The sequence below is a fragment of the Salegentibacter sp. UBA1130 genome (genome assembly GCF_002311535.1).
Taxonomy (GTDB): Bacteria; Bacteroidota; Bacteroidia; order Flavobacteriales; family Flavobacteriaceae; genus Salegentibacter; species Salegentibacter agarivorans.
In genome coordinates this window covers 1-57,671 of the sequence record NZ_DCAP01000006.1, presented here as the reverse complement: position 1 = coordinate 57,671, position 57,671 = coordinate 1, and the positions used below count along the sequence as shown (strand labels likewise).

At 37.1% G+C, this 57,671-nt stretch carries 35 protein-coding genes (1 of these 35 running past the window's edge); 21 read left to right on the top strand and 14 right to left on the bottom strand.

The genetic code is table 11. The annotated features are described in order from the left end of the window. Positions 1-1,770, top strand: partial view of a carboxy terminal-processing peptidase gene (locus B4F31_RS01640; RefSeq protein ID WP_093303519.1) — the 3' portion only. 366 nt of this gene lie to the left of the window's left edge; only the last 1,770 of its 2,136 coding nucleotides appear in the window; its start codon lies off the left edge, out of view; the stop codon is at positions 1,768-1,770. A gap of 191 nt (positions 1,771-1,961) precedes the next feature. On the opposite strand, the gene rodA is transcribed toward B4F31_RS01640, so the two are convergent. From rodA to purH, 5 genes are all read right to left on the bottom strand, one after another. Next, positions 1,962-3,212 carry a rod shape-determining protein RodA gene (rodA, locus tag B4F31_RS01635; RefSeq protein ID WP_075325852.1) on the bottom strand — a complete coding sequence of 417 codons (1,251 nt, stop codon included), beginning with the start codon at positions 3,210-3,212 and terminating at the stop codon, positions 1,962-1,964. Further along, entirely contained in the window at positions 3,213-5,081 is a 1,869-nt protein-coding gene (gene mrdA, locus B4F31_RS01630; RefSeq protein ID WP_286760462.1) for a penicillin-binding protein 2, read from the bottom strand. Positions 5,082-5,573: 492 nt separating this feature from the next. Then, positions 5,574-6,398, bottom strand: a complete 825-nt coding sequence (gene mreC, locus B4F31_RS01620) for a rod shape-determining protein MreC (protein WP_075325855.1) — start codon at positions 6,396-6,398, stop codon at positions 5,574-5,576. A gap of 13 nt (positions 6,399-6,411) precedes the next feature. Next, complete coding sequence (locus B4F31_RS01615) at positions 6,412-7,440, bottom strand: rod shape-determining protein (protein ID WP_057482684.1); 1,029 nt, start codon at positions 7,438-7,440, stop codon at positions 6,412-6,414. Positions 7,441-7,478: 38 nt separating this feature from the next. Continuing rightward, entirely contained in the window at positions 7,479-9,011 is a 1,533-nt protein-coding gene (purH, locus tag B4F31_RS01610; RefSeq protein WP_075325856.1) for a bifunctional phosphoribosylaminoimidazolecarboxamide formyltransferase/IMP cyclohydrolase, read from the bottom strand. A 237-nt stretch (positions 9,012-9,248) separates the two neighbouring features. On the opposite strand from purH, the gene B4F31_RS01605 reads away from it, so the two are divergent. Together B4F31_RS01605 and B4F31_RS01600 are read left to right on the top strand one after the other, a co-directional pair. After that, entirely contained in the window at positions 9,249-10,502 is a 1,254-nt protein-coding gene (locus B4F31_RS01605; RefSeq protein ID WP_093303359.1) for an ABC transporter permease, read from the top strand. 10 nt (positions 10,503-10,512) lie between these two features. Then, positions 10,513-11,046, top strand: coding sequence for a hypothetical protein (locus B4F31_RS01600; protein ID WP_093303356.1), 534 nt, complete (start codon positions 10,513-10,515; stop codon positions 11,044-11,046). Between the two features lie 3 nt (positions 11,047-11,049). Here B4F31_RS01600 and B4F31_RS01595 read toward each other — a convergent pair whose 3' ends face one another. Continuing rightward, complete coding sequence (locus B4F31_RS01595; protein ID WP_075325859.1) at positions 11,050-11,508, bottom strand: GAF domain-containing protein; 459 nt, start codon at positions 11,506-11,508, stop codon at positions 11,050-11,052. 87 nt (positions 11,509-11,595) lie between these two features. On the opposite strand from B4F31_RS01595, the gene xrtF reads away from it, so the two are divergent. The 9 genes from xrtF (at position 11,596) to B4F31_RS01550 (ending at position 25,945) form a co-directional block, all read left to right on the top strand. Beyond that, positions 11,596-12,141 (top strand): exosortase family protein XrtF, encoded by a 546-nt coding sequence (xrtF, locus tag B4F31_RS01590; RefSeq protein ID WP_093303354.1) that lies wholly within the window; start codon positions 11,596-11,598, stop codon positions 12,139-12,141. Beyond that, on the top strand, positions 12,138-12,581 hold the full coding sequence (locus B4F31_RS01585; RefSeq protein ID WP_286760461.1) for an exosortase F system-associated membrane protein: 444 nt from the start codon (positions 12,138-12,140) through the stop codon (positions 12,579-12,581). The genes xrtF and B4F31_RS01585 overlap by 4 nt, the downstream gene beginning before the upstream one ends. Before the next feature lie 66 nt (positions 12,582-12,647). Next, the gene (locus B4F31_RS01580; RefSeq protein WP_075325862.1) at positions 12,648-13,040 is read left to right on the top strand and encodes an HYC_CC_PP family protein; all 393 of its coding nucleotides are present in this window, start codon (positions 12,648-12,650) and stop codon (positions 13,038-13,040) included. A 194-nt stretch (positions 13,041-13,234) separates the two neighbouring features. Next, the gene (locus B4F31_RS01575) at positions 13,235-17,083 is read left to right on the top strand and encodes an efflux RND transporter permease subunit (protein ID WP_286760460.1); all 3,849 of its coding nucleotides are present in this window, start codon (positions 13,235-13,237) and stop codon (positions 17,081-17,083) included. A 28-nt stretch (positions 17,084-17,111) separates the two neighbouring features. Next, entirely contained in the window at positions 17,112-18,380 is a 1,269-nt protein-coding gene (locus B4F31_RS01570) for a TolC family protein (RefSeq protein WP_286760459.1), read from the top strand. Continuing rightward, positions 18,367-20,088: an efflux RND transporter periplasmic adaptor subunit gene (locus B4F31_RS01565; protein ID WP_286760458.1), complete on the top strand. Its 1,722-nt coding sequence runs from the start codon at positions 18,367-18,369 to the stop codon at positions 20,086-20,088. Before B4F31_RS01570 ends, B4F31_RS01565 begins: the two co-directional genes overlap by 14 nt. Before the next feature lie 122 nt (positions 20,089-20,210). Then, positions 20,211-20,780: a DUF3347 domain-containing protein gene (locus tag B4F31_RS01560; protein ID WP_075325865.1), complete on the top strand. Its 570-nt coding sequence runs from the start codon at positions 20,211-20,213 to the stop codon at positions 20,778-20,780. A gap of 136 nt (positions 20,781-20,916) precedes the next feature. Further along, positions 20,917-23,064, top strand: coding sequence for a thioredoxin domain-containing protein (locus tag B4F31_RS01555; protein ID WP_286760457.1), 2,148 nt, complete (start codon positions 20,917-20,919; stop codon positions 23,062-23,064). A 355-nt stretch (positions 23,065-23,419) separates the two neighbouring features. Next, the gene (locus tag B4F31_RS01550) at positions 23,420-25,945 is read left to right on the top strand and encodes a glycoside hydrolase family 9 protein (protein ID WP_286760456.1); all 2,526 of its coding nucleotides are present in this window, start codon (positions 23,420-23,422) and stop codon (positions 25,943-25,945) included. A 563-nt stretch (positions 25,946-26,508) separates the two neighbouring features. On the opposite strand, the gene B4F31_RS01545 is transcribed toward B4F31_RS01550, so the two are convergent. The 4 genes from B4F31_RS01545 to B4F31_RS01530 form a co-directional block, all read right to left on the bottom strand. Further along, entirely contained in the window at positions 26,509-27,975 is a 1,467-nt protein-coding gene (locus B4F31_RS01545) for a RagB/SusD family nutrient uptake outer membrane protein (protein WP_286760455.1), read from the bottom strand. A 12-nt stretch (positions 27,976-27,987) separates the two neighbouring features. After that, positions 27,988-31,008, bottom strand: a complete 3,021-nt coding sequence (locus B4F31_RS01540; RefSeq protein WP_286760454.1) for a SusC/RagA family TonB-linked outer membrane protein — start codon at positions 31,006-31,008, stop codon at positions 27,988-27,990. 157 nt (positions 31,009-31,165) lie between these two features. Then, entirely contained in the window at positions 31,166-34,501 is a 3,336-nt protein-coding gene (locus B4F31_RS01535) for an FG-GAP-like repeat-containing protein (protein WP_286760453.1), read from the bottom strand. Positions 34,502-34,572: 71 nt separating this feature from the next. Continuing rightward, positions 34,573-36,042, bottom strand: coding sequence for a vanadium-dependent haloperoxidase (locus B4F31_RS01530; RefSeq protein ID WP_075327909.1), 1,470 nt, complete (start codon positions 36,040-36,042; stop codon positions 34,573-34,575). Between the two features lie 419 nt (positions 36,043-36,461). Between B4F31_RS01530 and B4F31_RS01525 the strand changes: the two genes are divergently transcribed. From B4F31_RS01525 to B4F31_RS01510, 4 genes are all read left to right on the top strand, one after another. Then, positions 36,462-37,025: a helix-turn-helix transcriptional regulator gene (locus B4F31_RS01525; RefSeq protein WP_075325868.1), complete on the top strand. Its 564-nt coding sequence runs from the start codon at positions 36,462-36,464 to the stop codon at positions 37,023-37,025. A 158-nt stretch (positions 37,026-37,183) separates the two neighbouring features. Beyond that, positions 37,184-37,504, top strand: coding sequence for a four-helix bundle copper-binding protein (locus B4F31_RS01520; protein ID WP_075325869.1), 321 nt, complete (start codon positions 37,184-37,186; stop codon positions 37,502-37,504). 169 nt (positions 37,505-37,673) lie between these two features. Further along, positions 37,674-40,376: a heavy metal translocating P-type ATPase gene (locus B4F31_RS01515; protein ID WP_286760452.1), complete on the top strand. Its 2,703-nt coding sequence runs from the start codon at positions 37,674-37,676 to the stop codon at positions 40,374-40,376. Between the two features lie 26 nt (positions 40,377-40,402). Next, positions 40,403-41,623 carry a permease gene (locus tag B4F31_RS01510; RefSeq protein ID WP_286760451.1) on the top strand — a complete coding sequence of 407 codons (1,221 nt, stop codon included), beginning with the start codon at positions 40,403-40,405 and terminating at the stop codon, positions 41,621-41,623. Positions 41,624-41,907: 284 nt separating this feature from the next. Here B4F31_RS01510 and B4F31_RS01505 read toward each other — a convergent pair whose 3' ends face one another. Beyond that, positions 41,908-44,397, bottom strand: a complete 2,490-nt coding sequence (locus B4F31_RS01505; RefSeq protein ID WP_286760450.1) for a zinc-dependent metalloprotease — start codon at positions 44,395-44,397, stop codon at positions 41,908-41,910. A gap of 186 nt (positions 44,398-44,583) precedes the next feature. Beyond that, positions 44,584-46,275, bottom strand: a complete 1,692-nt coding sequence (gene lysS, locus B4F31_RS01500) for a lysine--tRNA ligase (RefSeq protein WP_075325873.1) — start codon at positions 46,273-46,275, stop codon at positions 44,584-44,586. A gap of 192 nt (positions 46,276-46,467) precedes the next feature. Between lysS and B4F31_RS01495 the strand changes: the two genes are divergently transcribed. Then, positions 46,468-46,632, top strand: a complete 165-nt coding sequence (locus B4F31_RS01495; RefSeq protein ID WP_075327910.1) for a YqaE/Pmp3 family membrane protein — start codon at positions 46,468-46,470, stop codon at positions 46,630-46,632. Continuing rightward, entirely contained in the window at positions 46,629-47,327 is a 699-nt protein-coding gene (lipB, locus tag B4F31_RS01490; protein WP_075325874.1) for a lipoyl(octanoyl) transferase LipB, read from the top strand. Before B4F31_RS01495 ends, lipB begins: the two co-directional genes overlap by 4 nt. Here the strand turns inward: lipB and B4F31_RS01485 are convergent. Both B4F31_RS01485 and B4F31_RS01480 read right to left on the bottom strand, forming a co-directional pair. Continuing rightward, the gene (locus tag B4F31_RS01485) at positions 47,324-49,777 is read right to left on the bottom strand and encodes a hypothetical protein (RefSeq protein WP_286760449.1); all 2,454 of its coding nucleotides are present in this window, start codon (positions 49,775-49,777) and stop codon (positions 47,324-47,326) included. The two genes, lipB and B4F31_RS01485, sit on opposite strands and share 4 nt — an antisense overlap. A 30-nt stretch (positions 49,778-49,807) precedes the next feature. After that, the gene (locus B4F31_RS01480) at positions 49,808-50,404 is read right to left on the bottom strand and encodes a ribonuclease HII (RefSeq protein ID WP_075325876.1); all 597 of its coding nucleotides are present in this window, start codon (positions 50,402-50,404) and stop codon (positions 49,808-49,810) included. A gap of 343 nt (positions 50,405-50,747) precedes the next feature. On the opposite strand from B4F31_RS01480, the gene B4F31_RS01475 reads away from it, so the two are divergent. The 3 genes from B4F31_RS01475 to B4F31_RS01465 all read left to right on the top strand — a co-directional run bounded on the left by B4F31_RS01475 (position 50,748) and on the right by B4F31_RS01465 (position 57,484). Further along, a complete protein-coding gene (locus tag B4F31_RS01475; RefSeq protein WP_156858133.1) occupies positions 50,748-53,960 on the top strand; it encodes a SusC/RagA family TonB-linked outer membrane protein in 3,213 nt (1,070 codons plus the stop codon). Between the two features lie 14 nt (positions 53,961-53,974). Further along, a complete protein-coding gene (locus B4F31_RS01470; RefSeq protein WP_232228899.1) occupies positions 53,975-55,474 on the top strand; it encodes a RagB/SusD family nutrient uptake outer membrane protein in 1,500 nt (499 codons plus the stop codon). A gap of 108 nt (positions 55,475-55,582) precedes the next feature. Further along, positions 55,583-57,484, top strand: a complete 1,902-nt coding sequence (locus tag B4F31_RS01465) for a putative porin (RefSeq protein ID WP_286760448.1) — start codon at positions 55,583-55,585, stop codon at positions 57,482-57,484. The last annotated feature ends 187 nt before the right edge of the window (positions 57,485-57,671 follow it).

The following is a 57,671-nucleotide window of genomic DNA, read 5'->3' as shown; positions in this document are numbered from 1 at the left end:
GAAATCCTTGAAAAACCTTTCGATTTTTCTGAAGCTGAAGATATAAATACAGACTTTTCTGAAGCTGAGTATGTATCTTCAAAAAAAGAACTAAAGGAGCGTTGGAGAAAACAACTTAAATTTTCTACTCTTATCACTTATCACGATAAAGTTGAGGAAGAGGAAATGAAAAAAGAAGAAGACTCTGAATATGAAATGAAATCTAAAGAAGAACTTGAAAAAGAAGCCAGGGAGGTGACTTTAAGTTCTTTAGACGAATATTACGATTTCACAGATGATTTGGAGCGTAAAGATTACTTTTCAGTTTATTTAAATGCTATTGTAGAATCTTTTGATCCTCATACACTATATTTCGCACCACAGGATAAGGACAGGTTTGATATTGCAATGTCTGGAAAACTGGAAGGAATTGGCGCCCGTCTTCAAAAGAAAAGCGACAATATTACCGTAACCGAAGTTATATCTGGTGGTCCTGCCTGGAGAAGTGAAGAACTTTCTGAAGGAGATGAGATATTAAAAGTACAGCAGGAAGATGAAGAAGACCCTGTGAGTATTGTAGGAATGCGCCTGGAAGATGCGGTGGATCTGATTAAAGGCCCAAAAGATTCTAAAGTTACCCTAACAGTTCGTAAAAAGTTAATGGGTAATATTGAAGAAATCACTTTAACGCGTGACATTGTTGAAATTGAAGAAACCTATGCTAAAACTGCTATGGTTGAGCAGGAAGGGAAGAATTTTGGGATAATAAATTTGCCGAAATTCTACTTTAATATGGAAGATTATGAAGAGCGAAATGCTGCTTCAGATATCAAAAAGGATATCATTCGTTTAAAAGAAAAAAATATGGACGGCCTTGTGCTGGACCTTAGAAATAACGGTGGAGGCTCTTTAAAAACAGTAGTAGATATTGCCGGACTTTTTATTGAAGAAGGGCCAATTGTTCAGGTTAAATCTAACGGACAGAGAAAAGATGTACTTTCAGATGAAGATCCGTCTGTACTGTGGGATGGTCCTTTAGTTATTCTTGTAAACGAACTTTCAGCTTCGGCTTCAGAAATTCTGGCGGCTGCAATGCAAGACTATAAGCGTGCAATTATTATAGGAAGTAAACAAACCTATGGTAAGGGAACCGTACAAAATGTGATAGATCTTAACCGTTGGTTAAGAAGTAATGAATTTGGAGATGTTGGTGCACTTAAACTTACTACTCAAAAGTTTTATAGAGTTAATGGTGGTTCTACCCAGTTAGAAGGGGTGAAAAGTGATGTGGTGGTGCCAGATCGTTATAGTTTTGTAGATATTGGCGAGAAAGACCAGGATAATCCATTACCGTGGGATAAAATAGATCCTGCTAAATATGAAGTTTGGGATGGTTATGTAGATTTTGAAAAAACTATTGCAAACAGTAAAGACCGAATGAACGCTAATGAGCAGTTAAAGCGTATTGAACAACATGCTAAATGGATTAAAGACCAAAGTGAAAATAGTGCACATTCCCTTAATTTTGAAGAATACGCGGCAACCGCTGAAAGAAATCAGGAAATGGCAAAAAGCTTTGATTCTATAAATGATTATAAAACCAATCTGACATTTACTTCTTTACCCTATGAAGAAAAGATGTTTGAAAACGATACTATTCTAAAAGAAAAGAGAGATCGTTGGCATAAGAATTTAAGTAGGGATGTTTACGTTGAAGAAGCAATTCACGTACTATCTGATATGCGAAAAAATAATATTAGAGAAGATAAATTAGCGAAAGTAAGAGACTAGTTTTCTTCTAAAAAGGTAAAAGCGCTTCAGCAATGAGGCGCTTTTTTTATGTGATAATTAATTAACTGAAGAAATCTGAGTAAGCTTTATTACCAAAAAGTTTAAATTTGCTGTATGCTGAAAAGAAAATATATTTATCCGCTAATCATTCTGGCAGTTGCCGCTGCTTTATTGTTAGCAGAGCGATGTAATTAGAAAGACATCCTGTCTGAATCCAGTTTGACAAAAATAAATAGGAGAATTGTAAATGCCCAAAGTCCTGAACCTCCATAACTTAAAAATGGTAAGGGAATTCCAACTGTAGGAAAAATGCCTATAACCATGCCAATATTTACAAGGAAGTGCATAAAGATTATTCCTATTACCCCATAACCGTAAACCCGGTTAAAAGTTGAACGCTGCCGCTCTGCCATATAAAGTAGACGCAACATAAGCAGTATAAACAGGGCAAGAATAAACGTGCTTCCTAAAAAGCCCCATTCTTCACCTACCGTGCTAAAAATATAATCGGTATGTTGTTCAGGCACAAAATGACCTTTGGTTTGAGTTCCTTCTGTCCAGCCTTTTCCGAATAATCCGCCGCTGCCTATTGCAATTTCACTTTGGTTAGTATTATAACCAATACCACGAGAATCTACTTCTTTGCCTAATACAATATTAAATCTATCCCGGTGATGCTGTTTAAAAACATTCTCAAATACATAATTTACTGAAAGCGAAAATCCAACTGCAACCGCTGCAAAAAATAAATATTTTAAAATGTTAGGTCTTCTTTTTCGGTTTTTAAGATAAACCAGTATTGCAATTAGTAATATTCCGCCAATTACCCACAAGGGGCCGAATGCCAGTGTGGCTACAAAAAGAATAGCAGCGAAAAACCCGAGTAACAAATAAGCAAAATGCAGTCCCTCCCTGTACAGTGCAAATGCAAATGAAAAATAGACCATTGCACTACCTGCATCGGGCTGTAAGAGCACTAAGATCATTGGCAGGGCAATAATTAAAAATACTCGTAATTGATGCTTAAAATCTTTAATATTTGTTTGTATACCACTTAGATATTTTGCTACGGCCAAAGCGGTGGCTGCTTTTGCAAATTCTGCAGGTTGAATACTAACTGAGCCAATTTGGTACCATGCAGTCTGCCCGGCAATGGTGCTTCCAAAAACAAATAATCCTGCTAAGCTTAAAAGGCTTGTGGCATAAATTACACTAGAAAACCGCTGGTAAAATTTTGCTTCAATTGAAAGGATTAGAATAATAAGGAAGATGCTTAATGCTATAAACAGGGCCTGCCTGCTATAAGGAGCGTCCATATTAAAAAAATCAATAGGGCTGCCGGAGCCCAGAGACGCCGAGTAAATATTGGCCCATCCAAAGCCTACTAATAAAAGGTAAATTAATATAGTAATCCAATCAAATCCTGCTACGCTTTTACTCATTTACCTATTTATTATAAAAGGTTCTCCACTTAATGGTTTTGCGTACTCTTCTTCAAGACTGTGGCTTAAAATCCAGTCTTCCATATCTGTTCTGGTAATTTCTTTTTTAATATATTTTTCAACCATTAAGCTAGCAATTCTTCCGGCATAACGGCTTCCCCAATATCCGTTTTCCACAAATACTGCAATAGCTATCTTTGGATTGTCTACCGGTGCAAAAGCTACAAAAATAGAGTGGTCTGTAAGTTGGGTGCGTTTCCCATCAATTTTTGTAAAGTTTTCTGCGGTACCTGTTTTACCAGCGATTTCAATTCCGGGGATTTGCAGACTTCTAGCAGTACCATTTTTGTAAACCTGGTGCATACCTTCAACTACAGGGTCGAAATGTTTGGAGTCTACCGTTGTGATGTTTTTTACTGTAAATTTCTCTTCTTTTATAGGATCACCTTCTACAGCTTTTAAAATATGGGGAGTGTAGTACCATCCACGGTTTGCAATAGTAGCCGTCATATTTGCGAGTTGAATGGGCGTCATTAAAACTTCTCCCTGGCCAATGGCATTAGATATTGTTGCCGTAGAATACCATTTGTATGTTGGGTAATTATAAATTCGGTTATAATAATCGGCATCAGGAATTTTACCCGGTCTCCCTGTACTAAGATCATTTCCCATAAACTGACCAAGGCCAAAACTTTTTAAATGTGCATTCCAGGTATCAATCCCTTCTTGTGGGGTGGGAAATTTTTCTATTGTTTTTCTATAAACCTGTGCGAAATAAGAATTACAGGAGTTTGCGATACCCGGCACTAGATCCAGGGGGCTGGGATGAGCATGGCAACCCAAAGGACGCCTGGCTCCGTAATTATAACCGTTGTTGCATGAAAACATGTCTTCGGTATCTATTACCCCTTCCTGCAGCCCAATTAAACCGGTTAAAGCTTTAAAAGGAGATCCGGGAGGGTATTCTGCCAAAAGTCCGCGATCATAAAGTGGTTGTGCAATAGAATCATAATATAGCCTGGTGTAATTTGGAGATCTTTTTCGGCCAACTAATAAAGCAGGGTCGTAATTAGGCGCAGTTACCAGGGAAAGAATTTCGCCACTTGCCGGCTCTATAGCTACAATTCCACCTCGTTTGTTTTCCATTAGTTTTTCGCCATACGCCTGTAATTCGGCATCTAAAGTGATATGTATATCTTTTCCTTTAGTGGGAAGCGTATCGTAAATACCGTCTTTATAAGGGCCAATGTCCCTGTTAAACCTATCTTTTTGAATGTATTTTACACCCTTTTCCCCACGCAGTAATTCTTCGTAAACTTTTTCTACGCCGCTTCTTCCAATAAGGTCACCAGAAATATAATACGGATCTTCATTAACTTTTTTCTGATTCACCTGCGCGATATAGCCTAAAACATTGGCACTATGATCTACCTGGTAATCTCTTAACGAACGTTTTTGAATATAAAAACCTTCATATTTTCGCATTTTTTCCTGTAAATAAGCGTATTCCGATTTTGTTAATTGCGGAATAATTACTGACGGAAGAATAGGAGAGTAGATTTTGGCCTTATCTAAACGGCGCCCTAATTCCTTTGGATCTATACTTAGAATTTCGCAGAATTCAGTAGTATCAAAAGGTTTAAGATTGCGTGGAATGGCCATCACATCGTAAGATGGTTGGTTAGAAACCATCAACTTCCCATTTCGGTCTGAAATATAACCTCGCTGCGGATAATCGTACACCACTTCAATAGCATTATCCTGAGATCTTACCGCAAAAGAATCGTCCATTATTTGCAAATAGAACAACCGGGCAAGAAAAATAATGCCGGTGGTAAGAATAATAATGTAAAGAAGTAATTTTCTCATCTATATTTTTTACTGAAAACAATAAGGCTTAGCATAATAGTAATAACACTGAAGATCCCTGAAAATAACGTTTTTTTGAGGACTATTATTATATGACTAAAGCTGAACATTTCCAAGAAAAACAAGATAAAATGATGAATTATAATACTGATAAAAATATAGCTTAATCTGGCTCCAAAAGGTGTTGTGGAAAGCCTTAAATTTTGATGATCATAGCTTATTCCAAAAGAAAATCGAAGCAAATTTGGCCTAATAAAAGCAATAACCACACAAGCTGCCGCATGAACGCCGCCGCTGTCTTCAAAAAGATCTATACTAAAGCCTAATAAAAAAGACAGTATTAAAAATAAACTCTGATTTGCATTAAATGGATAAAGTAAAATAAATAATACATAAAGGTAAGGATTTATATAGCCCAGGAAATTAATATTGTTAAGTATTAGTACCTGTATAAATACTAATCCTACAAACCTGATTATATTTTTTAAAATACTATTGTTCATCTTCCTTCTCTAATTCCAGTATTTCTTCCCGGTCCAGGTTTTCAATTACATATACATAACCAATGTTGGTCATATCATTAAAAAGCCTAACATTAATATTGTAATAACTCTGGCTTTGGTCCAGTTTAAAATTTTCTACACTACCAATAGGAATCCCTTCAGGAAAAATTAAAGATTTTCCCCCAGTGACTATGGTATCTCCTTCTTTTACGGGTGCCTGTCGTGGCACATCTACCAGCTGAACGATATTAGGATTTTTACCATCCCAGATTAAACTCCCAAAATGATTGGTTTTATTTAACTGTGCGTTAATTTGAGAATCTGAATTTAATATGGAAATTACTCGCGAGAATCTGCTGTTCACACGGTCTACAATTCCAATTACTCCCTTACTTGTTATAACCCCGAACTCAGATTTTATACCGGCTTCTTTTCCCTGGTTTAAGGTTAGAAAATTGTTGGGTTTGGCATAGTTGTTATTAATAACCCTCGCGGTTCTAAAATAGTACGTGCCATCAAAACTGGTGGTATCGGTATAATTTTCTACCGAAATGGTATCGTTTAAATTGGTCAATACGTTACGCAGCTGCTTATTTTCTTCCATTAAGCGCTCGTTGTACTCGTCTAAATGCATGTACTTGTCAAAATCGTTGGCCCAGGAATAGATGCCGCCGGTAAGTACGTTTGCCGAGCTTATAAAACTACTTTTATGAAAAGAATGGGTTTGAATGGTAAAGAATACAGCTAATGCAAGCAGAAACAGGAATAGGATATTATTCTTATTCCGAATAAGAAAATTAAAAATTTGCTGCATAAAACTACTTCTCCTACTTTATCAAAATTCCCTTATAACGATTAAGGGTCTTTAAGCATATTCCGGTTCCTCTTACTACGGCTCTTAATGGATCTTCGGCGATATAAACCGGAAGATCGGTTTTTTGAGATAGCCTTTTATCCAATCCTCTAAGCATAGATCCACCACCGGCAAGATAAATACCGGTATTGTAAATATCGGCTGCAAGCTCTGGAGGGGTTTGAGATAAGGTTTCCATTACCGCGTCTTCAATCCTTAAAATAGACTTATCTAAGGCTTTGGCAATTTCACGATAAGAAATGTTTACCTGCTTGGGTTTTCCTGTTAAAAGGTCACGTCCCTGCACGCTCATTTCTTCTGGCGGAACTTCTAAATCTTCAGTCGCTGCACCAATCTGTATTTTTATTTTTTCAGCAGTACGCTCTCCAACATATAAGTTGTGCTGCGTACGCATATAATAAACAATATCATTAGTAAATACATCACCGGCAATTTTAACCGATTTATCACAAACAATTCCACCAAGGGCAATTACCGCGATTTCAGTAGTACCACCACCTATATCTACGATCATATTTCCTTTAGGCTGCATAATATCTACGCCAATACCAATGGCAGCAGCCATAGGCTCGTGAATAAGGTAAACCTCTTTCCCATTCACACGCTCTGCACTTTCTTTTACCGCACGCATTTCAACTTCTGTAATTCCAGATGGAATACAAATCACCATTCTAAGGGCCGGTGTGAACATTTTCTTTTTAAGCGCCGGAATTTCTTTAATGAACATAGTGAGCATTTTCTCACTGGCATCAAAATCTGCAATTACCCCATCTTTTAATGGGCGAATGGTTTTTATGTTTTCATGGGTTTTTCCCTGCATCATTGCAGCTTCTTTCCCTACTGCGGTTATTTTTCCCGTAGTACGGTCTCGTGCAACAATAGAGGGGCTGTCTACCACCACTTTATCATTATGAATAATAAGGGTGTTGGCAGTTCCTAAATCTATCGCTATTTCTTCAATGAGAAAGTCAAAAAATCCCATGCTTTGTTTGGTATTGAGGTTTGGTAAATGTAATAAAATTAATGTTTAAAATGGCGTGTTCCCGTCATCACCATAGCTATATTATTTTCGTTGCAATAATCTATACTTAACTGATCTTTTATAGATCCCCCGGGCTGGATTACTGCTGAAATTCCTGCGTTACCTGCAATCTCTACACAATCTGGAAACGGGAAAAACGCGTCGCTAGCCATAACCGCTCCCTTTAAATCGAATTTAAAAGATCTCGCTTTCTCTATGCTGTGTGTTAAAGCATCCACACGAGAAGTTTGCCCGGTGCCGCTGGCGCATAATTGTTTGTTTTTTGCTAAAACGATGGTATTCGATTTTGTATGCTTGCAAATTTTTGAAGCAAACAACAAGTCAGATAACTCGGCATCTGTTGGTTTATTGTTTGTAGCCTCTTTTAAATCTTCAAGCGCATCAGTTTTGTTGTCTTTATCCTGTACCAAAACACCGTTCAAACAAGTTCTAACCTGTTTCTGCGGAAGTTCAGTTTCTTTCTGAGTCAATAAAATCCTGTTCTTTTTTCCTTTCAGAATTTCTTCGGCCTCCTTAGAGAAAGAAGGGGCGATAACCACTTCACAGAATAATTTATGAATTTCTTCAGCTGTAGTTTTATCAATTTCAACATTGCTAATTAAAACTCCTCCAAAAGCAGAAACAGGATCACCCGCCAACGCATCTACATAAGCCTGGTGAACCGTGTCGCGTTGAGCTAGACCACAAGCATTATTGTGCTTTAAAATCGCAAAAGTTGGTGCTTCGCCTTTAAATTCGTTGATGAGGTTTACCGCAGCATCAACATCTAATAAGTTGTTGTAAGAGAGTTCTTTTCCGTGCAGTTTTTCAAACATCGCATCAAAATCTCCGTAAAAAGTTCCCTGCTGATGTGGGTTTTCACCATAGCGTAATTCTTTTCCGGTTTGGATACTTGTTTTATAAGCTTTTACTTCGCCTTCAGCATTAAAATAGTTGAAGATTGCCGTATCATAGTGTGAGGAAATATTAAAAGCTTTTCCGGCAAAAAGTTTACGATCTGCAAGGCTGGTATCTCCATTTTTTTCGTCCAGTAAATTTTCAAAATCCTTATAATCTTCTACCGAAGAAACACAAAGCACATCTTTAAAGTTCTTTGCAGCGGCGCGAATAAGCGAAATGCCGCCAATATCTATTTTTTCAATAATATCCTGTTCTGAAGCTCCCGAAGCAACGGTTTTTTCAAATGGATAAAGGTCTACAATCACAATGTCTATCTGCGGAATTTCGTATTCTGCAAGTTCTTTTACGTCACCTTCATTATCCTGCCTGTTCAAAATTCCTCCAAAAACTTTTGGGTGGAGCGTTTTTACCCTTCCGCCTAAAATTGAAGGATAAGAAGTTACATCTTCTACAGGTACAACTTCAATTCCAAGATCTTTTATAAATTTTTCGGTGCCACCAGTAGAGTAAATGGTGATTCCCAGGTTGTTAAGTTTTTTTACAATAGGTTCCAGGCCTTCTTTGCTGAATACAGATATTAAAGCAGATTTTGCTTTTTTTAAGTCGCTCATTGTGTTGTGTTTGTTAAAGTGGCAAAAGTAAGTATTTAACCCAAAAACATAAAAGGCATTTACTTTATTTATCCAGAAATTTTGTAACGAAATTTAAACCCGGGCGTCATACCACTAAGCACATAAAAATCCGGGCTTTATTTACTCGATATCCTGGTATTTATATGTGCCCGGCTGGCAGAATGTTTTAATTTACAATTTAATGCTCCGTGGTTCTGTCCCCGAGCTTTATTTATTATGCTGATATATCTACGCGTACTTAGGGAAAGTTTTAATTTTGCGATAAACGCGCTAAAAAATAATAAGCTAAGAACATTTCTTTCTTTGCTGGGGGTTACTATTGGAATTTTTTCCATTATAGGCGTTCTTGCTGCAGTAGATTCTTTAGAACGTGAAATTAAAGGAAGTTTAAGCGCTTTAGATAACAGCACCATTGTGGTAATGCGTTTTTCTTTTGGCCCCACCGATGTGCCGCAATGGAAACGCCAGCAGTTTCCAGATGTTTCTTACGATGAATATCAATACCTGAAACGAAATCTTCCCAATACCGAATCTATAAGTTTTACAATTGGCGTTCCCGATGAATCTATAAAATATCAGGATGTTACCAGTACCGGTGTTGGAGTTGGCGCTATTACCCACGAATATTACGATATTGAAGCCCTGGAACTGGAAGAAGGTAGGTTTTTTAACGAATCTGAGTCAGTAAGTGGTTCTCCGGTAATTGTGTTAGGGCACGAAATAGCAAATAATCTTTTTGGTGGACTTAATCCTCTTGGTAAGGAAGTGCGTTTATATGGCAGAAAGCTTACCGTTATTGGTGTGCTTAAAAAGCAAGGAGCTAGCTTATTTGGTGGCTCCAGGGATGGCCAGGTGTTCGTTCCTGCAAATATTGTGAGAAGAGTTTATGGAGATAATAATAAGGGTGTTTTCCCGCAATTAATTTTAAAGCCAGAAGATGATGTTGATAATGCCGAATATATGGCAGTCTTAGAACAACAGCTTAGAAATTACCGCGGAATAAAACCTGGCGATATCAATAACTTTTTTATAAATCAACTTCAGGGTTTTGCCGATTTAATAGATAATATTACCGGTCAGCTGAATTTTATAGGATTAATAATTAGCGGATTTTCATTACTCGTGGGCGGTTTTGGAATAGCCAATATTATGTTTGTAAGCGTAAAAGAGCGAACCAATTTAATTGGAATTCAGAAATCTTTGGGAGCCAAAAATAAATTTATTCTCTTTCAATTTTTATTTGAAGCGGTAATCCTGGCTGTTATTGGCGGTCTGGTAGGATTGGGATTGGTTTGGTTGGTTTCTATCGCGGCTTCGCAATTTACCGGCGACTTTGAGTTTGTGCTTTCTTCCTGGAATATGTTTGTTGGCTTTGCAGTCTCAGCAGTAATCGGGTTAATTTCGGGAATAATTCCGGCAATTTCGGCTTCAAAATTAGATCCGGTAGAAGCTATTAGAACAGGAATGTAAAATTCAAGAAATGAAATTAAAATTTAAAGTATTCTATGTTTTAATCTGTCTTTTTACCGCATCAGTTGCCGTTGCCCAAGACGGTTTGATTCTTACTGCTGAAGAAAATAAGGAATGGATAGAAAGTCTTAAAGCTGAAGAAAAACTCAAACAACAATTAAATTCCTTGCAAAAGCGAATAATGGCAGATACAGCCGTAAACTCATCCTCGCATTTTATATGCTTCACAGGCCTTTCTTCCGAAAGGCGAAAAGAAATAGAAGCTAAAACAAAAGCTGAAAAACCAGGTAAAGACTTACATTCTCGTCACCGGCCTATATATCAATTCGTCAATAACGAAGAAGTAATTTATCTTAGCTCCATAAAAGGAAAAACAGCAGAAAATCTGCAAGAATTTCTTACAACCAAAAAGGTTTCTGCTTTGGAAATATATTATGATCAGCCCGAGAACGTTCTATATGGCGTGCGCGGTGAAAGTGGGGCGATTTTAATTAAAATAAAAGAGCAAAAAACTTTTGATTGTTTACAACAATTACTGCTTTAAGTTTTAACTTAAAACTTCAGCCACTTTCTCATTAACCCATTCCAAAAATTCTTCATCTTCCTTAGAAAATGGATCTGGAGTGTGAGAATCTATATCAATCTGGCCAATGTTCTCGCCGTTTAAGAAAAGCGGGACAACAATTTCAGCTTTCACGTTAATGCTACAGGCTATATAATTAGTTTGTGCTTTTACATCTGGCACTACAAAGTTTTCATTAGAAACCGCTACCTGCCCGCAAATCCCTTTTCCAAAAGGAATAATAGTATGGTCTGTAGGTTCGCCTGCGAAAGAACGCAATTTCAATTCGTCTTTATCGCCATTTTTAAAATAAAAACCTACCCAATCATAATATGGGATATTTTCTTTTAAAACCTCACAAACCTGCGATAATCGGTGGTCTACCGATAGATTATCGTTTTCAAGAATAGTTTTAATTTCTGGTTTTAATTTCTGAAATGGCATAGTTGATATTTTGGTGCAAAAGTATTCAAAAATTATAGCAAGCACAGGCTCTTATTTATATAAATTTGTTAAAAACACTCTCTAAAATTGATCAGGTTATTTATTAAATATAAATCGGTTCTTCGTTTCATTTTTATGTTTTTGGGAAGTTACCTGGTGCTCACCCTTATTTATAATCTTTATTTAGAATTCTTTAGGTCGCCTATTTATTTTCCAGATTACATTACTCATCTTGTGGCAAAACAAAGTGAAATCTTAATTAGTAGTTTTGGTTATAACGCGCAAATTTTACCGCACCAGTCAGAACTTTCAATGAAGCTTATTGTTAATGAGGTCTATTTGGCCAGAATCGTGGAAGGCTGCAATGCAGTTAGTATCATTATTTTATTTATCGCTTTTGTACTTTCCTTTTTTGGCCGATTGAAACTCACACTACTTTATCTTTTAGCGGGTAGTGTAATAATTTATGCAATGAATATTATTAGAATTGGTATTCTCGCTGTGGGAATTTACGAGTATCCGCAACATACCGAATTTCTACACAGCATTATATTCCCATTAATTATCTACGGCACCGTATTTTTACTGTGGGTTATCTGGGTGCGTATTTATAGCCAAAAACAGAAATTATGAAACAATTTTTAAGGCTATCAGGCATTGGGGTTTTAGTTATTTTGCTGATTTTGGTGAGGTTTTTTGAGCATCAGTTATTTTACGATCCGCTAATAGATTTTTACCGTTATGGCGGTTATTTAGCAATGGAAGTACCCGAAATTAATTTCCCTAAATTATTGCTTAACCTTAGTTTACGCTACTGGCTAAATACTGCTATTTCCCTGGTAATCCTTTTTGTTAGTTTTCGCGATAAAAATATTGTGAAATTTGCCGCCTTGCTTTTTATCTTACTTTTTGGAATTGGTCTGGCAACATTCAGTGTACTTTATTTTAATTTGAATTTAGAAAATGTAATGGGTTTATTTTATGTACGCCGATTTTTAATTCACCCAGTATTTATCCTTATTTTATTGCCTGCTTTTTATTATTACAGATTAAAAAAACGGGAAAACCTATAATATTGAAAGTTATTCCCAAAAATCTGGAAAGACTTTATTTCAAAATTTTACCTATTTTTGTAGCTGATGAAAAAAGCTTTTCAACATAGCATTTCTATAGCAATGGCATTTTTAGTGCTGTTTTCAACCTTTTCTTTTACGGTTGATAAACATTTCTGCGGAAGCTTTTTAGTAGATAAAGCAATTTTTTCTGAAGCCAAAACCTGCGGGATGGAAATGGAAACTTCAACTGAAGATTCCTGCTGTACCAATGAAAAAGTTGCGGTAGAAGGCCAGGACGAGTTAAAACACCAGTTTGATTCGCTAGATCTAAATCAACAGCTTTTCCTCACAGGCTTTGCTTATTCCTACATTTTTATTTTTGAAGATTTTTCAAAAGAAAATATTCCTTTTAAAGATTATTCTCCACCACTTCTGGTCAAAGACATACATCTCGAAGACCAGGTTTTCCTTATTTGATATACATTTTTGTAAATGTCATCCTGTTTCAAAATGATAAAATCGTCATTGCGAAGCACGACGCGATCTGTTAATATCAGCAGATTACTTCTCCCGATAAACATCGGTATCATAATGACGTTTACAGTTTCATTTTGAGCTATTTCTCATTTGTTTATAGCGCTTAGTTGTTTTATTAATGTATATCAACATTCATGTTTAATAAGATTATAAAATATTTTCTTTATAACCGACTGGTTTCTGTCCTGCTGTTAGTATTTCTAATCGGCTGGGGATTGGTAACTGCGCCTTTTAATTGGGACACCGGGTTCTTGCCAAGTGATCCAGTTCCTGTAGATGCCATTCCAGATATTGGAGAAAATCAGCAAATTGTTTTTACCGATTGGCCCGGGCGTTCTCCCCAGGATATAGAAGATCAAATTACTTATCCGCTTACCAGTTCACTTTTGGGAATTCCGGGAGTGAAATCTATTCGTAGTTCTTCCATGTTTGGTTTTTCCAGTATTTATATCATTTTTGAAGAAGATGTAGAGTTTTACTGGTCAAGAAGCCGGGTGTTAGAAAAGTTGAATTCTCTTCCTGCAGGTTTATTACCCGATGATGTTCAACCAACATTGGGTCCTGATGCTACAGGTTTAGGCCAGGTTTTTTGGTACACTTTAGAAGGTCGGGATAAAGACGGAAATGTAACCGGTGGCTGGGACCTTCACGAATTGCGTAAAGTTCAGGATTATTATGTGAAACTTGGACTAAGCGGCGCAAAAGGAGTTTCAGAAGTAGCTTCTATTGGTGGTTTTGTACAGGAATATCAAATTGATGTAAACCCCGATGCGCTTAAAGCCTACGGTATTGGCATCAACCAGGTAATGATGGCGGTAAAGAATTCTAACCGCGATGCCGGGGCGAAAACTTTAGAGGTAAACAAGGTGGAATACCTGGTTCGTGGTCTCGGTTATATTGAATCTATTGAAGATATTGAAAATACCGTGGTTGCCGAAAATGATAACACCCCGGTACTTATTAAAGACCTTGGCCGGGTAAGTTTGGGCCCTGCCGAACGCCGCGGAGTTTTAGATAAGGGAGGAGCTGAAGTTGTTGGCGGTGTGGTTGTAGCGCGCTATGGCTCAAATCCGCTGGCGGTAATTCAAAACACGAAAGATAAAATCCAGGAAATATCTACCGGATTACCATCTAAAACGCTTTCTGATGGTACCGAAAGTCAGTTAACTATCGTCCCTTTTTACGATAGAACACAACTTATTAATGAAACTATAAACACCCTGGAGCGAGCACTTTCCCACGAGGTACTAATTAGCATTATCGTAATTATTGTACTCGTTTTAAACCTACGGGCTTCCATTTTAATTTCCAGTTTATTGCCGGTTGCGGTGCTTATGACTTTTATCGCGATGCGCTATTTAGGGGTAGATGCCAATGTGGTAGCCCTTTCCGGGATTGCCATAGCCATTGGAGTGATGGTAGATGTTGGGATTGTTTTTGTTGAAAATACCATTCGCTGGCTGGAAATGCCCGAAAATAAAGATCTCCGCGGAAATAAACTCGCCGGAGTAATCTACAAAGCTACCGCTGAAGTAGCTCCAGCGGTAACAACAGCACTGGCCACCACAATCGTGAGTTTTATCCCGGTGTTCTTTATGGAAAATGCTGAAGGAAAATTATTCCGTCCCCTGGCTTTTACCAAAACCTTTGCCTTGGTTGCGGCTTTCCTTATCGGGGTTTTTGTGTTGCCAATGCTTTCGTATTTCTTTTTCAACATTAAAATCAATAAAAAGAAGACCCAGCAAATTTGGAATATCGTTTTAATCGTTTCAGGAATCGCTCTGGCTATTATTTTTAGTTTCTGGTTGCCTTTAGCTCTAACGTTAATTGGAATCGTAAAAATTCTTGAAGAAAGGAATCCACAGTTTTTTGGAAAATATACAAATTTGGTTATTCCCGGTTTAATCCTGGCGGTTACCGTATTCTTTCTGGCTGAAGAGTGGATGCCGCTTGGCTTTCAGAAATCGGCTTTTGCCAATTATATCTTTGTAATTCTTTTACTAAGTATCACCTTGGTGGTATTAATGATGGTGGTGAAGTTTTACGAACCGATCTTAAACTGGTGTTTAACCAATAAAGGGAAGTTTTTAACGCTCCCTATTATTACCATCTTTTTTGGGACGATGATCTGGTTTGGTTTTCCAAAATTATTTGGATTTGTAGCAGGCGGATTTGATAAAGTAGGTTGGAATGTGAGAACAACCCAGGTTTGGAGTGGAATGGCTCACACTTTCCCCGGGGTGGGCAAGGAATTTATGCCATCGTTAAGTGAAGGCAGCTTTTTACTGATGCCAACTACCATGCCGCACGCCGGGATGGAAGAAACCACCAAAACCTTGAAACAGTTGGATATGGCGGTAACCAGTATTCCTGAAGTTGAGGTTGCGGTTGGTAAATTAGGTCGGGCAGAAACCGCTCTGGATCCCGCGCCAATTTCTATGTTTGAAAATATCATTAATTATAAACCGGAATATATTCATGCTGAAGACGGCTCGATGCAGCGTTTTAAAGTTGATGATGAAAACCGTTTTATTCTCAAATCAGGGGACACTTTAACTAATGCTGAAGCTATCCAGCGAGATGTAATCGCTTCAAATTTAATTGAAGATGAAGATGGAAGGTTCTACCGAAACTGGCGTGAACATATTAATAGTCCCGACGACATTTGGAATGAAATTACAAAACGCACCAAACTTCCCGGGGTTACTTCGGCGCCAAAATTACAACCCATAGAAACCCGTCTGGTAATGTTGCAAACCGGGATGCGGGCACCGATGGGAATTAAAGTTTATGGACCAGATTTGAGGACTATTCAAGATTTTGGAATGGAACTGGAGGAATTGCTAAAGGAAGTACCTTCAGTAAAATCTGAAGCTGTTTTTGCCGATCGTGTAGTTGGAAAACCTTATCTGGAAATAGATATAGATCGAAATGCGATTGCCCGTTACGGACTTAGTATTGAAGACGTTCAGCAAACCATTGAAACTGCGATTGGGGGGATGGAAATCACTTCTACGGTAGAAGGCAGGGAACGCTTTCCGGTTAGGGTGCGATATCCCCGCGAATTAAGGAATGATCCTGAAAGTATTAAAAACATTCTGATACCGACTTCGGATGGGGCTCAAATCCCGTTAGGAGAGCTTGCTGAACTTAAGTATGAGCGCGGGCCGCAAATGATAAAAAGTGAAGAAACTTTTTTAACCGGCTATGTCCTTTTTGATAAACGCGACGGTTTTGCCGAAGTAAACGTGGTGAATGATGCCCAGCAGCATATTCAGGATAAAATTGATGCTGGCGAACTGCAAGTGCCGCAAGGGATTAGTTATAAATTCTCCGGAAATTATGAAAACCAGGTACGGGCTGTAAAACGTTTGGCAATCTTAATTCCTATTTGTTTGCTTATCATTTTCCTGTTGCTCTATTTTCAGTTTAAAAGCATTATTGCTTCAACAATCCATTTTTCAGGAGTATTTGTGGCCTTTGCCGGCGGCTTTATTATGATCTGGCTTTACGGGCAGGGCTGGTTTATGGACTTTGATATGTTCGGCACCAATATGCGTAGCCTTTTTCAAATGCAGGAGGTCAATTTAAGCGTAGCAGTATGGGTTGGATTCATCGCTTTGTTTGGTATTGCAACCGATGATGGCGTATTGATGGGAACTTATATTCACCAGGTTTTTGAAAGAAAAAATCCAAAAACAGTTTCAGAAGTTCGGGAAGCGGTGATGGAAGCCGGTTTAAAACGGGTACGCCCTGCAATGATGACCACGGCAGTAACAATCATTGCGCTTTTCCCGGTACTCACTTCAACCGGGAAAGGATCTGATATTATGGTTCCAATGGCCATTCCAATTGTAGGTGGGATGTTGATCCAGATTATGACAATTTTCGTAGTGCCGGTTTTACAGGCCATATGGCGGGAGAATGCTTCTTCCAATTCCACAGAAGAAAATGGAGAACAACCAGCAACAATTCAGTCATAGAATTTCTGAAAGAAATAAGAATTAGATAATGAAAATAGACACAAAAAAAATTTTTATAAGCTTGCTTCTTATCTCTCTTTGGGGAGGAGTGGGAATTGCGCAGGAGTTGGAAGATTATCTCAAAATCGCAGCAGAAAATAATCCTAAGCTACAATCTGCTTATACGCAATTTGAAGCTGCATTGCAGCAATCGCCGCAAGTTTCTTCTTTACCAGATCCCACGCTAACGGTTAGCGCATTTGGCAGAATGGTTGAAACACGTTTGGGCGCCCAGGAAGCCCGGTTTAGCCTTATGCAGATGTTTCCCTGGTTTGGAACTTTAAAAACAAAAAAAGAAGCAGCAGATTTCCTGGCAGAAGCAAGATTTCAGGAGTATTTGGCAATGCGAGCCGACTTATTTTTCGAAATAAAAAAAGCATATGCCCAACTTTTTGCTATTGAGAAAACTATTGCTCTAAAGGAGGAAAACCTGGACATTCTGGATTCCTATCGTGAGCTTTCCCTTAGTAAGTTTAGAAGCGGAAGTTCAAAAATGGTAAATGTGGTTCGGGTAGATATTAAACGGGACGAAGCCTTAACAGAAATTGAGCTTGAAAAAGAACAACTGGAAAGTTTAAAAAAGCAGTTTAATCTTTTACTGAATAGAGATAGGCAAGCTGATGTTGCAATTCAGGATACCCTGATTTTTAATCCTGAAATACAGAACGAAATAATTAATCCTGAAGAAGCTTTTAAAATGCATCCAGAACTTGCCAAATTCGATAGGGAGCGGGAGGCATATGAAAGTCGTGCAGAAACAGCGCAAAAATCGGGCTTACCTAATTTCGGGATTGGCGTGGATTATTCGATTATTTCAAAACGAAGAGATGCAAATCCGCCAATGAACGGGCAGGACGCAATAATGCCTATGTTTTCGGTGAGTTTACCAATTTTTAGAAAAAAATATAAAGCCGCAGAAAAAGAAGCCGAACTAATGCAGGAGGCTGCCATTCAAAATAAAGAAGCGAGAGAGAACCAGTTACTAAGTGAATTTGAGCAAACGGTCTACGATTTAAATAAAGCCGATAAATTACTAAAGCTTTATGAACGGCAAATTGAAAGTTCTAACCAGGCAAATAGGCTTTTGGTTTCGGCTTTTAGTAATAACGATGGCGATTTTGAGGAAGTGCTTCAAATGAATCAGGATATTTTAATGCTGAAAACTCAGCAAATAGAAGCCTTGAAAACCGGATTTACGGCTCAGGCAAAAATGGATTATTTATCAGCTAAAACTGAAAATTACGATGAAAAGAATTAATAATATATGGAAAGCTGCGGGGATTCTTATCCTTGGACTTTTACTCGGATACCTGCTTTTTGGTGGAGGGAATGATGCTGAACAAGTTGAAGAGCACGATCACTCTGAAAGGAGCGAAGATCAAACCTGGACCTGTTCTATGCACCCTTCGATAAGGCAAAACGAACCGGGAGATTGCCCAATTTGTGGAATGGATCTAATTCCGGTTTCAGAAGATGAAAACGAACTGGATTCAGACATGTTTGTGATGAGTGAAAATGCACTGAAACTTGCAAATGTTGAAACCATGCTGGTTGGAGCAGGTGAAACTTCAAAAGAAATTAGACTTAATGGAAAAGTTGAGGTAGACGAGCGTAACACTTACACGCAATCTACCCATATTCCTGGGAGAATTGAGCAATTGCAAGTGAATTTTACGGGTGAAAAAGTGAATCGTGGACAGGTTCTGGCCAGCGTTTATTCGCCAGATTTAGTAACTGCCCAGGAAGAATTATTACAGGCAGCCGAGATAAAGGAAAGTCAGCCAGAACTTTTTGAAGCCGCAAAACAAAAGCTTAGAAACTGGAAAATTAGTGAGGCGCAAATTAATAAAATGTTGAGTAGAGGTGAGGCTATGGAGAGGTTTTCAATTATTGCCGATGTTGGTGGCGTAGTGACCGAACTTATGGCTGAACAGGGTGATTACCTGGAGCGGGGAATGCCTATTTATAAAATTGCTAATCTTGATAAACTTTGGGTGCTTTTTGATGTTTACGAGAGCAATATGTCCTGGATTAAAGAAGGCAGCACCATAAAATATACTATACAATCAATTCCCGGGGAAACCTTTGAGGGTGAGGTAAAGTTTGTAGATCCGTTGCTAAATAATAATACCCGGGTGGCTACTGCCCGGGTAGAAATTAATAATGAGAATAGACGAATTAAACCAGGAATGTTTGCAACAGGAATTATAGAAAATAACCTTAGTGCCGAAAACGAAGAAATTGTAATTCCAAAATCTGCAGTTTTGTGGACGGGGAAACGTTCTGTGGTATATGTGAAGGAAAATGTAGAAAATGGCACCGGATTTAAACATCGGGAAGTGGTTTTAGGTTCTTCTTTAGGGGATTCTTATGTTGTGGAAAAAGGTTTAAATGAAGGCGAGGAAATTGTGGTAAATGGTACTTTTACCGTAGATGCGGCAGTGCAATTAGCCGGAAAATCCAGTATGATGAATCCGCAGGAAAATGGTACAGGCCATATTGAAGAGATAGAATTATCTGCAGCCGGGAAAAACGAAATTCAGGAGGTATTTAATTCTTATTTGGCATTAAAAAATGCCCTGGTAGAAGATGATTTTGAAGCTGCAAAAAAACACTTGAAGACAGTAGAAAGTAAAATTGAGGCTGTGGATGTTTCGGCTATTCCGACTTCAGCGGCAGGTGCTGTTGAAAATTATAAAACCCAGCTTCAGGCTAAACTATCTATCATGAAAGCTTCTGAAGATATTTCAGCATTAAGAACCGGTTTTATTGATTTTTCCGCAGAAATGATCAGGATGGCAAAAAGTTTAAAACCATTTAATGAGCAGATTTACATACAGCATTGTCCTATGGCGAATAACGATGAAGGCGCCGATTGGTTAAGCCTTTCAGAAGAAATAAGGAATCCATATTACGGTAGTGCTATGCTGAATTGTGGGGAAGTAACGGGTGTTATTGAGCAATAAGAAAAGAGTAAGTGAAAAGAATTAAGGAGGAATCGAAAAATAAATTTATATAAGTTTGCTGAATCAAAAGCCTTAAAGTGGTTAAACAAGAATAAATACAAATTAAATTAAAAACAGAAACTATGAAAAAAAATCTAAGAAACTTAATGATGCTTAGCCTGGTAGCAGGAGCCATATCACTAACCTCCTGCCGCGATGCCGAAGAAAAGAAGAATGAAGCGGCAGAGCCTATGCAAAATGAAATGCACCAGGGTGACGAGCAGGCCAGCATGGACACTTATGAAGGAGAAGCCTTAAATGCTGAATTTAAGAATGAAAATACTGCCGAAATCTATAATTTATATGTAGAAATTAAGGATGCTTTTGTAAATACAGATGCTGAAACTGCCAGTGATAAAGCTGCAAAACTTGCTGAAAAAGCTGGTGAAAACCAAGAAATAGCTTCTGCGGCAACGCAAATAGCTGAAAGTGAGGATGTAAATAGACAACGGGAAGATTTTTCTAAACTTACTGCAGCTATGGAGCCTGTGTTGCAGGATGCTTTAGAATCGGGTGAGATTTATAAGCAATACTGTCCCATGGCTTTTGAAGGAAAAGGTGATTATTGGTATTCTAATTCAAAAGATATTTTTAATCCTTATTATGGCGATAAGATGCTGAAATGCGGTAGGGTAGAAGCTACTCTAAATTAAGATATACTAAATAACAAATAGAGCCTGCCTACTAAGCGTTGGTGGGCTTTTTTATACGTAGTTTTTCGAAAAATTGAAGGTTTTATTTGAAAAGTTCGATTAGGAAGTTATCTTACAAAGATTTAATAATAAGAACATGAAATTGTCTTCCCTTGCCAGTATATTACTGGCTATTTTTCTTTCCATATCTTGTGTAGATGAAGCTAAAAATAATTCCTCGAGTGAAAATCAATTAGATAAAGAGCCTGAAGAGCACGAGTTTACCAATATGCTTGTGAATGAGAGCAGTCCGTATTTATTACAGCACGCCCATAATCCTGTTAACTGGCATCCCTGGAGCGAGGAAACTATAAATAAAGCTAAGAAAGAAAATAAATTACTGGTAATTAGCATTGGTTATGCTGCCTGCCATTGGTGCCACGTAATGGAAGAGGAAAGTTTTGAAGACCCCGAGGTGGCCGAACTTATGAACGAGAATTTTATTTCGGTAAAAGTAGACAGGGAAGAGCGGCCAGATGTAGACAATTTATATATGAATGCTGCACAGCTCATGACGGGTAGCGGAGGTTGGCCGTTAAATGTTTTAGCACTGCCAGATGGGAAGCCATTTTATGCCGGTACATATTATCCTAAGGAAGACTGGTTAAAAATTCTTAAGCATTTTGTAAAACTCAATAAAGAAGATCCTGAAGCTATACTTGAACAAGCCGAGAAAATAACCGATGGTATTCAATCTTTAGAGCAAATGCCAATTGTTGATAAGGAGAAAGCTTTTTCTTTAGATGAACTTGAAACGGTGTACACTCAATTAAAATCTAAAATAGATTTTGAAAAAGGGGGGAAAGTAGAAACTCAAAAGTTTCCGGTGCCGGTTTTATGGAAATTTCTTCTTCACTATAATTATTTAACCGACGACCCCAGTGCTTTGGAGGCCGTAGATGTTACGCTTGAAAATATGGCTTTTGGAGGTATTTACGATCAGCTTGGTGGTGGTTTTGCCAGGTATTCTACAGATGAAGATTGGTTTGCACCTCACTTTGAAAAAATGCTTTACGATAATGCCCAACTTATTGGGCTTTATTCCCAGGCCTGGCAAAAAACCAGGAATCCGCTGTATAAAGATGTAGTTTACGAAAGTCTTGAATTTGTTGAACGCGAACTTACCGCTAAAAATGGGGCGTTCTATTCCTCCCTAGATGCCGATACCGATGGGGAAGAAGGGAAATTTTACGTTTGGACCGCCGATGAAATTGATGAACATTTAGGTGGAGATTCTTCCATTTTTAAAGCCTATTACAATGTAGAAGAAAACGGTAATTGGGAAGATGAAAAAAATATCTTACACAGGGAAAAATCTGATAAAGCTTTTGCTGAAGAAAAGTCGCTTTCTGTTAAAGAATTAAAAGAAATACTTTCTGAAGGGAAACAAAAATTGTTGAATGAAAGGCAAAAGAGAACCTTACCTGCTCTTGATGATAAAGTACTTACTTCCTGGAATGCATTAATGATAAAGGCTTACCTGAATGCCTATAAGACTTTTGATGAAAAACGATTTTTAGAGGCCGCACTAAAAAATGCCCGTTTCCTTAATGAAAATGTTATTGCTGAAAATGGTGCTTTAACCAGAAATTATAAAGACGGAAAAACCAGCATTCCTGGCTTTTTAGATGATTATGCCTTTGTAATTTCTGCATTTATCGATCTTTACCAGGCTACATTTGATGAAAAATGGTTGTTTAAAGCGCAAGATCTTGCAAATTATACGAAAGAACATTTCTTCGATTCTACTTCCGGGATGTTCTTCTACACCCATGATGATCATTCTGGTCTAATTTCACGGCAAAAGGAAATTCTGGATAATGTTATTCCTTCTTCTAATTCAGAAATGGCGAAAAACCTCTTAATCCTGGGGCATTATTTTTACGATAGCGAAAAGAAAGCTCTGGCAGAACAAATGTTATTAAACGTACAAAAGGATTTAAAGGAATATCCAGATTTCTATGCAAATTGGGCTATAGTTGAAGCACTCCTGGTAAAACCTCCATTTGAGGTAGCCATAGTAGGAAAAGAGCACCACAGGGTGAAAAAAGAAATCAATCATAATTATCTCCCGAATGTCCTGTTAATGGGCGGGGAAAAAGAAGGAAATTTAGAGTTATTGAAAGGTAAATTTATTGAAGGGCAAACCACCATTTATGTATGTAAAGATCACGTATGCAAGTTTCCTGTAACCACAGCCAGAGAAGCTTTGGAGCAAATCAATGAATCTGGAGGTTTTTGGTAAGATTAGCACCACCTGAATTTTTGTTTAATTGTATTTTTGCAATCGAATTCCCTGCGGAAACGATTTTTCAGCATACATCGTCTTTTTTAACTTATTTCTTCATCTAAAACCCCAAAATATTTAGATTCAGTTTTAGGATTTCTTGCTTTGCTGAATAGAAAGGTATATTTTTAAGAAATAATACTGCTTTTCAGTATTCTATATTATAAAAAACAGGAAATTTCCCCTTAAAATGCTTTTCCGGGGATTTTTTTAACTGCATTACGCAACCGATTGATTTAAGTGGTATAAGCAGTTTATAGAGGTTCCCTTTTAAAATAATAACCTATTAAAGCTTTTAAAATCAATAAGAATTATGAAAAATATTACACAAAAACTTTCTTTAAAAAATACTTATCTCTTTCAAAAGTACGGGGTAAAGTCCGTTTGTCTTGGCCTTTTTTTAATGATGGGTAGTGTCTTTGCCCAAACTTCGCCGTTAACGCTTAATGAAGAAGAGTATTTTGAAAAAACCGGAGTAAACATTTTGGCATTTAGTAATTGGTATGATGGGTTATTTAGTGATTCAAAAATAAGTGGAATAGAAGTAATTCATCATGGAGTGAGAACAGTCACTAATGGTGATGTGAGGTTAAACGCCACCCCAGAACAATGGGATGCGATTCCCACCTTTGTTAGAAGAGAAGTGGACAGGGAAAATAATCGTATTGATACATATGAAAAATATCCCGATTACGATTTTGAATATATGATACGGGCAGAACGAGATGAAGATGAAGTGATTTTAAGTGTACACTTAGATGAGCCAATTCCCGAAGAATTAAAGGGAAAGGCCGGGTTTAATCTGGAATTTATACCCTCGGCCTATGCTGAGAAAACTTATTATATGGACGGTGAAGGAGGTAATTTCCCCCTATACCCGCACAGTAGCATGGATAAAGATACTTCAGGATATACGGCACCGAAACCTTTTGCTGAAGGAAAGACCCTGGTAGTTGCGCCCGGAGATCCTAAACGAAAAATTACAATTATTTCAGATGAAGCAAAATTAATGTTGCACGATGGGAGAGATAAAGCCCAGAATGGTTGGTTTGTAGTTAGAAGTTTACTTCCTGAAAATAAAACCGGTAAGGTTCTACAATGGCGTTTAAATGTAAATTCTACCCCAGGCTGGTCGCGTAAGCCGGTTATTGGTCATTCACAGGTTGGCTATCACCCTAATCAGGAAAAAGTTGCGGTTATTGAGTTAGATAAAAATGATTCTCCTGCTTCCCGGGCCACGCTTTATAAGTTAAATGAAATGGGAGAAAAGGTGGAAAAACATACAGCTGCCTTATCTAATTGGGGGCAATATACCAGGTATAAGTATTTATATTTCGATTTTTCTGAAGTAAAAGAAGAAGGCTTATATGTTATCTCTTATAAAGACGAAACTACGGCACCTTTTAAAATTAATGAAGATGTGTATGAAAAAGCCTGGCACCCCACGAATGATGTTTTTTTCCCGGTGCAGATGGATCATATGTTGGTAAACGAAGCTTATAGGGTTTGGCATGGCGCTTCCCACCTGGATGATGCACTGCAGGCACCTGTTAATCATGAGCATTTTGATCTTTATGCCCAGGGTCCCACAACAGATACCGAATATGAACCGGGCGAACACATACCGGGACTTAATATTGGTGGTTGGTATGATGCCGGAGATTATGATATTAGAACTCAAACCCAATATTATGTAGTTTCTCATCTTGCTCATGCATACGAAGATTTTAATTTACAACGAGACCAGACCCTTGTAGATTACGATGCTAAATATGTAGATTTACATAACCCAGATGGAAAACCAGATATTCTTCAGCAAATAGAACACGGTACCCTGGGGTTAATTGCCCAGCACCGAACTTTGGGAAGGGCGATTCCTGGGATTATCGTGCCCGATATTTCTCAGTATACCCATTTAGGAGATGGTCTAACTATGACAGATAACCTGATTTATGATAAAGAAATGGATCCTCTGGAAACTGATGGATACAAAAGTGGAAAATTTGATGACAGATGGGCCTTTACAAGTAAAAGCACACCTTTAAATTATGGTTCTATTGCTGCATTAGCGGCTGCCAGTCGTGTTCTTAAAGGATATAATGATGAATTAGCTGAAGAGTGTATAAACACCGCTATAAATGTATGGAAAGAAGAACACTCAAAAGAGCCAGATCTTTTTCATCACGGAAATACTACCGGAGGCACTTTAGAAGATGAAGAATTAAAAGCCGCCGTAGAATTATTACTTTCTACAAAAGATGAAATGTACGCCACTCGCATAAAGGAGATGTGGCCTACTATAGATAAAAACTTTAACCTTCATGCAGGTCGGGTTATGAAGATCTTAACCTATATGGATGAAGATTTTAAGCAGAAGTTAAAAAATAGGGTAAAAGACTATAAGAATGAAATTGCTGAGCATAGGAAAGAAAATCCGTATGGTGTTCCTATTGGTAGAAGGGGTTGGGCTGGCAATAGTCAAATTGTATCCTATGCAATTAATAATTACCATTTACATAAGGCGTTTCCCGATCTTATTGATAAGGAAGAGGTTTTTAAAGGTCTTAATTATCTTTACGGAACGCATCCTGATTCTGATATATCCTTTGTTTCTGGAGTGGGGACAAAATCTAAGAAAGTAGCTTATGGAATGAACCGTGCAGATTTTTCATTTATCGCCGGTGGGGTAGTACCAGGAGTTTTAATCTTAAAACCAGATTTTCCTGAAAATAAGGAAGATTGGCCGTTTTTATGGGGAGAAAATGAGTACGTGGTGAATGTTGGTGCATCCTATATTTATCTCGTGAATGCCGTTCGTGATCTACTCAATAACCAATAGTGAAATGCTACTCCTCGGGTTTATCTTCTCATATAATTTAAGTTGAGATCTTTCCCAAAGCTGATGATTTTTCTGAGAACCAAAAAATAATAGTTTATACGTTAATAAATAGTTTTAGATAAAACCATTACTGAAATAAAATAATCTGGTCTTATGGCCAGATTATTTTATAAGCTCAAATAAGTATTTCCAATGGAAGTGTTTACTATTACATTTTCTTTCTGTAAATGCTCCTGCAATTCCCTGTTTAATAATTTAGGCTAAGGAAAATAGGTTAATTTGATGTGTGGATTAATCTATTAACTGCTTATAATTAGTCTATTTATAACGATGGAGATTCCTTTCCTTATTACCGAAAAACTAGACCTGATAATTCTTTCTCAACTAATTAATTTACTTGATAATTGAGATTTCAATGTTGCATTCTTGTTGAGGGAATTAAATTAATGAGGCTCATCAGGATACGCAGAGTTAGTTTACTTTTTTATTTTCTGAAGAAATTTCACATAAAAAAGCCCTTTCATTTATTTGAAAGGGCTTTAAGTTTAAAGGTTGAATACTTATTAGTATCCTGGATTCTGATCTTCCTGACTTATACCCTCATTTGCTGATATTTCATCATTAGGAATAGGCCAGATTTCGTGTTTTCCTGCCTGGAAACCAAATTCAGAAAGATAATCGGCAGCAAGTCCCCATCTTACAAGATCTGGGAAACGTACTTGTTCGCCGGCTAATTCTACCATTCTTTCGTGTACTATGGCATCAAAAACTTCATCTTGAGAAAGACCGTCAGAAAGAGGGGCTAATTCTGCTCTCTCTCTTACTTCGTTAATGTAATCTATAGCATCAGCCTGGTTGCCTAAAGCATTTTCAGCTTCGGCCATCATTAAAAGAACATCAGCATATCGAATAACTTTCATGTTTATTCCTGAAGCCTGATCTTCATTAACATCTTTGTAGTAATTCTGGTACTTTCTCCAGGCTGCATCTCTTTCCAGAGGTAATTCTTCAATTAAACCACCAGCAAAAGTATCACCGTTGAAATAGAAAGATTCATCAAGTCTAATATCACCTTCTTCGTATTCAGCTATAAGAGCGGGATTAGGATATACGTTAAACCAGTCGTTAAAGCCATACTCCTGGCCACGGAAGGTTACTTCATTAGCATCTTCACCGGCTGCATTAGAGTTCCATACGGCAGAGTTCCCCATATCATCATCATACTGAATTTCGAAAATTGATTCAGGACCAAATTCTTCTTCTTCTCTAAAGTTTGCAAAATAATCGTCTTCTAAAGAATATTGCCCGTAAATATTTTCGAAAGCAGCTAACGCCTCATCGTATTCTTCAAGATAAAGGTGTGTTTTTCCTAAAAGGGCAAAAGCAGCACCTTGAGTAGCTCTACCATTTTCAGTACGTCCTTTATCCCATAAAGACTGGCTGGCATCATTTAAGTCTGCTATTATCTGGTCGTAAACCTGATCTGCAGGGGTACGTGGAAAACCAGAACCATCTTCAGGCACGGTTGTAATTAAAGGAACATCGCCAAAACGGGTTACCAATAAGAAATAGTAAAAAGCTCTCATATACTTCGCTTCACCAATAAATCTTGCTTTTTTCTCATCACTCAATAATGAAGATGGAATTTCATTAATTTTATCGGCATTATCAATTACAAAATTTGCTTTGTTTATTCCTCTAAAACAGGCATCCCAGTACCACGCGATTGGTGGGTGGCTGGCATCAAAAGACCATTCCTGGTAAACTCTTTTATCTGCTTCTAATTGCGGATTCCCAAGGGCTTCACGAGACATAATGTCCATTGCAAAGAACAAAGTTCTGGTGTATAATCCAATAGTTTGCGTATTGGCATATACAGCATTCACTGCCGATTGCACCTGGGCTTCTGTCCTAAAATAGGTTTCAGGAGAAAGACCACTAGGGTTTGTTAGTTCAAAATCTTCTTCCTCACATCCGTTAACTACGAACAATGTGGCAAAGACCATTAATATTATTCTTATTTTTTTCATAATTGTATTTTTTTAAAATCCTAATTGTAGACCAAATGTTAATGAAGTAGGCTGAGGATATAAACCTCTATCAATACCTATAGCTCCCGTACCCTGTTGCAATACGTTGTCAACACCAATTTCAGGATCAAGTCCGGAATAATCGGTTAGGGTAATCAGGTTTTGTCCACTTATGTATATTCTTAAATTGGCAAGAGATTCACCAAATATATCTTCATCAAAAGTATATCCAATATTTAAATTCTTAAGCCTGGTATAAGATCCATCTTCTATAAAACGATCCGAAGCATTAAGGTTTTGTGGAGCTCCTAAAGCACGTGGTATCGTATTTGAAGTTCCTTCTCCTGTCCATCTATTTAAAACAGCTACACCGCTATTAAATAGTCTTGGCATTCCTTCAAGGTCATATAAGTTAGTATTATAAATTTCGTGACCATACGCACCCTGAATAAACATTGAAACATCAAAGTTCTTATACTGGGCACTTAAATTAAGTCCCATTGTAAGTGTTGGATATGGATTTCCTATTACAGTTTTATCTGCAGCAGTAATATCCCCGTCTCCGTTAAGATCTAAAAAGCGAATATCTCCAGGTTGCACAGCTGTTTGATCTGGATTTGCAGTGAATACCTCATCTACTTCTGCCTGATTTTGGTAGATACCATCGGTTTTTAAGCCATAGAAATGGAATAATGGTTCTCCCGGAGCAATTCTTGTAAGATATTCATTCTCAAAAAATCCTCCCTGAACCTGATCCAGGCTACCTATAGAAAGAACTTCGTTTTTACTGGTTCCCAGGTTTAAATTGGCAGACCAGGTAAATTCACCTTCGTAATCGTTATATCCAAGATCAGCTTCAAAACCTGTTGTTTTTACGGACCCAACGTTAGAAGCTATAGTTGGTACATTGTAACCTAAACTAAGCGGAAGTGGTAATTCGTAAAGAAGATCATCACTTTGGTTACTATAATATTCCATGGATAGAGTTAAGGCATTATTAAACATACCCAAATCTAAACCAATGTTCTTCATAGTAACTTCCTCCCATTTAAGGTTTTGATTGGGAAGTCCTTCAGCAGTAGTACCCTGTACAGCTGCACCTCCAATTGGGTAAATAAAGCTTGTAACAAGTGTAGAAGCATAACGATAGTTACCAATCTGGTCGTTACCGGTTGTACCCCAACTACCTCTAATTTTGAAGTTATTAAAGTCTGTATCTTGCATAAAGCTTTCTTTAGCTACGTTCCAACCTGCAGAAACAGACCAGAAAGTACCCCAACGGTTATTTGCTCCAAAACGGCTGGAAGCATCTTGACGATAAGATCCAGACAAAAGATATTTTTGATCAAAATTATAATTTAATCGTCCTAAATAACCAACTCTTCTATATTCTGAAGAAGCTGAAGACAGGCCTGCTTGATTAAGAGATAGTTCTTCTACATCATCTGTAATTGGATTCTGGCTACTTGCATTCAGGCTTTCACTATCAATAGTTTGATCTTCTGCTAAAACTAAAACTTCGAAGTTGTGAAAATCTGCTACCTCAAATTTATAGTTTAAGCTATTGGTAAGTGTAAGCGATTGATTGGTACCACTGTTTTTTGTGATTTGAGCAAAACCAAATTGATGGGTTCCACCATTACTATCATCGTTATAAGAAGGAATAAAATTATTGTTATTATACTTATAATAATCTATACCTGCCTGGCTCTTAAAAGTAAGGCCATCAATTATTTCGTATTCAGCAAAAAGGCTACCTAAAATAGTAAGTCCTTTATTCTCGGCGCTTCCTAAGGTTTGAACTCTAACCGGGTTGGCCGCATCCTGGCCATCTAGTGCAGAGTTTGGTCCCTGGAAACCACCTCTATTGTCTGGGTTATAAACGCTTAAATATGGCGCTGATTTTATTGCGTGTTCTATTATTGATCTACCTCCGTCTTCTCTTTCAGGATTCTGTAAAGTGAAAGCTACGTTTAATGTTTGACCAAAACTAAGTTTACCAAAATTAAAGTTACTATTAGATCTAAAGTTAAAACGTTCAAATTCTGTTTCTATAACCGCACCTTCCTGGTTTAGGTATCCTCCAGAAAACCTGTAATTACTGTTTTCATTACCACCTGAAAGTCCAAGGTTGATACTTTTCATCACCCCGGTTCTAAAAATTTCATCCTGCCAGTCTGTATTATTGTCAATAAAGTCTGCATACTCAGGATTGGTAAGGCGCTCTGGATCAGTATCTGTTACTTCTCTTGCGTATTGTATGTATTGCTCTCTATTTAATAAATCGTAACGATTACTATTAAATTGAACTCCCGTATAAGTATCAAGACTTAGTTGAGCTTTTTGTGAGGCCGTTCCAGATTTGGTAGTAACAAGTACAACTCCGTTTGCACCTCTAGAACCGTAAACAGCAGTAGTAGATGCATCTTTAAGAACCTGTATGTTCTCAATATCGTTAGGGTTTAAACTACCCAAACCACCGGCAATGACACCGTCTATAACATATAATGGGTCGTTATTGTTAGGTGAGGCCAAACCTCTAATTCTAACAGCAGGTGAGTTACCGGGAGAACCTGAGTTAATTACTGTAACACCAGAAGCTCTACCTTGTAAGGCCTGCTCTGCGGTAGATACCGGAAGACTATTAATCTCTTCTGTATCAATAGATGAAATAGCCCCTGTAACTTCTGCTCTACTTTGAGTACCATATCCTACCACAATAACATCGTCCAGGGATTCTGACCCGGCGATTAAGTTTACATCGATAACGCTTTGATCGTTAACGGCAATTTCCTGGGTTTGATAACTTATATAGCTGAAAACGAGAACTGCGCCTTCGCTTACCTCTATACTATAATTTCCATCAAAGTCTGTAGTTGTACCGTTGGAGGTTCCTCGCTCTATGACGTTCACTCCTGGTATAGGACCGGATTCGTCACTTACTGTTCCCGTAACGGTTTGCTGGGCTGTAATAAAGCCAAAACAAAAGAATGTTACAATGAAAAGCCCCCTTTTCAAGTAATTGTTTTTCATAATTATTTGTTAGTTAGTTTATTAATTCGGTTTAAATGTAATAAAAAATAATTTTACGCAATCGGTTTTCTAAAAAAAATCTCTAATTTTCGTAATTTTTTTTCATTATATCATTGATTATGTAATAATTATAAGTGTTATTATCACATCATTAACGTTATTGGTCTTTCATCTCAATATATTGAATAGGACTGTTGTTTTTTACTGCAATAATAACTTCCTGGTTTTCAACCTCAATGGTGGCCATATCTTTCACATCTCCTGGTACGAAGAAACCACTTTTAGAAGGTACAATTGGGTTAAAATTACCGGTTCCATCTCCTTTAAGGAGCATTCCATACCCGGCATCGTTTCTTGTGGTTTCTACTTCAGACCAGAAAAGGTTCCCGGCAATTAAAGCGTCAAGATGGCCGTCCTTATCATAATCTTTTACAAGAATTTGATTAATTGAAGATATTTGGGCCACGTTTGGTAGTTTGTGAATTTTAAATTTCCCTTCAGCATTTTCTAAATAGATGCTGGAAAAAGATTTTACCTGGTAATGGAGAGAATTCTCCAGTTCTTTTTCCGAATAAACGTCCTCCAGGGTAGCTGTTGAAAAAGATTCGTAATCTGGAAACTTCTCCTTTATACCGGGAATTTGTTGGGAGGAGCATTCTCTTCCTCTCAATGGAAACTTTTCTCCTTTGTTATAATAGCTTAAAACAATATCACTGTTATTATTTCCATCAAAATCTTTAAAATAGATGTCAAAGGTTTCGTCTTCGCTGGCTGTATATTTATAATTTTCACCTAGATTTCCTACTATAAAATCCTGGTCCCCGTCATTATCAAAATCACCTTTTTTAATACTCCACCACCAGCCGGCAGTATCATCGGTAATTCCCATATCTTCAGAAACATCCGTAAATGCTGTTTTATTATTCCTGAAAATTTTTATTGGCATCCATTCACCTACTATAATAATATCCTGCCAGCCGTCATTATCAAAATCAACAATTTCTGCACTGGTTGCCATCCCTAAAGATTGAAGAAATGGAGCAACCGATTGAGTTACATCTTTAAACGATACTTTTCCATTTTTGCTGTTATTTTTTAAAATATAACTGTTAGCGGGTTTTGGATAATTACCGGGAACTAATCTTCCCAAAACCAATAATTCTTCCTTTCCATCTTTATCAAAATCGGCTTTGTATACTTTAGAACCACTGTCGTGCATTTTTGGGAGAGCATTTAAGTCTCTTGTAAAATTCCCTTTTCCATCATTGATATATAACCTGTCCTGAAGCATTTCAGAATCTGGATCAAACTCATTGCCTCCACTAACTACATAGATATCGTTATGGCCATTTCCGTTAGCATCAAAAATTAACGCGTCAAGGTCTTCGTAAGCTTTATCTTTTCCAAAAGCAGCACTGGTTTGCTTTTTAAAGCCGTTCTCAGTCCAAAAATATAATCCTGCTTCATAAGTGGCTGCACCTCCTACAATAAAATCTTCTTTACCATCGCCGTTTAAATCTCCAACCGCGATACTGGGACCAAAGGTAGAGGTGCGGTGGGGAAGAAGTACTTCGTCTTTAAAATCGTCGTACTCATTTTCAATATGCTTATGATTAGGAAATGAAGTTGAATCTGTTATTGTTGAAAATAAGGTTTCAGGCTTTAGTTCATTAGAAGTTTCTATTGCTGAAGCATCTTCGTAATTAAAACTTAGAAACTGATTTGCTTCTACATCCTCCCTTATTTCAACTTTCCCATCTGGCCATTCAATTCTAATTTCGTCAATAAGATCTGCCTGCGCAAGTCCAAAATGAAGTTGAGGCGCCACAGAAGACTGAAAGCCACGGGACAAAGTTAATTCCTGCATCTGTTCAGTATCGTTTGCGGTAACATACGCCCTGCTGCCTATACCGAATTTATTTTTCTCGGGTCCTTGCAGTTTAATTTGCACATAATTATTTTTTGTGGAACTCTGGTTTTCAAAAACCGAAGCTGTGTCGTCTATATTGTTGGTGATAATTTCCAAATCACCATCATTGTCAAGATCTACATAAACTACTCCGTTAGAAAATCCTTCATATACAATTCCCCATTTTTCATTAGCTATATTAAAGGTAAGATCACCGTTATTTTCAAAAATAAAATTGTCTATTTTTTCTGAAGGAATATTTAAACTTTTTTCAAGACGGTCTTCTTTAGTAAGCGACTTGTTTTTAAGCTCGTTAAAATAATCGTTGTTGTTTATTTCTCTTCGTGTGCCGTTGGTTACAAAAAGATCTTTATGGCCGTCATTATCAAAATCGGCAAAAAGCGGGCCCCAGCTCCAATCTGTAGAAGCGGCACCGGCAATACGGGATTGATCTGCAAAAAACGGTGTGTTATTGTTAAAAACTCCCGTATTGGTTTGCAGCACGTTCTGCATGTATTGATAGTGAAAACCAGCTTCTACAGTACCCCAGAACAAATCGGGGTTCATACTGGCCATATTGGCTTTTTTTCTCCTATTATCTTTGGCAGACATATCTACCTGATAAATATCTAAAAGCCCATCGTTATTATAATCTGCTATATCTACACCCATTCCGTAAAATGAAGTGTGAGAGGTAGCATCTTTTACCACTTCTCTAAAACTGCCTTCACCATTGTTTATATACATAAAATCTGGGGAACTAAAATCGTTAGAAATATAGAGGTCTGGCCAACCATCGTTATTTAAATCTCCAACTGTTGCAGAGAGCGTTAACCCGAAACTTCTAACCCCTGCTTCGTTAGTAACATCGGTAAATTTCCCACCGTCGTTACGCATTAAATGATCGGTTTGCAGATCGGTTACACTATTCATTTGGTATTCATATACAAAATTTGGAGCGTCAAAACGGGTTGGAGGGTAATTGGCTATGTAAACATCAAGGTCACCATCTTTGTCGTAATCAAAAAAGGTGGCCTGTACACTATTACCGGGATCGTCTAAACCATATTCTTTAGCTTTTTCACTAAAAGTTCCATCTCCATTATTTATAAAGAGCTGGTTGTTTTTAGGTTGAAATTTTCCTCCTACAGAAAGATAAATATCGAGAAAACCATCTGCATTAACATCGGCCATGGTGACTCCTGTGTACCATCTCTCATCTCCCGCAACCCCGGCAGATTCTGTAATATCTTCAAATTCCATATTTCCTTTATTCAAATAAAGTTTATTGGGAACCTGGTTTCCTGTAAAATAAAGATCTGGAAGGCCATCGTTATTAATGTCTCCGGTAGATACCCCTCCACCCATATAAATATAAGAGTAGGTAAAGTAATTTAAGGAATCGTTTTCGGTAAGGTTGTTACTAAAATTGATACCAGATTTTGCGGCAGAAACATTGCTGAAGATTTTAGTATTTTCAGTCGATTCTTTTTTCGCTAATTCCTTTTCCTCTGGGGCAGAATTCTTACACGAAATAATTAAAAAGAAAAAAATCAGGAAAAATGACTTATAAAGTATTTTCATTTTGGGATGATTATTTTGGAGGGTATTGTTTGAATTTAACCTGGTATGGCTATTTATTGAAATTCCAGGGATTAATTATTTGAAAGACTGGTGTGCTTGCTTATTACAGGTTCTCCTATGTGTTTTTTAAAGAAGATCCAGTTTTCCCGGGCTACCTTTCTTCCTAACTTTAGCCCTTCAATATTATCTGCCTGGATATGGTAACCGCCAAGAACCCGGGATAAACCGGCCATTTCTGCAGCTTCCGAGAAAGTAGGGAATTCTAAAGTGACTTCCTTACCAAGTCGGTTTGGCTCTGTTAGGATGCCGGGAGTTAATGTAACTTCAGACCCAAATTCGTCACTTCCGGTAAAAAGTTTTAAAGCTTCACCACAGGCACCACTAATGGCACTGTGGCCCGATACATAACCGGGAAAAGGAGGGCATAAGAAAGTTGAAGGAGAATATGGTCTCCAGTCCTGTCCTTTCATTTCTACCATTCCTTTTTCTGGGCCTCCCCAACCGTAAATATCTTCGTCTTTGAAAAATTCATGAACTAAAGCATAAGGCCGGGCGTAATCGTAATACATTTTACTATCCCAGCAGGCAATAAATGCATCCATTGCAGTGATCTGGTTGTAGAAATACATTTTTACATCTTTATCCAGGTTATGTTGATCCCGAACTGAAACTTCCTGGGCAAACTTTAGCCAATGGCCGGCCTGTTGTACCGATTGCGGGCCATCTCGCATAAATTCTACCAGGGCTCTTTGCTCATCGGTTAGATTTGCCTGTAATTCTACTACTTCTTTTACTTCTTCCTCTAATTGTTTTGAACCTACCATTGGTGGTGGTCCCGGCCTGAACTGGTCTGCCGATTGTAATCCAACTGGCTCCACCTTGTGCCAGTAGGGCGTTAAACATTTTGGAACGAATTGGCCTCCTTTTCCATCAGAGAAATATTTAGATTGCCACCTGTTAAGGTCTATATTCTCATCGGCAGAATTAACGGGTTTGTAACCCATATAATCAAAATAAGCCTTACCATTAGAGCCTTCTTCTTCTCCATATTGATTTGCGCCATCATTATGCCTGGCTTCTATTACGGCTTTTGCTGCCAGGTTACCTATTCCAACAGCGGTATTAGGATCTAAAGAGGTGTCATCTGGGTCTAATCCCAGTTCTACCATAAATTCCCGAAACATAGACTCATCGGTAAAGTAATATTCGTTCATAGTCCTAAAAGCCGCATAACTTATGGCAATTTCCTTATTTTTTAAATTCTGTTCTTGAAGTGGGCGTCGTTCAACGCCCTGCATATAAACTGGAATTGCTTTATCATCATACCGGGACCAGGCATCAAAAACTGCGGTGAAAATAAGCCCGAGGAAACGAGAACTTATCGTGGGTCTTGGATTAAATCTGTCGGTATCTTTTGCTGTAGCTTCTAAAGCTAATTTTCCCCATTTGTAAGCAAGATTATTTTCTCCCAGTTTTTCGTTAGGAGTAATTACTTCAATTTTATTGTCTGTAGTTGGAGGAGAGGTTGTAGTAACTTCCATTCCACCTTGAAAATTTAAAAAAAGTAATGTAATAAATCCCCACATAATTTTTTGTTTTTATTAACATATAAAATAAGTGAATTTTTTTTATACCTACTAAATTATTTCCGGCTTTTTTCGGGAGCAGATTGCCCTAAACACTTTTAAATTAGGGTGGTAGTGCCTCGTAGCCCAGTCTACGCAATGGATTGCCTAAAAATGTAGGTTTTAAAATTTTTTTAAATAATTTTTTTAAAAATCACTTTTATTCCCTTTTCCTGAAGTTTATTAAATAAAAACCCTCTTCAAGTTTAATTTGTAATTTTTCGGTACTCTTTAAGATTACAGAGGAAAGATTAATTCTTCGTAAATTTGCACTCACTATTTTTTATTTCAGCAAAGCATACCAGCTTAAAGAAATTCTAAAAACTAAATTATAAATGAATAGTATCTTACATATAAAAAACATGGTTTGTGACCGTTGCCTTATGAGTGTAGAAAACACTTTGGAGCAACAAAAACTTAAATATGTAGATATTAGTTTAGGCAGGATAGAGTTTGAGAAAGAGCTCTCTTTAGAGCAATTTAAGCTTTTTGAAGAAGCGCTTAAAGCAAACGGATTTGAAATTGTAGCTGAACGCCATGATAAAATTGTTACCGATATTAAATCTATAATTATTGAATGGGTTTACGAACGCAAAGATTTTAAAAACAAAAAGCTTTCTGAAGTTTTAAGTGAAGAACTACATTACGATTATAGTCATCTTACCAGTATTTTTAGTAAAGCCGAAGGACAAAGCATTCAAAGTTTTCAAAATAAAATTAAAGCTGAACGCATTAAAGAATTACTGGAATATGATGAATTAAATATTTCAGAAATTGCCGATAAATTGCAATTTGGTAGTGCAGCGTATCTTTCAACTTTTTTCAAAAAAGAAACCGGCTTAAACCCATCCCAATACAAACTTCACCACCAGGAGCGAAAATCTCTGGATAAATTGTAGCAAACAAATTTAGACCATAGTAATATTGTTTTATTAGTTAATTGGGAGTAAAATCCGTTTTAATCTTTTCAATTTTCTTATAACTTCTTACCATAATTTTAAAACTCATTGCGGTTAATAGTGCTTAACTTTGATTTAAACCATTAAAAACCAATATTATGAGAAATGAGAAATTGTTAAGCACCTTAGGGAATTGCATTAATCATTGTAACTATTGTGCTGATGCCTGTCTTGATGAAGACAATGTGAAAATGATGAAAGACTGCATTAGAACCGATCGTGTTTGTGCAGAGGTTTGTAGCACCCTTAACCAGGTGTTGGTCACCGGCTATAAAAATGTAGACGGACTTGTAAAATATTGCATTGAAATTTGTAATGCGTGTGCCGATGAATGCGGTAAACACGAACATCAACACTGTCAGGATTGCGCTAAAGCCTGCCGTGAATGTGCAAAAGCTTGTGAAGCTTACTTAGCATAAAATTTAATTTTAAAGGCTGTTTGATTTTTTACTAGTAGACGTTACCCTGAACTTGTTCCAGGGTCTAATTTCTTTCAATTTAGATGCTAAAATAATCCCGAAGCTTCGGGACAGCATGACGTAAGTAACAATAGAGGTTCAAACAGCCTTTTTTTCTCCAATAAAATCTATGAAACATACTTATCAAATTTCCGGGATGACCTGTATGGGTTGCAGGGCCCACGTTGAAAATACTTTAAAAAATGTTGAAGGGGTTATTGATGCCCGGGTAGATCTTGAAAAAGCTGCTGCGGAAATTGAAATGCAAAAACATATTGAAATTGAAAAATTTCAAAAAGCACTGGAAGACAGCAACTATCAAATTCATCCAAAAAACGAAAGCCTTAAAACATATCCGGTGAGTGGAATGACCTGTATGGGTTGTAGATCTCACGTAGAAAAAACGCTAAGTAAAGTTGAAGGGGTAAAAAGTGCTGAAGTAAATCTCGAAAAAGAGGAAGCAAAAATTGTTGCTAGACAGGATGTTTCTTTAGAAAAATTGCAGCAAGCCTTAAAGGAAGATGGGGGACATTATGAAATTCACGAACCCGGTAAAAAAGTAAAATCGAAAAAGAAAAAAACTTCTCAATCAGAGCAGGGAACAGGTGTTTATTATTGCCCTATGCATTGTGAAGGCGATAAAACTTATACTGAGCCCGGTGATTGCCCGGTGTGCGGAATGGACCTGGTAGAAGAAGCCAGCCTAAAACCACAAGCTACTACGTATACCTGCCCCATGCATCCTGAAGTGGAGCAGGATGGTCCCGGTTCCTGTCCCAAATGTGGAATGGACCTGGTGCCCAAAGAACCGGAAGAATCTTCAGAAAGTAAATCTTATAAAAAGTTACTCAAAAAGTTTAAAATAGCCGTAGCATTTACCCTTCCCATTTTTATTATCGCGATGTCTGAGATGATTTCAGGCAATCCGCTTTATGAAATTTTAGACCAACAATATTGGAATTGGATTCAGTTTGGTTTATCAATTCCTGTGGTCTTTTATGCTACCTGGATGTTTTTTGAACGTGCGTGGAAATCTATAAAAACCTGGAACCTCAATATGTTTACGCTAATTGGCATTGGCGCCGGGGTAGCCTGGGTTTTTAGTGTTTTCGGCTTATTATTTCCTGATTTTTTTCCACCGCAATTTAAGACTGAAACGGGCACTGTGCACGTTTATTTTGAAGCGGCAACGGTTATTCTCACACTTGTTTTACTTGGCCAGGTTTTAGAAGCCCGGGCTCATAGTAAGACAAATTCTGCGATAAAAGAACTGCTGAAACTTGCTCCAAACAAAGCGATAAAAGTAGTGAATGGCGAAGAAAAGGAAGTTGCTATAGACGAAATTGAAAAAGGAGATATTCTAAGAGTAAAACCGGGAGATAAAATTCCGGTAGACGGAACTATCGAAAACGGGAATTCCAGTATTGATGAATCAATGATTACCGGAGAACCAATTCCGGTGGATAAGGCTGAAGGTGATAAAGTAAGTTCAGGGACCATTAATGGAAACAGAAGTTTTACAATGAAAGCTGAAAAAGTGGGAGATGAAACCTTGCTTTCTCAAATTATAAAGATGGTAAATGATGCCAGCCGGTCCCAGGCACCCATTCAGAAATTAGCCGATAGAATTTCAGCTTATTTTGTGCCGGTGGTAGTAATTATTGCGATAATTACCTATATAGTTTGGGCCATTTATGGGCCAGAGCCGCAATATGTTTACGCTTTAGTGAATGCCATCGCAGTATTAATAATTGCCTGCCCCTGTGCGCTTGGCCTGGCCACACCAATGTCGGTTATGGTAGGAGTTGGAAAAGGTGCACAAAATGGGGTGCTTATTAAAAACGCCCGTGCGTTAGAGCAAATGGATGATATTGATACTTTGATTATCGATAAAACCGGAACCATTACTGAAGGTAAACCCAAAGTGGAAAAAGTTGAAGTGATTTCTGAAGAAAATAAAGATGAAATTATAAAACTTATCGCTTCGGTAAATTCTCAAAGTGAACATCCGCTCGCTAAAGCAACTGTAGATTTTGCAAAAGAAAATCAGCTGAAATATACAGAAGCTTCAGATTTCGATTCCGTTACCGGAAAAGGGGTTACAGGCATGGTAAATAACAAAAGGATTGCCATTGGGAGTGATAAACTCATGAAGGCTGAAAATGTTGAAATTCCTTCAGAAATAAATAAAAAAGTAACGGCTGAACAGGAGAAAGGTAAAACCGTTTCTTTTGTAGCGGTAGATGGGAAAGTAACGGGATACTTTACAATTACCGATCCTATTAAAAAAACGAGTAGAGAAGCTCTAAAATCTTTAATGGATGATGGGGTTGAGGTTTATATGTTTACCGGCGATAATGAGAAAACTGCAAGATCTGTTGCTGAAGAACTCGGTTTAACCGGTTTTAAAGCTGGAATGCTGCCGGAGGATAAGCAAAATGAAGTAAAAAGACTTCAGGAAAAAGGTAAAAAAGTAGCAATGGCCGGTGATGGAATAAACGATGCACCCGCCTTGGCCCAGGCCGATATTGGTATTGCCATGGGAACGGGAACAGATGTGGCGATAGAAAGCGCAGAAATCACCCTGGTAAAAGGTGACCTTAAAGCAGTTAAAAAGGCCAAAATGCTAAGTAAAAAAGTGATGAAAAATATTAAGCAAAACCTGTTTTTTGCTTTAATCTATAACACACTTGGAGTACCAATTGCTGCCGGGGTTTTATACCCGGTCTTCGGACTTCTACTTTCACCAATGATTGCAGCTTTGGCGATGAGTTTTAGTTCAGTTTCAGTAATTGCAAATGCTTTAAGATTAAAAAGCGCGAAATTAGACTAGAATACTAACCACCAAAACTAATAGAAATGCAGGATTTTTTGAGTAAGTGGGGAGAAGCGGCCTATACCAGCGCCGGTTTTTTCTGGATGGCTTTATGGGCCTTTATTTTGGGTTATGTAATAAGTAGTTGTATCCAAATTTTTGTAACCGAAAAGCGTATGGAAAAGACTATGGGTAAAGACGAATCTAAAAGTATGTTACTCGGTACTTTCTTTGGTTTTATTAGTAGTTCGTGTAGTTTTTCTGCTTTAGCTTCAACTAAAAGCTTGTTTAAAAAAGGAGCCAGTTTTTCTTCTTCAATTGCTTTCTTACTGGCTTCTACTAACCTTGTTATTGAGTTAGGAATCTTAATTGCTATCTTTTTGGGTTGGCAATTTGTGGTAGGTGAATATGTTGGTGGAATATTGCTAATCCTTATCAGCTGGATACTCATTAGGCTAATTAATCCGAAGAAATTAATACAAAAGGCACGCGAACGCCTGGATGAAAAAGATGAAGATGATGAAGATTCCGAAAAATCCTGGAAGAAAAAGATAAAGTCAGAAACCAGTTGGGCTAAAGTGTCCAGACAGTATGCTATGGAGTGGAAAATGGTTTGGAAAGATGTGACTTTAGGTTTTACTATTGCCGGGGTTGTCGCAGCTTTTGTTCCCGATTCCTTTTTTCAAACTTTATTTATAAATACCGGAAATGGAAACACAGATTTCGGCTTTTTCACTATTCTTGAGCATATAATTGTTGGCCCAATTGCCGCATTTTTAACCTTTATAGGTTCTATGGGGAATATTCCTTTGGCAGCTTTGCTCTTTGGAAAAGGAGTAAGTTTTGCCGGGGTAATGGCTTTTATTTTTAGCGATTTGGTAGTCTTCCCGGTCTTGAGAATTAATGCCAAATATTATGGCTGGAAAATGTCTTTCTTTATACTTTTCCTTCTTTTTACCGCACTAATTGGTACTTCTCTATTATTGCATTACGGGTTTAATCTATTTAATTTATTACCAGATCCTTCTTCAGTAAAAATTACCGATGCCGAACATTTTAAAATAGATTATACTTTTTGGCTGAATATGCTCTTTTTAGCAATTTCTGGGGTGCTAATTTATCTAGGATTTTTTAAGCGAAAAGATGTGATGCATATGAAGGAAATGGCACCTAAAAGTCAGTTATTGGAAACGAGCTTAAAATATATTGCTTTTGTATGCTACCTATGGCTTGCGGGTGGACTTATTGCTAAGTTTTTACTTTAAATAAAAAAGAGAGCAGAAAGGAGGTAAATTTTACATGGGTATCATAAAATTTAGATTTTCGATTTTTCCCGATACTGCTCTCAATTCAAACAAACTAAACTAACTAATCTAAAAACTCACTTTTCACTTTTTGATAATTAAATCAAAAAATTCTTTTTCATAGCAATTTAAGTGGCTTTAATAGTAAGACTATAGAATTTAAAAAAGGTTTAATTTATTTATAAAAAAAACCACCGTGTAGGGACGGTGGCTTCCAAACTAATTAATCCAAAAAAATGTTGAGGTTATTTTATTGGGTTTAGAATTAAATCTATTCTTTCTAAAGCATCCTGAAGGTGGTACCTTGTTAAACGGTCTCCACGGTTAGTTGCTCTTCTAATTTGACTTTGAAGCGTTTTAAGCTCTCCTCTTACTACAGGACGAATATCGCTTTGAGCAACATCTATATTGCTTCGGCTAATCCAGCTTCTGTATCTTGAAGGAATTTCGCTCTGCTCTTCAGTCATTAAATGCTCCATACGCTCAATATAAGCACGCTGAAGATTTCTGCGGTACCGGTCTATCTTTTGTCCCGAAGAAAGTTCGCTCCAAATTCCGGTTCTAACATCAGTCATCATATCTATAAGACCGTAAGCTTCGTTGCCGTTTATTTCTTCATTTTCCATTAAACGCGCCATTCTTCCGAAGTCCAGTAGATTATTAAGGCTACGTTCCTGCATATTCCTAATGCGTTCAACCTGTCCGTCAAATTCAATCTTATTAAAAATTTCCTGGTCTATTAACCATTCCGGAGTTTCAAAAAGTTGTTTGTGCAAGAAATTCATCGCCTTCTTTTGATGAGCTGCATCTACATGAGAGTAAACGGCACCTTCCTGGTCGTAAGTTTTATAATATTCATAAACTCCACCAATATTAGCCGTAACGTGCCCCATATAACGGTTAAACTGACTTAAAATCTGGCCGTACATATCGTCAAGATCATCGTAGTTTTTACCGTCTTCGGCAGTCCACTCGATCAATTTTGGCATTATGCGCTTCAGGTTTTTAATTCCGTATTCACTGGCCAAAACTGCATCGTCACCAAGATCTTCAGTTTGAGAACTCGGGTCTATAACTCCGCCACTTTGCTGACTTCCGAAGCGATATAAAGGATCACCTGCTTTTTCAAGAATCCATTCATCAAGAATTTCCTTTTCTTCTTCTGCAGATTTATCTAAAATTGGTCGGTATCCCCATTCTATAGCATATTTATCATATGGTCCAATATCTGGCATTAAAGCCACATCTCCATCTTCTGGCTGGGCGATATAATTGAAACGTGCATAATCCATTATGGAAGGTGCAGTTCCATATTCAGCAGTAAATTCTGGATCACGAAGATCTTCTACGGCGTAAGCAACACTACTTCCCATATTATGCGGAAGACCTAAAGTGTGCCCAACCTCGTGAGAAGAAACAAACCGAATTAAACGACCCATTACTTCGTCTTCAAATTCTACACTACGAGCGTCTTCGTTAATTGCCGCAGTTTGTACAAAGAACCAGTTTCTAAGCAGGGTCATTACGTTGTGATACCAGTTGATATCTGATTCCAGGATCTCTCCAGAACGTGGGTCACTAACGTGAGGCCCGTTCGCGTTTGGAATTGGAGAAGCCAGGTAACGAACTACAGAATAGCGTACATCTTCCGGGCTCCAATCCGGGTCTTCTTCTTTAGTTGGAGGGTCTTTAGCAATAATTGCATTTTTAAATCCTGCAGCTTCAAAAGCTACCTGCCAGTCTTCAATACCTTGCTTTATATAGGGAATCCACTGCTTTGGAGTGGCGCGATCTACATAATATACTATTGGCTCTTTTGGTTCTACCAATTCGCCGTTTTCAAACTTTTCTTTGTCTTCTTCTTTAACTTCAAGTCTCCAGCGGTCAAGATATTTTACTTCTTTACTTTTTTGAGCATCAAGCCCATAATCTGTTTGTCCGCGGGCAAACCAACCAACACGCTGATCGAAATAACGACGTTTCATTGGTTCTTTTGGAAGCAAAATCATAGAATTACTAAACTCTAAAGAGATAGAACCAGTACTTGCATTTGAAGGCGGTTCGCCTGCATTATAGGTTTTTACGTGTCTAACCTCAATATTTTCAGGATAGCTACGAATAGTATCTATATAAGAACGGCTATCATCTAATCGCGAAACTTTATATTGTTTTCTTGTGCCGTCTCTTAAACCCAGCGCCTGAACATCTTTGGTATAAAGATCGGTTACTTCAATTACGGTTGTTTTATTTACGGAATCTTTCCCTACAGTTTTTATAGGAAAACGTTGTAAAACAGGCTCAAAATTAGAGTTTACCACCGCCTCATGAACCGGAAGTGAATCTGCTGCGTAGATTTCGTGAGAAACAACTCTTAAAAGAACGTGGCCGTCTTTTTTCTGCCAGCGGTGAACCTGGGTATTTTGCTTTCCGCCCCCAAAACCAATTCCGGTAGCTGTCTTTGCAATTCTTGTTACCGTAAGCATTTCCCGGTTAAAAAGACTATCTGGAATTTCGTAGAAATATTTATCGTCTACCCGGTGTACAGTAAATAAGCCTTCGTCGCTTTTAGCGTCTTTAGTAATTACCTTGGTGTAAGGTTCTAAGTCTCCCTTCTTTTTTGAGGCTTCTTCTTTGGAGGCATCAGCCGAAGATTTATTGGGCTGAAATACCGCGCAACTGGAAACCGATACCGATAAGGCTACTAAAAAGAGCTTATGCGTAAATCGTTTGGTCATAAAGTTTAATTTTGGTTTGTGTGATTAAATGGAAGTGATAAATTTTCTTTAGCGAAGGCTAAAAAACGAAAAAAGACCACCATTTGGTGATCTTTTGACTAATTTATCTTAAAAAGGTTTAAAAAGTGAAGTTAAAAAGTCTTATTTTAACTGTTGTTTATCTAAACTGGAAAAGGTTTCTGAATTTTAAACTGCTTTTATCTTCATGATTTCATCATCTTTAAAAACATCTATCATCTTATGTTTTCTAAGTGATTTAAGGGTTTTGTCCCATTTTTTATTACTTAAACCAGATTTTGTTTTTATAGTTTCCAACTCCTGAATTTCATCACTTTTTAATAGCTGAAATACCGCTTTTTCGTCTTCGCTAAGTTCAACAGCTTTTCGTTCAGGTTTCATTTGTGGGAAGAATAATACTTCCTGGATTGATTGATTATTGGTTAAGAACATAATTAAACGATCCATCCCAATTCCTAATCCCGATGTTGGAGGCATTCCGTATTCTAAAGCTCTTAAGAAATCCTGGTCTATAAATTCTGTAGCCTCATCGTCTCCTTTTTTGGCCAGTTTTAGCTGCTCTTCAAAACGCTCACGTTGGTCTATAGGATCATTTAATTCAGAATATGCATTTGCGATTTCTTTTCCACAAACCATTAGTTCAAAACGTTCAGTTAATTCAGGGTTTTCGCGGTGCTCTTTACAAAGCGGACTCATTTCCTTCGGATAATCGGTAATAAAGGTTGGTTGAATATAATTTCCTTCACATTTTTCACCGAAAATCTCGTCTATGAGTTTTCCTTTCCCCATCGTCTCATCAACTTCAATTCCCATATCTTCAGCTGCTTTTCTAATTTCAGCTTCAGATTTTCCGGTAATATCGAATCCGGTGAATTCTTTAATGGAATCGGTCATGGTAACACGTTTGTAAGGCGCTTTAAAATCTATTTTATGCTGGCCAAAAACTGCTTCCGTAGTATTATTTACTGCAATTGCACAATGCTCCAGCAAAGTTTCTGTAAATTCCATCATCCAGTTGTAGTCTTTGTAGGCTACATAGATTTCCATCGCCGTAAATTCTGGATTATGCGTTCTATCCATTCCTTCATTTCTGAAGTTTTTTGAGAATTCGTAAACGCCATCAAATCCACCTACAATTAACCTTTTAAGATATAATTCATTGGCAATTCTTAAATAAAGCGGAATATCTAACGCATTGTGATGGGTAACAAATGGTCGTGCAGCAGCACCACCGGGAATAGATTGTAAAATTGGCGTTTCTACCTCAAAATATTCTCTTTCATTAAAGAAATTTCGCATAGCGTTGAACAACTTGGTACGCTTTACAAAGATTTCCTTAACCTTTGGATTCACGGCCAAATCGGCATAACGCTGGCGGTAACGGTGCTCGGGATCGGTAAATCCGTCGTAAGTGTTTCCGTCTTTATCTGTTTTTGGAAGTGGTAAGGGGCGAATAGATTTGCTTAGCAAAATGAAATCTTTAACCATCACAGTCATTTCCCCAACCTGGGTTTTAAAAAGTTCGCCTTCAATTCCTATAAAATCGCCTATATCCAGCAATTTTTTATATACATCGTTATACTTGCTTTTATCTTCCCCGAGACAAATCTCGTCGCGGTTAAAATAAACCTGGATTTTACCTTTAGAATCCTGTATTTCGGCAAAAGAAGCTTTTCCCTGGATACGGCGGGACATTAACCTGCCGGCCAAAACCACTTTTTTTCCATCTTCAAAATTCTCCTTTATTCCCTTGCTGGTGTCCTTTACCGGGAATAAATCTGCCGGATAGGGGTTAATACCAGCTTTTCTCAGTGCAGAAAGCTTTTCTCTTCTTACTATTTCCTGTTCAGATAATTGCATACTCGTATTTAAATTAATTGCTTGCTTTGGCAAAACGAGTGCAAATATAGTGACTATGTGGCTACCAACCAATGCGATATAATCCTGAATTTTTGATAATATTTGGAAGATAAAAATGCAGTTCTTTATCAAATAAGTTTCTGTATTTATAATCTTATCTTTGCAACATACTTGATAAAAGTTTTAGATAATATGAGTGTTTGGCGGGTAATTCTTTCGGTTCTATTCCCACCCCTTGCGGTTTACGATAGGGGTTGTGGATCTATTTTAATTGTACTAATCCTTACTATTTTAGGTTGGATTCCGGGAGTGATCGCGGCACTTATTATTCTGAATAATCCGAGAAAAGGCGTATGAACAAGCAGATAAATTTACAGAAATTAGGATATAAGGATTATAAAGAAACCTGGGATTACCAGGAAAGTCTTTTTAAGGAAATTCTTGATCTTAAAATTAAAAACCGAAGACAAAATTTAAACGAAATTACGCCTAATTACCTTTTAATGGTAGAGCATCCGCACGTTTATACTTTGGGTAAAAGTGGTGATATTAAAAATCTGCTTATTTCTGAAACCGAACTTGAAAAAAGGCAAGCTAAATATTATAAAATTAACCGTGGTGGTGATATCACTTACCACGGGCCGGGGCAATTGGTTGGTTATCCCATTCTAGACCTTGATAATTTCTTTACCGATATACATAAATACCTGCGTTTCCTGGAAGAATGTATTATTCTCACTTTAAAAGATTATGGCTTAAAGGCCGAACGGAGTCCGGGTGAAACCGGGGTTTGGCTGGATGTGGGAACACCATTTGCCAGGAAGATTTGCGCAATGGGCGTTCGTGCCAGTCGCTGGGTCACTATGCACGGATTTGCGTTAAATGTAAATGCTGATTTAGGATATTTCGACCATATTATTCCTTGCGGAATTGAAGGGAAAGCAGTCACTTCTTTAAATGTGGAAATCGGGAAGAGGGAAGTTTCTCTTGCTGAAGTTCAGGAAAAGGTTTTGAAGCATTTTGAAGAATTGTTTGAGGCAGAATTGAGTTAGAATTTATACAATAAAACTTCTTTTTCACCACCATTTACTACAAATTCCGGGCGGTTATCGATATCGGCATTGTTTAAGTTGATTTTTGAAGTTCCATAAACCGGAAGGCCTGCAAGCAATTCTGCGTTGCTATCAAAGATGTAAACTTTTTGGGTTTGTAAATCGGTTAAGCTGATGTAATACTTGTCGTTTACGTAATGGATTTCCGGTTCAGTGTAAAGTCCGTAATCAAGGTTTAATTCTTTCTCCCTGATTTTCAAAATATTTTCTGAAAGGCTAACCAATAAATTTGGTCTTGCTGAAATCTTATGGTTTTCGCTGAAATTGGTGTTTAAAGTAGTAACCTGCCCTGTTTGCGTAACTTTTACCAAATTTCCTTCAGCATTAGTTGAAACAAAATCGTTTTCAAATTCGTACCAGTGGTTATCTGAAAAATCTATACTTTCTTTTACGTTTACCCGATGTTCTCCCTGCCGACTCAAAATATTTAGTTTGCCAGATTTTTCAGGAAAAACGATATAATCTTTATTCTGAATTCTCAAATGTTTTGGTGCTTTTAAAATTTCAGAATTGGTTCTTCTAAAATCAAATCCTTTTACACTTTTTCCGTTTTTATCATACATAAACACTTCATCATTTTGAGTAATCAAAAAGCGATATTTTCGGTTATTATCATAATCAAATAGAGACAAAGGTTGTGTAATTTCATCTTTAAATTCTAATGGAAAAGGTTTTACGGTATTTCCGTTTCGGTCTAAAACTTCAATAGAATAGGGAGTTGCAAAAGCGAGCTGAAATCTTCCATTTTTAAAAAGATCTACCTGTTTAATTTCACCTAGGATAGGCCCGCTTAATTTTTTCTTCCAGAAAATCGTGCCTTTATTAGAAATTAGATAGAGCGTATTATTAATATCCTGAACCGCGATATCCATTTGATTATTCAAATGATTTTTTACCAAAACCGGTTGGTTTAGTAATTCAGCATCCAGGCTTACCGAAAGGATTTCTTCTGTTTTGGTGTTTGAATTACTTTCGTTGTTTTGCGTCTCGAAAGTACCGTGAATATGGGCAAAATCGCCTTCCTCTACCAATTGTAAAATCGCCAGTTTATAATCGCCGAAATCCAAATTGCTCATTTCTTCGCTTAATTCGTTGACTACCACCTCGGCCAGTTTGGTTTTTAATTTCTCGGTTTTTCCAACTATGAGAATAGAAGATTCCATAGCAAGTTTTTGTTGACTGTTTTTATAATAAGATTGATGCGCCAGTGTATTCTCGTTTACATAATTGGCAATTAATTCACGCAGTTGAGGTATTGAATTTGCGAAGATTAGATATTCATCAATTGCAAGGGCAAAATTGTTCTTTTTAGAAATAAATATCGGGCTAAAAATTGTCTCAAAAATTTCTGGCTGGGAAACTTTATATATGGGAAAATCACGATAATTTTCTTCCAACTCGGCATAACCTGATATTAAGTCGGTTGCTTCAATATCTACCAGGGTTTTTATTCCAAAAAGGGTGTTTTCTTCAGTATAAATAATTCCTGCTTCCTGGCTTTTTAAAATAATTTCATCAATAGGATTGGAAGTGGAATCGCCTCTAAAGGTTTTTAAATTCTGAAGAAATATTTTAGGATTTTTATAAGCCAGGGCAGTAAAACCAAGCGCATTTTCAGGAATTATGGAAGCAAATTCTTGAGAAACTGTTCCTGAATTTTGAAAAATCTTATGCAGATTAGAAGATTTTGCCGCAATGCTAAGTCCGTTAAAAGAAATGCCTTTATTTTCTATATCAAGATCTATTGCACTCCACGGCGCATAATTTTCTACATTTTGCAGCGCTAAATTTGGAAATAAATTTTGCTGAAAAACTTTAAAATTTTGATGATTAAAGATTATAGAAGTCTTCTTAAGATCTATAGCCGAATATACTCTTTGAAATTCTTCGGTTTTTAGTAATTTATCTTTACCTAGAATTTGTATCAGATTTTCTTCAGAATTTGAAGCTATAAAAGGAGCATTACCTGTTGAAATAAAAAAGGTATTATCTTCCAAAACCATTTTTTGATAGTCAATGCCTTCTGTTTTAATACTTTCTAACGATTTATTTTTGATAGAATCTAATTGAAATTTTGGTTTGTCTTTAAATATTAAAGAATAGGTCAATTTCTCGTTTTCAGAGATTGAAAACGCGATTATGGCCGAGGTAAGCGTATCGGCGTGTTTCAAATATCCTAATTCCTTTTTCAGATAATTCTTAGCAGTCAATTTATTTCCATTAAAAAAGCTAAAATTTTCTAAATCCTGCTGAAGATTTTTAAGGTTAGGAGTTTGGATAATTACAGCAGCATCCTTTGGAATAAACTTATAAACAGCAATATTTTTTTCCTGGTTTTGACAGGAAATAAGAAAGAAAACCAATAAAAATTTGAAGAGAATTTTCTTCATAAAAACTAAGAATTTCAACAAATATAGAAGTTATAGGGTAAGTTTTAATTGTTCGGGTAAAAGTTTGAAGCTTTTCCTGTGATATGGCGTACTGCCAAACTTCCTTATTGCCTGGCGATGTTCTTTTGTAGGGTAACCTTTATTTTGTTGCCAGTTATACATTGGGAATTCATGATGCACCTTTTGCATAAATTCGTCTCTTGCAGTTTTGGCCAAAATAGATGCCGCAGCAATACTCAGGAATTTCCCATCTCCCTTTATAATACAATCATAGGCAATATTGCGATAAGGTTTAAACTTATTCCCGTCTACTATAATATGCTCAGGTTCGCAGCTTAGTTGATCTATGGCTCTATGCATAGCCAGAATGGAAGCATTTAAAATATTGATTTCATCAATTTCTTCCATATATACGTGGGCTACCCCATAAGTAATAGCCTCACTCATAATAATTTCTTTTAGTTTATTACGATCGTCTAACTTAGTTTGTTTAGAGTCGTTTAGTAACTTATTTTTAAATTTTTTGGGTAAAATAACAGCTGCAGCAGTTACCGGCCCCGCAAGGCAACCGCGCCCGGCTTCATCGGTGCCGGCTATTTGACAGGGGAGATTGAACATCTTTAACATGGTAGTGCAAAAATTGTAAGATTTTCGGGTATAAACAAAACTATTACTTCTTTTTGTTCGTATATAATATAGGGTAGAGAATAAAATAGGTCGCGCAAACGTATAAAAAACTATGTTATTGTCTTTTTTGTATTAAAATCCTCATAAAGTTTCACTTTGTTAAAAACCACTATATTAATGAGATTTTGCAGTATTCGTAAAAAAATAACCTTCAAAACCGGCTATATTTTATATCTTTTAAGGATGTTCTGATAATCGGAATGATAATTCAATTAAAAAATCATTTGGTTTATTAAGAATTTATTATGATTTTTGGCGTAGGCTAATTCAAATTTAAATAATAATGAAAAACAAATTACATGGAATTCTTACGCTATTGTTAGCGTTCGTAGTGCAATTAACATTTGCACAGGAAATGACGGTGACCGGGACGGTTGTCGATGAAGATGGTTTGCCTCTCCCCGGGGTGAACGTAATTGTTAAAGGGACCAATACAGGAGACCAAACCGATTTTGACGGTCAATACTCAGTTTCTACCTCAAGAGGTGAAACTTTAGTATTTAGTTATGTTGGTTTTGGAACCGAAGAATTGCTCGTAGAAACCGCAGAAGTAATAGATGTTGTTTTAAGAGTAGATGCAGGCTCCCTTGATGAAGTGGTGGTAGTAGGATACGGTACATCTACAAGAGAATCTTTTACAGGAACTGCTAAAGTTGTTGATGGAGATTTATTAAACAGAAAAAACGTTTCTAACGTTTCTCAGGCTTTAGCCGGAGAATCTGCCGGGGTTCGAGTAATTAATACTTCTGGGCAGCCAGGTGCTGAAGCTCAGGTGCGTATTAGAGGTATTGGTTCTGTTAATGGTAATACAGCTCCTTTATACGTACTGGATGGAGTTCCATTTACAGGAAATGTGAATGCTATTAACCCAGAGGATATTGCCTCTACTACTATTCTTAAAGATGCGGCTGCCACTGCAATTTATGGATCTCGTGGGGCCAACGGGGTTATCCTTATTAATACTAAAACAGGTAGAGCAGGACAATCTAGGATTGAAGTTTCTACTAAAACTGGTGTGAATTTTGCTTTGTTACCTAGATACAACACTCTTAACTCTCCAGAGCAGTATATCGCTTTAGGTTGGGAAGGTATTTATAACGAAGGAGTTGCAAGTGGTGCTGAAGATCCTATTGCTTATGCAAACCAAAATCTTTTTGGAGATAGTGGTTTAGATCCTCGTTATAATATGTGGAATGTAGCCGATGGTGGAGAATTGATCAACCCAGACACGCGCATGGTTCGTGACGGTGTTACCAGAAGATATAATCCTGAGGATTGGGAAGATTATGGTTTTCAGTCTTCACAAAGAACTGAAGCAAACCTTAGAATAAGTGGTGGAGATGAAACTACAGCCTACTCTACATCTTTCGGGTATTTGAATGATATAGGTTATATCATTGATTCAGATTTTGAAAGATATACCGGACGTTTAAATGTAACGCACCAGGTGAAAGATTGGTTGTCAGGATCTATGAATATGGGTTACACGCTTTCAGAAACCAACAATAATGGTCAATCTGAAGATTCAGGGAGTATCTTTTGGTTTGTAGATAATATTCCTCCAATTTATCCTTTATTTACAAGAGATGCTGATGGCAATCGTATTCCAGAACCTATTTATGGTGGTAATCAATATGATTACGGAGAAGGACGTGGCTTTGGTGGGTTAACCAACTCTATTGCAGATGCTAGATATAGTGGAAGTAATACAATGAGACATGAGCTTAACTCAAGTGCAAATCTTACAGCCGATATTACAGATTGGTTAAGTTTTGAAACCACTTTTGGTGCCCAGTATTATAATAGTAGCTATAATAGCTTACAAAACCCTTTCTATGGGCCAAGTGCCAGCCAGGGTGGTTCTATTTATAAAACTAAAACCGAATTATTTACTTATAACTTCTTACAGTTATTAAGGTTTAAGAAAGATTTTGGTGCTCATAGTTTTGAAGCACTAGCAGCTCACGAGAGTAATTCGTGGGAACGTCAGTTTTTATTTGGTAATAAGAACCAGTTAATTAATCCTAATGGAACTGAGTGGAACAACGCAGTTGTGGTGAGCTCGCCTCCAGGATCTTATACTGAAGATTATACCTTAGAGAGTTATTTTGGCCAACTTCAATATAACTTCGATGATACTTATTTCCTTTCCGGAAGTGTTCGTAGAGATGGATCTTCAAGATTTGTTCAGGAGAAATGGGATACTTTTGGTTCTGTAAGTGGTGCCTGGGTACTTTCAAATGAGAGCTTTCTACAAGATCAAAATGTTTTTGACTTCCTTAAATTAAAAGCTAGTTACGGTACTCAAGGTGAACAGGCAGGTGTAGGTTTCTATCCTGGATTTAACCGTTTTGATATTGGTTCTTTGAATGGTATGCCTTCTTTTTCTTTTAATACTTTAGGTAATCCAAATTTAACATGGGAATCCTCAACAATGTTCCAGGCCGGGGTAGAGTTTAGATTAGGAACCTGGTTAGATGCGACTTTTGATTATTATAGAAAGAATACTGAAAACTTATTGTTTGAAAGAAGAGTTGCACCATCAACAGGTGTTGCTATTATTGATGTAAATGATGGAGAATTGCTTAACTCAGGTTTTGAATTTGATATTACTGCACACGTAATTAGTACTCAGGACGCTTTCTTTGATGTGACTCTGAATGGAGCATTTGAGAACAACGAATTATTAACTATGCCTATAGCTCCTGAAACAGGTGAGCCAAAAGTATTAGATCAGGCAGGTATCTATGGTAGAGCTGAAGGAAAGTCTATTTATGACTTTTATACAAGAGATTTTGTAGGGGTAGATCCTCAAGACGGGCAATCTCAATGGAGAGTGTTTTATACCGATAATAACGGAGATGGCGCATTCCAGGCTGGGGAACAAGTAACTAACCTTACTAACTATTTAGCAGATAATCCTGAAGTAAGTAGAGCGGACCTTTCTGAAGGTACTACTAAAACCTATTCTCAGGCAACTCAATACTTCACCGGTGAATCTGCTATTCCAGATGTTCGTGGTGCTTTTAACCTCGCGGCTGGATATAAAGGATTTACTGTGAGTGCACAGTTCCTGTATCAAATTGGAGGTCACGCTTATGATGGTGCTTATGCTACTTTAATGAATAATGACGTAGTTGGTGGAAACAACTGGCATACAGACATTCTTAATAGATGGCAACAACCAGGAGATGTAACAAACGTTCCTCGTTTATCTAACGATTATGATCCAAATACGAATGCACAATCAACTAGATTTATCACTAAAGCAGATTTTCTTGCTTTAAATAACGTGAGAGTAGGTTATTCTATCCCACAAACTTTCACAGAAAGTATTGGTGTTAACTCTTTATCGATTTTTGTATCAGGAGACAACTTATTCTTAATGTCAGAACGTGATGGATTTAACCCATCTACTAACATTGCTGGATCTTCTAGTATGTATAGATATTCTCCGTTATCTACCGTTACCGGAGGAGTTAGAATTAACTTTTAAAAAATATTATGAAAATGAAATTTAAATATTATTTAGGACTTGCAGCGGCCGCACTAACAATGGTTGGTTGTAGCGAGGAATTTTTGGATACCGAACCAACAGAGTTCGTTTCCAGCTCTCAAATTGCTGAATATTCAGAAGCTAATCCCGGCCTTCAGGCTGCGAACGTCTCTGGTATCTATGCAACAATGTATGAAACAGGTACAGGTGGAACAACCGGTCATGACGATTATGGTCAGAAAGGTTACGATTTGTATTCAGATATGCTTTCTTCAGATGTAGTATTAGCCGGTTTAACTTACGGTTGGTATTCTGATATTTCGCGTATGCAGGTAACTCAGGATTATACTATCCAGGATAATTACCAGGTTTGGAGATATTACTATAGAATTGTATTTGCCGCAAATAACGTAATTGATGGTTTAGGTGGTAATGATGCTATGCCAGAATCTGAAGCTGGTAAATTATACCTTGGCCAGGCAAAAGCGATGAGAGCTTATGCATATTTCTATTTGTCTCAATTCTTTGCGGAAGAATATGATCCGGCTCAACCTATTTTGCCAATTTATACCGAGCCTGTAACAGAAGCTAAAGGTTTAAGTACAACTTCAGAAGTTTTTGATTTAATGATTTCAGATTTAAATCAGGCTATTGAATTGCTTGATGGATCTTCTGTTGCAGCACTACAGGAAGTTGATAAAGCAGTTGCTCAGGGATTATTAGCCTATGTATATGGAGCTATGGGTGAGTATGAAGAAGTTCAAACTATTACTGAAGATGTAATTAACACCAGTGGTCATTCTATACTTTCTGCTGAAGAAGTTGTTTATGATATGGAAACCGGAACCGGTGGAGGTGGTTTGAATACGGTAAATAACAATAGCTGGATGTGGGGTGTAGACCTTACAAGTGACCAGGGTCTAAACTTAATTTCCTGGTGGGGTCAATTTGATATTTTCACCTATAGCTATGCATATGTTGGTGATCCTAAATCTATAGATTTGGGTCTTTACAATGCTATCCCTGATAATGACGTTCGTAAGAATCAATTTCAGGTTGTAGACGGTTTTGGTGAAAATCACCCATTGCCAATTAATAAATTCTATGCTACAGGAAGAACATTAGGAGGTCAACGTTATATTGATACCGATTATGTTTATATGAGAATAGAAGAAATGTACCTACTTCACGCTGAAGCGGCTGCAAAGAATGGTGATGAAGAAAGTGCTAAAGATGCACTTACTACATTGCTTTCTGAAAGAATGGATGATGTTTCTTATTTAGATGGTCTTTCTGGTCAAGCTTTAGAAGATGAAGTTTATCTTCAAACCCGTATCGAGCTTTGGGGAGAAGGAAAATCTTACTTAGCTATGAAACGTAATAAAGCAACTATAACCAGAGCTTCTAACCATCTAACAGATGCTGGTGCAGAAATTCCTTATAACGATGATAGGTTAACTTTTGAAATTCCTTTAAGTGAAATTCAAAATAACCCAAATATTAATGAACAATAGTAATTCTTTTGTTCTTATAAAAAAGGGCCTCGTTTGAGGCCTTTTTTTATTACCCCTTTTCTTAAGTTCATTAAATCAAAAAAACTAAATTTGCGGAAAGCAGTTTTAATGAAAAAAATTATTCTTTTTCTAATCCTGATGAATCCGGGTTTAATTTTGGCGCAGACCACTTTAGGAGGATCTCCCGATTCGGAAACTGATAAAGACACTATTAAACCCCCAATTTCTGCATATAAAATTATTTCGGTAGCTAACGATACTACCTTCGTGGATACTACACTTACTATAGAAAAAGATTATAAATTCAATTACCGTCGAAAAGATAATTTTGAATTGTTGCCTTTTTCTAATACCGGTCAAACTTATAACCGGTTGGGAGCTGAATTTGATGCAAAAAAATTATATCCTGAATTCGGGGCTCAGGCCAGGCATTATAATTTTTTAGAAATAGAAGATGTTTATTACTATCACGTGCCTACTCCGGTAACAGAGGCCTATTTTAAAACTGTCCCAGAACAGGGCCAGCAATTAGACGTTTTGTTTACTATTAATACTTCAGAGAGATTAAATTTTTCTGTAGCCTATAAAGGTGTGCGCGCATTAGGTAGGTATCAAAATGCACTTACAAGTACAGGGATATTTCGGTTTGGCTTAACTTATAAAACCCTGGATAGGAAATATCAGTTAAGAACGCACTTTGTTTCTCACGATTTAATGAATCAGGAAAACGGCGGACTTTCAGATTTAGCGGTTCAGCAATATATTGATAAAGAAGAGGAGTTCGAAGATCGTTCCTTACTGGCAATGAATTTCGAAAATGCTGAAAGTACTTTATACGGAAAACGTTTTTACCTGGATCATTTTTATCACCTTACCAGGCCAGATACACTTTCGTCTAATGCATTAAAGGTTGGTCATATTTTTAATCATGATTATAAGAAATTCGATTTTCTTCAAGCCAATGCAGTAAACGATATTTTTGGTCCTTCTTTTCAACGAAGTAATTTAAGGGACCGGGTGCGTTTAACCGAATTTTATAATGAAGCTTATGTACAATGGTCCAATAAAACCTTGGGAGAAGTAAAAGCTAAAGCCGCCGTTAAGAATTTTGAATACGGTTATAAAACATTCTATATAAGGGAAAGCGATACAATTAATAATAAACTTACGGGATCAAATTATGCAATAGGGGGAGAATATAGAAAGAAAATAGGTGGTTTTGATATAAAGGCAGATGCCATGCTTAACCTTGCCGGTGATTTTACGGGGAGCTATTTGTCGGCACACGCTGGTTATAGTTTAGATGAAGAAAATAGGTTAGAGTTTGGGGTTAATCAAAATAGCCATATGCCCAATTATAATTTCCTATTGTATCAGAGTAATTATATTAATTACAATTGGCAGAATGAATTTGATAATGTAAATACGCAAAGTATTTATGGAAAATTACGTTCTGAAAAGTTGTTGAATATTGAAGGTAGATTAACGCAAATTCAAAACTATACCTATTTTACTGAAGGAGAAGATTCCTTAGTAAAACCATTCCAGGCAGGAGACCAGGTGCGTTATTTAAAGCTAAAAGCAAGTAAAGATTTTGATTTTGGCCTTTTTGCCATAGATAATACTTTAATGTATCAAAATGTTCTAGATGGCAAGTCGGTGCTAAATCTTCCTGAATTCGTTACCCGAAATTCTATTTATTACAAAGATGAATGGTTTGACAAAGCCCTCTATCTCCAAACAGGATTTATTTTTAAATACTTTACTAATTATAATATGAATGCCTACGATCCTGTTCTAGCCGAATTCTATGTGCAGAATTCAGCCGAATTTGGAAATTATCCCGTGGTAGATTTCTTTTTTAATGGAAAAGTTGATCAGACTCGAATATTTTTTAAGCTGGAAAATATTAATTCTTTATTAGATACCAATAACAACTTTGTAGCGCCGCGCTATCCCTATAGGGACTTTTTACTTCGATTTGGTGTTGTTTGGAACTTTTTTCTTTAATTTTTTTCTTCGGAGGCAATTCTCATTTGAATGTTTTTTAACCAATTGTTTGCTTAATTAGAAGGGATGGTGCGTGTGAAGCATGACATTTATGAGAATAAACTAACTTCAACTGAAATTTCCTTAAAAATATCTAAAACTGAATAAAGTCTTGTGCATTTAAAAAACAGCAGTATATTTGCACCCG

What these genes read in the sequence shown, in the direction of transcription:
- rodA (WP_075325852.1), bottom strand. Translation starts at nt 3,212, where the DNA reads ATGAGTAAAAGCGTAGCAGGATTTGATTGGATTACTATATTAATTTAC.
- mrdA (WP_286760462.1), bottom strand. Translation starts at nt 5,081, where the DNA reads ATGAGAAAATTACTTCTTTACATTATTATTCTTACCACCGGCATTATT.
- mreC (WP_075325855.1), bottom strand. Translation starts at nt 6,398, where the DNA reads ATGCAGCAAATTTTTAATTTTCTTATTCGGAATAAGAATAATATCCTA.
- B4F31_RS01615 (WP_057482684.1), bottom strand. Translation starts at nt 7,440, where the DNA reads ATGGGATTTTTTGACTTTCTCATTGAAGAAATAGCGATAGATTTAGGA.
- purH (WP_075325856.1), bottom strand. Translation starts at nt 9,011, where the DNA reads ATGAGCGACTTAAAAAAAGCAAAATCTGCTTTAATATCTGTATTCAGC.
- B4F31_RS01605 (WP_093303359.1), top strand. Translation starts at nt 9,249, where the DNA reads ATGCTGATATATCTACGCGTACTTAGGGAAAGTTTTAATTTTGCGATA.
- B4F31_RS01600 (WP_093303356.1), top strand. Translation starts at nt 10,513, where the DNA reads ATGAAATTAAAATTTAAAGTATTCTATGTTTTAATCTGTCTTTTTACC.
- B4F31_RS01595 (WP_075325859.1), bottom strand. Translation starts at nt 11,508, where the DNA reads ATGCCATTTCAGAAATTAAAACCAGAAATTAAAACTATTCTTGAAAAC.
- B4F31_RS01585 (WP_286760461.1), top strand. Translation starts at nt 12,138, where the DNA reads ATGAAACAATTTTTAAGGCTATCAGGCATTGGGGTTTTAGTTATTTTG.
- B4F31_RS01580 (WP_075325862.1), top strand. Translation starts at nt 12,648, where the DNA reads ATGAAAAAAGCTTTTCAACATAGCATTTCTATAGCAATGGCATTTTTA.
- B4F31_RS01575 (WP_286760460.1), top strand. Translation starts at nt 13,235, where the DNA reads ATGTTTAATAAGATTATAAAATATTTTCTTTATAACCGACTGGTTTCT.
- B4F31_RS01570 (WP_286760459.1), top strand. Translation starts at nt 17,112, where the DNA reads ATGAAAATAGACACAAAAAAAATTTTTATAAGCTTGCTTCTTATCTCT.
- B4F31_RS01565 (WP_286760458.1), top strand. Translation starts at nt 18,367, where the DNA reads ATGAAAAGAATTAATAATATATGGAAAGCTGCGGGGATTCTTATCCTT.
- B4F31_RS01560 (WP_075325865.1), top strand. Translation starts at nt 20,211, where the DNA reads ATGAAAAAAAATCTAAGAAACTTAATGATGCTTAGCCTGGTAGCAGGA.
- B4F31_RS01555 (WP_286760457.1), top strand. Translation starts at nt 20,917, where the DNA reads ATGAAATTGTCTTCCCTTGCCAGTATATTACTGGCTATTTTTCTTTCC.
- B4F31_RS01550 (WP_286760456.1), top strand. Translation starts at nt 23,420, where the DNA reads ATGAAAAATATTACACAAAAACTTTCTTTAAAAAATACTTATCTCTTT.
- B4F31_RS01545 (WP_286760455.1), bottom strand. Translation starts at nt 27,975, where the DNA reads ATGAAAAAAATAAGAATAATATTAATGGTCTTTGCCACATTGTTCGTA.
- B4F31_RS01540 (WP_286760454.1), bottom strand. Translation starts at nt 31,008, where the DNA reads ATGAAAAACAATTACTTGAAAAGGGGGCTTTTCATTGTAACATTCTTT.
- B4F31_RS01535 (WP_286760453.1), bottom strand. Translation starts at nt 34,501, where the DNA reads ATGAAAATACTTTATAAGTCATTTTTCCTGATTTTTTTCTTTTTAATT.
- B4F31_RS01530 (WP_075327909.1), bottom strand. Translation starts at nt 36,042, where the DNA reads ATGGAAGTTACTACAACCTCTCCTCCAACTACAGACAATAAAATTGAA.
- B4F31_RS01525 (WP_075325868.1), top strand. Translation starts at nt 36,462, where the DNA reads ATGAATAGTATCTTACATATAAAAAACATGGTTTGTGACCGTTGCCTT.
- B4F31_RS01520 (WP_075325869.1), top strand. Translation starts at nt 37,184, where the DNA reads ATGAGAAATGAGAAATTGTTAAGCACCTTAGGGAATTGCATTAATCAT.
- B4F31_RS01515 (WP_286760452.1), top strand. Translation starts at nt 37,674, where the DNA reads ATGAAACATACTTATCAAATTTCCGGGATGACCTGTATGGGTTGCAGG.
- B4F31_RS01510 (WP_286760451.1), top strand. Translation starts at nt 40,403, where the DNA reads ATGCAGGATTTTTTGAGTAAGTGGGGAGAAGCGGCCTATACCAGCGCC.
- B4F31_RS01505 (WP_286760450.1), bottom strand. Translation starts at nt 44,397, where the DNA reads ATGACCAAACGATTTACGCATAAGCTCTTTTTAGTAGCCTTATCGGTA.
- lysS (WP_075325873.1), bottom strand. Translation starts at nt 46,275, where the DNA reads ATGCAATTATCTGAACAGGAAATAGTAAGAAGAGAAAAGCTTTCTGCA.
- B4F31_RS01495 (WP_075327910.1), top strand. Translation starts at nt 46,468, where the DNA reads ATGAGTGTTTGGCGGGTAATTCTTTCGGTTCTATTCCCACCCCTTGCG.
- lipB (WP_075325874.1), top strand. Translation starts at nt 46,629, where the DNA reads ATGAACAAGCAGATAAATTTACAGAAATTAGGATATAAGGATTATAAA.
- B4F31_RS01485 (WP_286760449.1), bottom strand. Translation starts at nt 49,777, where the DNA reads ATGAAGAAAATTCTCTTCAAATTTTTATTGGTTTTCTTTCTTATTTCC.
- B4F31_RS01480 (WP_075325876.1), bottom strand. Translation starts at nt 50,404, where the DNA reads ATGTTAAAGATGTTCAATCTCCCCTGTCAAATAGCCGGCACCGATGAA.
- B4F31_RS01475 (WP_156858133.1), top strand. Translation starts at nt 50,748, where the DNA reads ATGAAAAACAAATTACATGGAATTCTTACGCTATTGTTAGCGTTCGTA.
- B4F31_RS01470 (WP_232228899.1), top strand. Translation starts at nt 53,975, where the DNA reads ATGAAATTTAAATATTATTTAGGACTTGCAGCGGCCGCACTAACAATG.
- B4F31_RS01465 (WP_286760448.1), top strand. Translation starts at nt 55,583, where the DNA reads ATGAAAAAAATTATTCTTTTTCTAATCCTGATGAATCCGGGTTTAATT.